The following is a 57671-nucleotide window of genomic DNA, read 5'->3' as shown; positions in this document are numbered from 1 at the left end:
CGCTCGTGAACGCGACCGCGACGATCGTCGCGGCGAACCGCGTCGCGTCGACGCGCACGCCGGCCGCGGCCGCCGCATCGTCACCGAGCGTGAGCGGATTCAGCGGCCGGATCACGAACGGCAATGCGATGAGCGGCACGACGAGCCAGCGTGCGGCGAGCGCGAGGCCCGTCGCGCCCGGCTGATAGAGGCTGCCGTTGGTCCACAGCGCGGCCCCTGCGATGTTCTGCTCGAAGAATGCGAGCACGAGCGTCGACAGCGCGGCGAACAGCAGCATGCACACGCTGCCGGCGAGCACGAGGCGCAACGGCGTCGCACGCCAGCCGCCGGCCGCGACGATCGCGCAGGCAGCCGCGGCCAGCCCGCACACGAACAGCAGCGGCACCGACGCGACGCCCGCCAGCGCCGGCACGAGCATCGCCGCGAGCAGGCCGAGCTGGGCGCCGCCCGTCACGCCGAGCAGGTCGGGCGACGCGAGCGGATTGCGCGTGAGCGACTGGAACAGCGCACCCGCGATGCCGAGGCACCCGCCCGCGACGAGCGCCGCCGCGACACGCGGCAGGTTGAGGTCGAACAGGAACACGTGCGCGAGCGCGGCGGCATCGCTGCCGGGCACCGCGCCCCACCAAACGCGCAGATCGGGGGCGACGCGCAGCGCCGCGAGTAGCGCGATCAACGTGACGAGGCCGATCGCGATCGTACCGGCCCGGCCCGTTGCCGCGCCCTTCCCCGCCGCCGCGAGGCGCTTGCGCGTCGCGAGCGTCGTCATACGGCAAGATCCCGGTCGAAGACGCCGGCCGCCTGCGGCGCGCCGTCGGTCGACGGCCCGTAGACTGGCACGCACATCGGTGCGCCCGTCTGCGGATGCGCGAGCTTCAGCATCTCGACGCCGAACGCCGCGCGCAGCCGCGCCGGTTCGAGCATCGCATCGGGCGAGCCCTGCGCGACGAGGCGGCCCGCGCGCATCAGCACGATCTCGTCGCTGTACGCGGCCGCCTGGTTCAGGTCGTGCAGCACCCACACGATCGTCAGCCCGCGTGCGCGGTTCAGCGCACGCAGCGCATCGAGGATGTCGAGCTGGTGATGGATGTCGAGATAGGTCGTCGGCTCGTCGAGCAGCACGATCGGCGCCTGCTGCGCGAGCGCCATCGCGATCCACGCGCGCTGGCGCTCGCCGCCCGACAGCGCGCCGACGTCGCGGCCCGCGTCGTTGGCGAGGCCGCTCGTCTCGAGTGCCTCGTCGATCGCCGAATGATCGGCCCGCGACAGGCCGCGCAGGAAGCCGCCGTACGCATAGCGCCCGTACGCGACGAGCTCGCGCACCGTGAGGCCCGACGGAATCTGGTTGAACTGCGCGAGCATCGTCAGCTCGCGCGCGAGCGCTCGACGGCGAAACGACGCGAGCGGCTGGCCGTTGACTTCGACATGGCCGGCACGCGCGGGCTGCAGGCCCGCGAGCGTGCGCAGCAGCGTGCTCTTGCCGCAGCCGTTCGGTCCGCACAGCGCGGTTACGCGGCCGGCCGCGATCGACAGGTCCAGCCCGTCGATCACGACATGGTCGCGATACCCTACCGACAGCCCGCGCGCGGCAAGCGCGGCGGTACTACGCGTCATCAATCCTCCGTTCGGTCACGCGGGACCGTGTAACTCTGCGCCATCGCGACGACGACCTTGCGCGGCCCCTCGAACGGGTCGCGCGCATGCGCGGTCAGCATGTTGTCGAGCATCAGCACGTCGCCCGTGCGCCACGGGAACACGATGCGCTGCTGGTCGAGCACGCCGCGGATCTCCGCGAGCGCGTCCGCTTCGAGCGGTTCGCCGTCGCCGTAATACACGTTGCGCGGCACGTTCTCGAGCCCGACCGCGTCGACGAGCGCTTCCTGCATGTCGTCGTCGAGCGCCGACAGGTGAAACAGGTTCGCCTGGTTGAACCACACGCGGTCGCCCGTGCGCGGATGGCGCGCGACGGCCTGGCAGCGTTCGCGGGTGCGCAGCAGCAGCTCGCCGTCGTCGTCGGTGCGCCACGCGCATTCGATGCCGCGCGCCGCGCACATCCGTTCGACCTCGGCCGGCTCGTCGGTGCCGAACGACTGCTGCCACGGCAGGTCGAGCCCCTGCCCGAAATTGCGGACGTACAGCAGCTCGCGCTTCTCGAAACGCGCAATCAGCGCCGGATCGAGCGCGCGATAGACGGCGCGGCTGTCCGCGATCGGCGTCGCCCCGCCGTGCGGCGCCGCGAGCGCGCAGTGGAACCAGATCCGCAGCGGCCATTCGCGTGTGTACGACTGCTCGTTGTGCAGCGGAATCGCGCGGTGCGGCGGGTATTCGGTCGACGTATAGACCGCGCCTTCCACCTGACTGCGCGGCGTCGATGCGTATTCATAGCCGATCAGCGGATCGCCGAACGACGCCGCGAACTGCTGGAACGCGTCGATCGACGGCACGTGAAAACCCGTGAACAGCACGCCGCCCGCCCGTTCGAGCGTGTCGGCCGCGATCTCGCGCGCGAGCGGCGCGACGTCGTCGATCGACATCCCGTCGCTGCCGCGCGGCGACACGACGGTGGGCAGCCCCGGCTCGATACGCAGGTCGTCGAGCGTCGGCAACGTAAGCAGGGTCATGCAACGTCCTCTTCAGGTGACGCGCCGGATCACGGCGCAGCGGGTCACGACGCGCGCGATGCGCGCTCGCCGTCCATCGCGCGGCGCAGGCTCGCGGGGCGCATGTCGGTCCAGACTGTCTCGATGTGCGCGAGACAGTCAGCTTTCGGGCCGCTCACGCCGACTTCGCGCCAGCCGGCCGGCACGGGCCGGAACGTCGGCCAGATCGAATACTGTTCTTCGTCGTTGATGACGACCGTATAGACGAGGTCGTCGGTGTCGGCGGAAGGCGTCGTGGCTTGCGTCATGATCGGAAATCGCTGAGGCGGTTGAAGGTGGCGAAGCGACGGTGTCGGCCGCTCCTGTCTGATAGACGATTGGCCGGCGCGGTTTTTTACCGGCGCCGGGCGCGACCGCCCAGGAACACCGGGCACGCGACGCCGCGATGGCACGCGTCGAGGCATTCCGCGCAGTGGCGCTCCGCGTCGCGCACCATGAAATGCACGAGCGTCTGCGACACGTTCAGCGCGCGCGCCGCGGTCTGCAGCGTCTCCTCGCGCAGCCGCACCATCTCGAATGCCGCGCGGCTGCGCGCCGGCAGGTCATCGAGGGCGGCCCACACACGCCGCAGCGTGTCGCGCGTCAGCAGCGCGGCTTCCGGCGTCGGCTCGGGCGACGGCACGTCGAAGCCGTCGTCCTCTTCCGTGTGATAGACGTTCTCGAGGCTTTGCCGGCGGCACGCGTCGATCGACGCATTGCGCACCATTCGCGTCACGTACGCGACCGGCTGGCGCACCGCGTCCTGGTTCGGGAATTCGACGAGCTTCACGAACACGTCGTGGACGACATCCTCGGCGCGGCTCGCGCAGCCGACGAAGCCGCGCGCGACATTGACGAGCATCGCGCGATGCGAGATCAGCACGTCGAGCAACGCCCCCTGCGCACGGGGCTCCGCGGCACGGCACGCACGCAGCGGCCGATCGGAATGACGGCCGAGGAACGGGTTCGCCGCTGCCGCCGCCGGTCGGTCGAGCACTTCCGCCATCGCCATCGATCTGCTCCGTCAAATTCCGAGATAGCGCAATTTAACGTAAACGCAAATCATTCTCAATACGATTACGAAATGACCCTTTCGACTACCAGGATTTGTCTGAATAATCGCCGGAATCGTTGCATGAACAGACGGGACGCGCGCGGCCGGTCGCGGCACGCGGCCACCCGCGCGTCCGTCCGGCGCGCATGGCTGGCGTCGCGCCGACACGATCTTTCACGAGTCTGACGAAACGCCTGCGCCTGTCATGCGCGGTAGCAACTTATTACCACGTGAAATTTTGAGGGCTCGTACGATCGACTTGCCGTTTCCAAGGGAGAACAACATGAAATCCATCGTGTTATCCGCTGTCATGGTGGGCGCGCTGTCGAGCGTGATGCTCACCGGTTGCGTTGCCTATCCTGCCCCGGCCGAAGTCACGATCGGCTGGCATGGCGATCGCTACTGGGACGGCAATCGCTACTGGGAGCGCCACGACTGGGAGGCTCAGCATCCGGGCGGGCATGACGACCGCCGCGACGATCGCCGGGACGACCATCGCGACGACCAGCGGCCGCAGTGGTAAGGCCCCGCCGCTCCCGTGACCCGCTATTCAACGACCGCACCTCAACATGAAGACGCTACTGAAAACCCTGACCGTCGCGGCGCTCGCCGCCGCCGTACTCGTACCGGCCATCGCCGAAGCGCATCCGCACCGGGTGTGTCACTTCGATCATCACCATCACAAGATGTGCCGCTGGGTGCGCTGAGCCTCGCGCAGCAGATGTGAAAAACGCCGGCAAGCCGGCGTTTTTTTCGTTTTACCGACTCTGCGGCAACCACCTGCGTCGCACGATGCAACGCACGCCGCTCACGCCGCACAGCGCTCAGTACAGAAAAATCCGGATCGTCGCCGACGCGTCGAACGGCCCGATCTTCGGCGGTCCGAACGACTTGAGCACCGCGTCGAGCATCACGCTCTGATTGGCGACGTTGGCCGCAAACTGCGCGAGCGTAAATTGCTTGTTGAATTCGATCGCCTTGCCCTGGCTGTCTTCCAGGCCAATGCCGAAGTTGCTCTTGCTGTCAGGCACCAGCAAGCCGTTCTGCACGTCGCCCTTCGTCGCTTCAAAGTAACCGTCGACGCGCACCGGGATGCTGCATTTCTTCGTCAGCGACAGCGAAAACCGCTCGCGCGGCACGGCCGGCAGGAAGCCATTGCCGGACGCCTGCACCTGGCGGAAATTGACGATGCCGGGCTCGGGCGTCACCAGCACGTCGACGGTGCATGGCGTCGGCTTGAGTTTTTGCAGCCCGCTCAGGTAGTAGCGGAAACTTCCATTGCTGTTCAGCCCGCGCTCGCCGTCGAACTGGAACACCGCATAGGTGTCTGACGGCGGCGTCACCCACGTTCCGCGCTTGCGCACGACAATCTGATACGTGATGCTGATCGGCACCTTGGGGCACCACCCTTGCCCGACCTCCCAATCACTCAAACGGCACACGCCCACGGAACTGCCCGTTTCGATGCGATCACCCAGCAAGCTGCCGTGCCCGTAATGGTCTTCGCCACCGTAGCGAATGCCGACTTCGAGCCCCCATGCAGCCGGATTCTGCGTCGCCGGATTCGCGTAGAAGTAAACCGGCTCGGGAAAGTTCTGCAGCCTGGGGATATCCTTGTAGCAATAGCCGGTCGTCGTGCGCGGTGGCGAGACCCAGATCACGTAGCCGTCCGGCGCGTCGGTCGGATACGACGCGACATTGCCGATCGATTCGGTCAGCGACATGCCGCTGCCGTTCGCGACACATTTCAACGCCCATGCCGGCTGCGCAAGCGCGACGAATAGCGCGAGCACACACCACCGGAGCCACTTGGGCATCCGCGTCGTCACCCCGCTTCGCGTGCCCCAGCTCATTTCTTCACGCTCTTGCAAGCACCGGCCTCACACGCATACTCCACCGCCACCTGGCCGCCGTAGTCGTCCACATGCGTGACGAACAGCGTCGACGGCGTCGCGGCCTTGAACGGCACGTCGGCCGTGCTCATCGGGCTGATCATCACCGGGTCCAGCGGCACGGGCGTCTTCTGTGCGCCCGACGCCACGTCGACGATCGTGATGTGATAGGGCGTCGGGTTGTCGAACACCAGCTTGTGCGCGGCCGCGTCCACACGCAGCGTCATCGGCAGCGTCCAGTCCTCGTCGCGCACCGGCTGCACGGCCTTCGGCCGGTAGAACAGCTTCATCTGCGTATGCAGCGCGATCTGCAGCGAGTTCGGCACATCGCTCTTCGGCGGTACTTCGCGAATGTTCAGGTAGAACACCGTTTCGCGATCGGCCGGCAGCTCGGCACCCGGCAGCTTTGCGATCCGCAGCACGTTGCGCTCGTTCGCTTCGACGCGTTGCAGCGGGGGCACGACCATCAGCGGCGACGTGATCTTGTTGTGTTTCTCGTCCTCGAGCCAAGACTGCACGAGATACGGATAGGTCGTGCTCTTGTTGGTGATCGTGACGATCGCAGCCTGTTCGCCTTCGTTGAAGATCACGCGTGTGCGGTCCGGCACGATCGCCGCCTGCGCGGCACCCGCGAGCAGCGCGCCGGCGGTGGCGAGCACGCACCATGCGCGCCGCGGAAAGGAAAAGGAGAGGGAATGGTTCATCGCTGGATCCGTGAAATCATCGTTCGACCCGCGCAGCCGCTGCATGCGACTCGCCGGGTGTCTGGCACGTCACCGGAATCGGCGTGCCTTCGAGTTGAAGCTGGTTCGGCAGTGCGTCGACCGTGCAAAGCGTGCGTTCGCCCGCCCGCACCGCGAGCGTGGATTTCGGCTGAACCTGGGTCAGGAACGCTGCACCGCCCTCGCCGACGATGCCGAGTTCCTTGCCGTTCACCGCGTCCTGCACGGACGCGCCGAACGGCAACGGCTTGCCGGCCGCATCGGTCAGCGTCAGGTACAGGTTGCTACCGCGCGCGGCAGTGAACTTCACGAAGCCGATCGCGCCGTCGGTCAGCACCATGCGCTGGATCGGGTTCGTCACCTGCACTTCGAGCGGCAGCTTCTCGACGTTGACGGTCGCGTCGTATACGTTGTACGGCGAGATGCCGTCGAGCACCCCATAGCCGCGCGAATCGGTATGCGTGAGCGAGCCGGACAGCGGTACGTCGGGCACGCCGTCGGTGGACACCAGCAAGCGCGTATCGCCCGCGTTGCCGTTCGCGTGCGCGGAGATGCCGTACTGCGTCGCGACGAACGAGCCGTCGACCTCGAGCGACGCGGCCGCATACGAATTGGCAAGCGTCGACGCCTGCGCGGTGAGCTGGTACGTCGACGAGCGCTGCCGGAAGCTCGCGTTCGCCGATGCACGACCGTCGGTCGCGCCCGTGTTGATCTGGTAGGTACGGCCGTCCGCATCGTCGTAGATGTAGCCGGCGTTCACGCTCGTACTGCCGCTGCCCGTCGTCACGTTCGACGTGACGGTGTGTTTGGCGCCGATCGGCAGCGTCGCGGTGACGGAAAACTGGTTGCCGTTCGCGCCCGCGCTCTGCGTGCGAAATGCCGACACGTTCACGCTCACGTTGCGCAGCGCGCCGATCGAGAACGCGCGCGTCAACGTGATGCCGACGCGCTGCTCGGACGCGCGCGCCCAGTAGGTCGTCTGGTCGTACGAGAAATAGGTCGACGTGTCGCCGAAGCGCTTAGACATCGACGCCGAATAGCGCTGCTTGCTGTTGGCAAGGCCGTATGAAGTCGGATCGCCCGTGAACTGTGCGAAGTTTGTGTACTCGCGCTCAGAAAAACGGTAGCCGAAGAAGCGCACGTCGGCATCGAGCGTGTCGAAGTGCTTCGAATAGTTGACGCGGTACGAGTTGCCGTTGCGTGTCGCGCCGTTCCACCACAGGCGCGCCCGTGCATGCGTGACGTCGGCCGACAGCGCGCCGAACGATCCGAAATCGCGACCGAGGCCCAGCGCGATCGACGTATAGCCCGACGCGGCGATGAAACCGCCGTACACGGTGAAGTCCAGCGGCAGGCCGTATGCCACTTCGCCGAAACCGAAGAATGGCGTAATGCCGGCGCCGCCGAACTGGCGCGGCTTGCCGAGCGCCATCTTGTAGCGCAATTGCCCGGTACGCGCGAGGAACGGCACGGCTGCCGTCGTCACCTGGAAGCGCTGCACGCTGCCGTCCTCTTCCTCGACCGCGACGTCGAGCGTGCCCTGCACGCTCGTGTTGATGTTCTGCAGCGCAAAGGCGCCCGGCGACACGCGCGTCACGTACAGCACGCGGCCTGCCTGCGACACGGTCACGGTCGCGTTGGTGCGCGCGACGCCCGAGATCAGCGGCGCATAGCCGCGCAACGACGGCGGCAGCATGCGGTCGTCGCTGCGGATCGACGCGCCCGTCAGCGCGAACGTGTCGAAAATGTCGGAGCTCAGGTAGTCGTCGCCGAACGTCGCGGTCGACTGGATCGACGGCAGCGCGCGAAATGCGTAAAGCCGGCTGAAGCGGAACGTTCGGTCCGCGTACGCTGTGTTGCCGACGTTCGACTGCGCCTGGTAGTCGCCACGAAAGCGCCATGCGTCCCAGTTCGCGCCGATCGTCCCGTAGGCCTGGATCGAATTCGTCTGTCGGCCTGCCGCGCCGAAGCTGCGGTTGGTGTTCGCGATCACGCGATAGTCGAGCATCGCGCCGGGAATCCCTTCGGACCAGTTCTCCGGCGGCAGGTAGGTCGAATCGGTGAACTCGAGCGCGGCCTGCGGAATCGTGATCTTGAGCCGCCCGTCGCTTTTCAGGTAACGCACGGTCGCCCCTTCGATCGCCGTCAGGTCGACGCAGCTTCCGCCCTGGAAACGCGGCAGGTCCTTCGCAAGCGACGGCTTCAGGCCGAACCGCGCGACGAGTTCCGGTCGCAGGCACGGCTTGCCCGCGCCGGACGCGTCGACGGCCACGAACTCGATCGCCTGCAGCCCGAGGAACAGGTCGTTGACCTGCACGTCGAGCATGTACTCGCCCGGCAGCGTGAAGTCGGGCTGCGAGAACTGCGACAGGTCGACGTTGCTCGTTCCGCCGATGTCGAGGAACGACGAATTGAATTCCGTCGCATGGCTCTGGCTGCCGACAACCAGCACGGAGACGCAAAGGAAGGAATGTCTGATTCGCACGCGGCGCTACCGGAAGTCCGAGGAGAAGAAAACAGGAAGGAAAGAAGAGGGAGGAAGGGATGCACGCACCCCTCCTCCGATACAGGCGCTTACTCGTAGCGAACCGTGAAGTTCGCGACGCTGTCGGCCGTACCCGGCGTCACGCCGGCAGCCGTCGCTTCGTAGCGCGCCCCGAACGTCACGGTGTTGTTGCCCTTCGACAGCAGCGTCGGCGCAGCTTGCTCGACGCCGTTGTCGAGGTCTTCACCCGACGCGCTCTGCAGACGGATGCCGACGTTGGTTGCGGAACCGATCGTTGCGAGCAGCTTCGGCTGCGTTGCGTTCGACGTGCCCGTGAACGTGAACTTCGCCTGCTTCGACACGCTGGTGTCGCAATCCGTCAGCGTGATCTGGAACGTGACCGGCTGGGACTTGTCGCCAGCCTTCGTGAACGCGTTAGTCGGCACCTTGCCGAGCTGCACGGTCTGGTTGACCGAACCCGAATCGATGCCGCATGCGCCCGCGACGATCTCGCCCTTGAAGTTGATCGTGCCGGTGCCCGCTGCGAAAGCCGAGGTCGACAGGGCCGCGAGTGCGACAGCGGTCAGGAGGGATTTTTTCATGACGTTACCCGTAAGGAGTGCAAATGGAGTAGATGACGTGGCGGACACAAACGGCAGCGTGTGGTGGCTCCCGTCCGTCACGAGGCGGCATTATCGAGATAAACATGAAAGTTTTCTGTAAATCATTGTCAAATCTCTCTGACAATGTCCGATTCATCCCTCTAAATTCATACTCTTTCCCATCAATTTTCAATCCATTTATTTTTATCCGCAGTCCTTCTTTATTTTTCGGAAGCAATTGAAGATTAAAGAAATTTCCGAACGACAACCGACGCCACCCCGCTCATCCTTGCTGGCATTGACTCCCGCAAGATCCCTCCGGAAAAAGACAAAACATTGTCCGGCTCCGCCATCGTTGTCATACGACAACGCCAATATCAAATCATTTTCAACAAACAGGAAATTAACCGGCGATTTAATCAAGCCAATTTTTTCGCGCAAACGATTGCGATATAAATACAAACGTTTTACCGCGACACTTTGCCGCCCTCATTATTTCCAATACATGGATTAATCCGGGCGTCAATTCCGGAACGGAAAGCGCGTGCCTGCGTGGCCGCCGGAACCCGACATTCGGGCCGCATCGCAGGTGCGAAGAAAGGAAAAATGAACCGCACACGTTTGCGCGTCCGGCGACACGAACGGTCGCCGGACGCGGGTCGTTCCGGAACGCACATGTGCGCGCTGCCGCAGGATGAAAAACGTCCTGGCCGGCCTGTCGGTGGGGAAATTCGGTGGAGAAAGATAGCGCGAGAACAGCGATATCGGTCGAAGCAAGCGGCGGCGGCACGTCGCATCGTACCGCCGCCGTTGTGCCGCCTGGCGCGCTGCCGCGTCAGGCGACGGGTATTACGCGGACGCCTCGGCCTCCGCCGACACCGGCGACCAGCCGCCGCCGAGCGCGCGGTACAGCGTGATCGCATTCGCGAGCCTGAGCTGCTTGAGCCGGATCAGCTCCTGCCCCGACTCGTAGGTACTGCGCTGCGCGTCGAGCAGTTCGAGATACGTCGCCACACCCCCCGCGTAGCGGCGCTCCGCGAGCTTCAGCCGCGCGCCGTCGGCCGCATACACGTCCTGCTGCGCGGCAAGCTGGCGATCGATCCAGTCGCGCGCGGCGAATGCGTCGGCCACTTCGCGGAACGCGGTCTGCACCGTCTTCTCGTATTCGGCCACCGCGATGTGCTTGCGCGCGTTCGCGACGTCGAGGTTCGCGCGATTGCGTCCGCCCGCGAAGATCGGCAGCGTGATGCGCGGCGCGAACGTCCACACGCCCGTGCCGCCGGTAAACAGGCTCGAGAATGCGTCGCTGACCGAGCCGTAATCGGTCGTCAGCGTGATGCGCGGGAAGAACGCCGCGCGCGCGGCGCCGATCTGCGCGTTGGCGGCCTTGAGCCGCGACTCCGCCTGCCGGATGTCCGGCCGCCGCTCGAGCAGCGCACTCGGTGCGCCGGGCGCCACGGGCGCGATCGACAGCGTGTCGAGCGCGGTCGTGTCGCCGGGCGCGTTGCGCGCGAAATCGCCCGCGAGCAACTGCAGCGCCCGCACGGACTGCGCATGCTCGCGCTCCAGTGCGGCCTGCGACGCGCGCGCGGAGGCCACCAGCATCTCGGCCGAGCGCAGTTCGATCGCGTCGCTCGTGCCGGCTGCATAACGGCGCTGCGTGAGCGCGGCCATGCGTTCGCGTGCGTCCAGCGTACGCTGCGCCAACGCGAGCTGTTCATGCAACGCGCGCTCCGAGACGTACGCGCCCGCCACATCGGCAATCACGCCGATACGCACCGTGCGCTGTGCGTTGGCCGTCGCGAAATACTCGGCGAGCGCCGCGTCGGACAGACTGCGCACGCGGCCGAACAGGTCGAGCTCGTACGCGCTGATGCCGACGCCCGCGCGATACAGCCCGCTGATCGCGCTTTCGCGCACGACCGGATCGTACTGACGCGCACGGTCATAGCCCAGATTCGCATCGACCGACGGCATCCGGTCCGCGCGCTGCACACCGTACAGCGCACGCGCTTCCTCGAGCCGGCCGGCCGCGACCCGCAGGTCGCGGTTGTTCGCGAGCGCCGCATCGATCCATGCCTGCAGCGCGGCATCGGTAAAGTACGTGCGCCAGTCGTCGAGCAGCGCGGCGTCGGCGGGCGACGTTGCGGCCGCCGCGGGTGCGGCACCGCCGTCGGCCGGCGCATAGGTAGCCGGCACTGGCGCCGCCGGCCGCTCGTAACGCGGCGCAAGCGTGCAGCCGGCCAGCGCGAGCGCGGCGGCCAGCGCTACCTGAACCCGCAGCGCGGCGCGTGCATTGAGCGCAAACATCATTGGGAACCCTCCATCGTCGCCGGCTGCACCCCGCCGCGCCGGCGCGGGCCGACGCCGAACAGGCGGCCGACGATCACGAAAAACAGCGGGACGAGAAACACCGCGAGCACGGTCGCCGTGATCACGCCGCCCAGCACGCCGGTGCCGATCGCCATCTGCGCGCCGGACGCGGCGCCCGACGCGAACGCGAGCGGCAGCACGCCGACGCCGAACGCGAGCGACGTCATCACGATCGGCCGCAGCCGCAGACGCGCGGCCTCGAGCGCCGCGTCGACGAGCGACATGCGCTGCGCGACCAGGTCCTTCGCGACTTCGACGATCAGGATCGCGTTCTTCGCGGACAGCCCGATCGTCGCGATCAGCCCCACCTTGAAGTAGATGTCGTTCGGCATCATCCGCAGCGTGACGCCGAGCACCGCGCCGATCACGCCGAGCGGCACGACCAGCATCACCGCGAACGGGATCGACCAGCTCTCGTAAAGCGCCGCGAGCGCGAGGAACACGACGAGCACCGACAGCGCGAACAGCATCGGCGCCTGCGCGCCCGACAGCCGCTCCTCGAACGACTGCCCCGACCACGAGTAGCCGGTGCCGGCCGGCAGCTTCCCGGCGAGCCGCTCGATCGCGGCCATCGCCTCGCCGCTGCTGTGGCCTTCCGCGGCCGAGCCGTTGATCGTGAACGACGGAAAGCCGTTGTAGCGCGTGAGCTGCGGCGGCCCGAGCGTCCAGTGCAACGTCGTGAACGCCGCGAGCGGCACCATCTCGCCATGCGAGTTGCGCACGCGCAGCTTCTTCACGTCGTCCGGATCGAGCCGGTGCAGCCCGTCGGCCTGCACGATCACGCGCCGCACCTGCGTGCCGTGCATGAAGTCGCCGATATAGTCGGAGCCGAACATCACCGCGAGCGTCGTGTTGATCTCGTCCATCGACACGCCGAGCGCGGACGCCTTCGCGCGATCGATGTCGAGCTTCAGTTGCGGCGCGTCCTGCGTGCCGGCGAACATCAGGTCGGTCAACGCCGGATCCTCGCGGCCCGTCGCGAGCAGTTGCTCGCGCGCGGCGCTGAACGTCGCGTAGTCGAGCCCGCCGCGGTTCTGCAGCCGGAAGTCGAAGCCGCTCGTCGAACCGAGATCGGGCAGCGCCGGCGAGTTCATCGCAAACACCGTCGTGTTCGGCGTGCCCGCGAAGCGCTCGTTGATGCGCGCGACGATCGCCTGCACGTGCGCGTCTTCGGACTTGCGCTCCTTCCAGTTCTTCAGCGTAACGAAGATCATCCCGCCGTTCGGCCCTTCGCCGTACAGGTTGAAACCGCCGAGCGCGAACGTATACGCGGCCGGCTCGTCATTGCGGATGTAAGACTCGACTTCCCGCACGCTCTGCATCGTTTCCGCGAGCGGCGTGCCTTGCGGGCGGATCACCATCACCATGAAGTTGCCCTGGTCCTCGTCCGGCAGGAACGCGGTCGGCAGCTGCGTGAGCATCAGCGCCGCGGCACCGGTCAGCGCGCCGTACACGACGAGCCAGCGCACCGGCTTCTTCAGCATCTTGCCGACGCGCGTTGCGTAGCGCTGCGTCGAACTCGCGACGAAGCGGTTGAACCAGCCGAAGAAGCCGCGCTTCTCGTGATGGTCGCCGGACACCGGCTTGAGCAGCGTCGCACACAGCGCGGGCGTCAGCGACAGTGCGAGGAAGGCCGAGAAGCCGATCGACACCGCGAGCGACAGCGCGAACTGCCGGTAGATGTTGCCCACCGCGCCACCGAAGAACGCCATCGGCAAGAACACCGACGTCAGCACCACGGTGATCCCGATGATCGCGCCGCTGATCTGCTTCATCGCCTTGACGGTCGCATCGTAGGGCCCGAGCCCCTCCTCGACCATCAGCCGCTCGACGTTCTCGACCACGACGATCGCGTCGTCGACGAGGATGCCGATCGCGAGCACCATCCCGAACATCGTCAGCACGTTGATCGAGAAGCCCGCCGCATACATCACGCCGAACGTGCCCGCGAGCGCGACCGGCACGACGAGCGTCGGGATCAGCGTCGCCCGCAGGTTCTGCATGAACAGGAACATCACGAGGAACACGAGCACGCCGGCCTCGATCAGCGTCGTGACGACCTTGTTCATCGACACGCGCACGAACGACGACGTCTCGTACGGGATCTGGTACTTCACGCCCGGCGGGAAATACGCGGACAGCTCGTCCATCGTCGCGCGCACGCGCTTCTCGGTGGAGACCGCGTTCGAGCCCGGCGCGAGCTTGATGCCCATCCCGGTCGCGACCTTGCCGTTCACGTACGACGGGTAGTTGTAGTCGTTGCCGCCGAACTCGATGCGTGCGACGTCGCGCAGGTACAGCGCGGAGCCGTCGGCCTGCGTGCGCAGCGCGATCGCGCCGAAATCGGCGGGCGTCTTGAGCGGCGCATCGGCGAACACGGTCGCCGCGATCGGCGCGCTGGCCGGCACTGCGGTGCGGCCGATGTCGCCGATCGTCACACGCGCGTTGTGTGCGCGCACCGCCGACGCGATATCGGACGCGGTGAGGCCGTGCCCGGCCATCTTCACCGGGTCAGGCCAGATCCGCATCGCGTACTCGGCGCCCCAGAACTGCACCTTGCCGACGCCCTCGACACGACGCAGTGCCTGCACGACGTTCGCCGACGCATATTCGCCGAGCTGCACGCCGGTCATCCGGCCGTCGTCGGACGTCAGCGACACCACGAACTGGATGTTGTCGGCGGCCTTCTCGACCTGGATGCCGTCACGCCGCACCGGTTCGGGCAGCCGCGCCTCGACCGTCTTCAGCCGGTTCTGCACTTCGACCGCCGCGAGATCGGCATTCACGCCCTGCTTGAACGTCAGGTACAGCGACGCCATCCCGGCGCTGCTGGTGGCCGACGTGTACATCAGCCCCGGTGCGCCGTTCATCTCGCGCTCGATCAGCGCGGTCACCGATTCCTCGACGACCTGCGCGGACGCGCCCGGGTACGTCGCATAGATGCTGACGACGGGCGGTGCGATGTCCGGGTACTGCGCCACGGGCAGCGCGCGAATCGCGAATGCGCCGCCCAGCATGATGAAGATTGCGATCACCCACGCGAAGACGGGGCGATCGATGAAGAAACGTGCCATGGTGGTGTGGTGTTAACCAGTCAGGTTTGACGGGCGGCCGCCTGCGAAGCGGCTGCTGCCGGCGCCGCCTTCGACGGCGGCGCCTGCTCGACGGGCTTGACGGCCGTCTCGGGCGCGAACTGCGCGGCGTTGTCGACGATCACGCGCTCGCCGCCCGCGAGGCCGCGCGTGATACGCCAGTCATGGCCGGTCATCTGGTCGGCCACGACTTCGACGTCCTTGACCTTGCCGTTCGTACCGACGACCCGCACCGACGTGCGGTCGGTCGTGCGCAGCAGCGCATCGCGCGGCACGAGGATCGCCCGCTGGTCGACGGCCGTGTCGAGCGCGATCCGCACATACGCGCCCGGCAGCAACTCGCGCTCCGGATTCGGGAACAGCGCGCGCATCGCGACGGTGTCGGTGGTCGGATCGACCGCGAGATCGCTGAACAGCAGCTTGCCCTTCAGCGGATACGCGGTGCCGTCGGCGCGCAGCAGCGTCACCGCGATGTCGTGCTGCGCGATGCCCGTCGCGCGTCCGCTCTTCACCGCGCGGCGCAGCGCGTCGACGTCGGCGGCCGGCTGCGAGAAGTTCACGTAGATCGGATCGAGCTGCTCGACGGTCGTGAGCGGCGTCGCCTGGTCCTGGCCGACGAGCGCGCCTTCGGTCACGAGCGCGCGCCGTGCGCGGCCCGCGATCGGCGCGGTGACGGTCGCATAGTCGAGCTGCAACTGCGCCCGTGCGAGCTCCGCCTTCGCGGACGCGACGTCGGCCTTCGCCTGCGTGTCGTCGGCAACGGCCTCGGTGTGGTCGCGCTCGCTCACTGCGCGGTCGCGCACGAGATCGTCGTAACGGCGGCGCTTGTCGCTCGCCGCGAGCGCGGCGGCCTGCGCCTTCGCGAGCGCACCCTGTGCGGCATCGCGCGCGGCCTTCAGCGGCGCGGGATCGATGCGGAACAGCACCGCGCCCTGCTTCACTTCCTGGCCTTCCTCATAGGTGCGTGCGGTCACGATGCCCGCGACCCGTGCGCGTACTTCCGCTTGCCGGTATGCGTCGAGCCGGCCCGGCAATTCGACGGTCATCGGCACGGCCGTCGGATGCACCGTCACGACCGTGGCCTGTTTCGCGGTCTCCGGCGCGGTGTCCTTGTCGCCCTTTCCACATCCGGCCAGGGCCAGCACGGCCGCCAGCGCGAACGGCGCCAGCCGGTGGCGCAACAGGGAGCGATTGTTATTCATGTGTGACCTCGGATCGATCGCCGCCGATAAAATGCGGCAGCTCAGGGTGGCCGATTATAATCAGTCACGACTGATTAAATACACACCACTTCAATCTGACCGTCACACTGTCTCAATAAAACGACAGCGAACTGTAAGGAATCTCAGGACATGGCCCGCAAGACCCGCGAAGAATCGCTCGCCATCAAGCACCGGATCCTCGACGCCGCCGAGCTCGTGCTGCTCGAGAAAGGCGTGGCGCAAACCGCGATGGCGGATCTCGCCGAGGCCGCCGGGATGTCGCGCGGCGCCGTCTACGGCCACTACCGCAACAAGATGGAAGTGTGTCTCGCGATGTGCGACCGCGCGTTCGCGCGCACGTCGGAAGGCTTCGACGCGGGCGACGGGCTGCCGCCGCTCGCCACGCTGCGGCACGCCGCATCGCACTATCTGCAGGAATGCGGCGAGCCGGGCCCGATGCAGCGCGTGCTCGTGATCCTCTATACGAAGTGCGAGCAGAGCGAAGAGAACGGCGCGCTGCAGCGGCGCCGCATGCTGCTCGAATTGCAGATGCTGCGGATCACGAAGGCACTGCTGCGCCGCGCGATCGCGGCCGGCGAAATCGCCGCCGATCTCGACGTGCATCTGGCCGCCGTCTATCTCGTGTCGCTGCTCGAAGGCGTGTTCGCGTCGATGATCTGGACCAACCGGCTGCGCGGCAACCTGTGGAACGACGCCGAGGCCATGCTCGACGCCGGCTTCGACACCGTGCGCACGTCCGCCGCGTTGCGCAGCCGCGCGCACAAATTGCCGGGCTGATTGAAATTGTCGTAATAAATGCTGATTTAACCCGATTTACCGCACTGCGAAACGAATGAGCTGACCCCCTTTAAAATTTTTAACGTTTTGCGGAACATCGGTAGACTGACGCTGTCATCTTTCTTTAGCGTCTTCGTGATAACCGGGTACGACCCGGTATGCACGCCGCCGTTCGAAGCGGGCCCGCCCCGCGCGTTGGGTCGAACGGAAACGACACAGGCCCCTGGCGGGGCCTGTTTTGTTGCACGCCCGCCGCCCGCCCCGTCGCTGCCCGACGGCTGTGCCGCCGGTGGCCCCTGCCCACACCCCTTTGAACCGCTTTCCTGGATGTGGACACCTTGGTCAAGTCTGCCGCTACCCCTGATGCTTTCGCGCCCGGCCGCGCGCAGCGCATTGCGCGCGCGCTCGTGCCGGCCGCTGTGCTCGGCGCCCTCGCCGCCCTCGGCCTCGCCGCACTGCCGGCCGTGTCGCAATTGCCGGGCGCCGTCGACTCGGGCACGGCCGCGCTGCCGCAGCGCGTGCTGTCCGACACGCCGTTTCCCACCGCGCAGCATTTCGTGACGAGCGAGCTCGCCCGCACGCTCGACGAGCGCAACGATGCTGGCGAACGCCACGACCGCAGTCAGCAGCCGGGTCTGTTCGCACCGCTCAGCGCACACCGCAACGACATGCTCGGCTATGCGAGCCTGTTCCAGTTCGCGGCCCCTGCAAACCAGCACGGCATGCGCGCGGGCGATATCGAGCTCACGCTGTCCGATACGCTGAACCGTCTCGACGTGCCGCCCGAGGTGCGCATCCAGCTCGGCGATCTCGTCAGCGGCAAGGTCGCGATGCGGGCGAGCGCGCAGCGCGGCGACTATTACCGCGTCGCGTTCGATACGAACGACGGCACACCGCGCCTCACCGCGCTCGAACTGCGCGTCGCCGGCCGCACGTTCGGCGCGATCTGGTTCCGCGCACCGGGCGCCGAGCACGGCGCGTACTACGCGCTCGACGGCTCGCCGCTCGAAGCCGCCGCCTTCACGATGCCGGTCAAGTGGACGCGCATCAGCTCGTTCTTCGGCGAGCGCATCCATCCGCTGTCGCAGGCGATGGCGTTCCACACGGGCGTCGATCTCGCCGCGCCGACCGGCACGCCCGTCGACGCGGCAGCCGACGGCGTCGTGTCGTTCGTCGGCACCGATCCGGGTGGCTACGGCCGCTACGTGATCGTCGATCACGCCGATGGTTACTCGACCTACTACGCGCACCTGTCCGCGTTCGCGCACGACCTCAAGACGGGCGAGACCGTGAAGCAGGGCCAGCGCATCGGCTCGGTCGGGATGACCGGCGCCGCGACGGGCCCGCACCTGCACTTCGAGGTGCGCGTCGCGAACAATCCGGTCGATCCGCTCGTCACGCTCGCGAGCGCGCAGACGGCGCTGTCCGACATGCAGCTCACCGCCTTTCGCCAGGAAGCGGCGCAATGGCGCTTCCGCCTCGCGTCGATCAATACGGCGCCGTTCGCGTTCGCGCAGAACGACGGGCCGCTGTGGGGCGATTTCGCGACCGACTCCTCGACGCTGCGCGCGGTCTTCAATACGCGTTACTCCGCGTCGTGATGCACCTGCCACGCGCCGTCGCTCGACGAGCAGCGGCGCGCGGCCGGCCCTCTACCGCTCTTGTCCGCCCTGCCCGGCGGGCTGTCGGCTACGCAGGTTCGCCGACACATCCTCACCGGCATCGCGAGACAGCCGCAAACTGCCTTTATCGTGCGGGTTCCGTACACTCGCCCGCCACCTGCGCAGCGCGTTCCGCGCGCGGGCGCCGCGACAGCAGCCAGCGTGCCGCGCCGTCGAGCGACGTGCACAGCACCAGATAGATCAGCGCAACGAACAGAAAGATCGGCGCCGGATACACCATCAGCCGGTTGTTCACCTGCGTCGCGACGAACGACAGCTCCGGCACGCCGACGATATAGGCAAGCGACGTGTCCTTCACGAGCGCGACCCACTGGTTGACGAACGACGGCGTCATGATCCGGATCGCCTGCGGCAGCAGCACGAAGCGCACCGTCTGCCAGCGCGTGAGCCCGAGCGACAGCCCGGCCTGCCATTGCCCGTCGCCCGCCGCGACGATGCCCGCATGCACCGCGTGCGCGAGATACGCGCCGCCGATCAGCGCGAGCGCGCACACGACCGTCGCGAGCCCAGGCACGTCCATGTGCAGCAGCACCGGCATCAGGAAGTAGGTCCAGAAAATCAGCATCAGCACCGGAATCGCGCGGAAGAAGCCGATGAACGCGAGTAACAGCACGCGCGCCGGGCCGCGCGCGAGCGCCATCGCAACGCCGAGCGCGATGCCGAGCACGGCCGATGCGACGGCCGACGCGATCGCGAGCAGCAGCGACAGCGCGGCCCCGCCGAGCGGCCCTTCCGGAAATGCGCCGACGAGCAGGTACGGCAGATTGGCGAGCAGCAGCGAAAAATCCATCGTCAGCGCCCCGCTCCCAGCCGGTCGCGCCATTGCGTCGCCGCATACGCGCCCGCCTCGATCGCGGCCACCGCCGCGACGTACAGCACGGTCGCGACGCCGAATGCGGCGAACGTCTTGAACGTCTCGGTCTCGACCTGCCGCGATGCATACGACAGCTCGGCCACGCCGATCGCCATCGCGAGCGACGAGTTCTTCACGAGATTCATGTATTGGCCGAACAGCGGCGGTAACGCGATGCGCACGGCCTGCGGCAGCACCACGTAGCGCAGCGACTGCATCGGCGTGAGGCCGAGCGCGGCCGCCGCATCGTGCTGCGCGCGCCGCACGCCGCGCAGGCCCGCTTCGCATTCCTCGGCGACGAACGCGGCCGTATACGTGCTCAACCCGACCCAGCCCGCGACGAATTCGAACGACGGCCATGCGAGCGTGAACGGGCCGATGCTCAGCGCATGGCGCGCGTTCAGCCACGCGATCCACGTGTCGGGCAGCAGCGACGCGACACCGAAATACCAGAACAGCAACTGCACGAGCAGCGGTGTGTTGCGGAACGTGACGACGTACGCGGCCGCGACCGTGCGCGGCGCCGTGCCGCGCGCATGCCGCATCACCGCCAGCAGCAGCCCGCCGGCGGTCGCGGCGACGGCCGACGCGGCCGCGAGGCCAAGCGTCAGCAGGAAGCCCTGCCAAAGCCAGGACAGATATTTGGGAGCCAACCCGAGCATGCTGTGTTGCGGGCGCGAAGCGCGCGATCGGAAGAAAACGGACAGCGCCGCGAGGCCGAGGGTCCAGCCGAGCGCGGCGCGCGTGCGAGGAAGCGGATCAGGTCTTGTCGCCGATCCGGAAGATGCGCGTGAGCGGCGTCTTCGTCGTCGGCCCGAACCATGCGTCGTAGATCTGCACGGCACGGCCGTTCGCCTCGAGTCCCTTCAGCGTGTCGTTGACGAAGCCGAGCAGGCGCGTCTCGCCCTTCGGCACGCCGACACCCATGTAGTCGTTGGAGATCGTGAACGCCGGGATCTCGTAGTTCTGCTTGTCGGGCACGTTCGCGAGCAAGCCGATCAGCTTCGGGCCGTCCTGCGTGATCGCCTGCACGTTGCCGGCGCGCAGCGCGGCGAACGCGAACGGCGTGTCGTCATACGCGACGATCGTCGCCTTCGGGAATTTCTCGCGCAGCGTGATCTCGTTGGTCGTCCCCTTGTCGGCACCGACGCGCAGCGCGTTCAACTGGTCGGCCGATTTCAGCACGCCCTTCTTCGCGAGAAACTGCTGGCCCGACGAGAAATACGGAATGCTGAAGTCGACCTGCTTCGCGCGCTCGTCGGTGATCGTGAAGTTCGCGAGCACGAGATCGACCTTGCCGGACGTCAGGAACGGAATGCGGTTCGCGGGGTTGGTCGGCTGGAGTTGCAGCTTCACGCCGAGCTTGTCGGCGAGTGCCTTCGCATAGTCGACGTCGAGGCCGACGATGTGATTGCTCTTGCCGTCGACATAGCCGAACGGCGGGTTGCTGTCGAACGTCGCGACGCGCAGCACGCCGGCTTTCTTGATGTCGTCGAGACGGTCCGCATGCGCGACAGTGCCTGCGGTAATGAGCGCAGCCCCGACGAGCCACGTAGCGAGCGTGTGGAATTTCATGAGCATGACCTGTTTTGTTATGAAGGCCGCCGCGGATCGCGCGGCGGCCCGGTTCGAAGAACATCGCGATGGAGTGTGTCGTCGCGAAGCCGCTAACGTATCAGCGCGTGCGGTAATTCCGAACCAACAAATGGTGCTTTGCTCAGCGAGTTTCGTGATGAGCCACGCGGGCCGCGGGTGTGGCATGGCACTGCCCGCCACGCGCCCCTTCCCGCTTGCCGCGCATCACCCGGCGAGCGCCGTCGCCGCCTCGTCGATCAGCGCGGCAACCGCCACCGGTTTCGACGCGAGCGACGCATGGCTCGCATCGAGCGTGATGATCTTGCGCGCGTCCATCCGTGCCGACATCCGGTGCTGGTTTTCCGGCGCGATCATCCGGTCTTCGCTCGAGATCTGGTACCACGACGGCTTCACGCGCCACGCGGGCGCCTGAACGGTGTCCGCGAACGTGCTCGCCACCGGCGCCTTCTGCGTGACGGCCATCACGAGCGCTTCGTCTGACGAAAGATCCTGACAGAAGCTCTCGTGGAATTTGTCGGGCTTGATCCACAGATAGCCGTCGCTGTCGGGGGCGAGGTTCGGCGCGGCCGCCGGCAGGTGTTCCTGCGTGATCCCGCCGGGGCTTTCACCGGCGTCCGGCGCGAACGCGGCGATGAACACAAGGCCCGCGACGTTCGGCAGGTTGCCGGCCTCGCTGATCACCGCGCCGCCGTACGAATGGCCGACCAGCAGCACGGGGCCGGCCTGTTGCGCGACCATCTTGCGCGTGCGTTCGGCGTCGTCGGCGAGCGACGTCAGCGGCACCTCGACCGCATGCAGCGATGTATGGCCCTTGCGCGCGAGTTCGACGATCACTTTCGCCCAGTGCGCGGCGCCGCCCCAGAAGCCGTGCACGAGCACGATCGCGGGTTTGCTCATCGTGTTTCTCCTTGACGTGGCATGTCATCGAACCGTCACCGGCCCGGCCGATCCGGACCGTCGCGCGGACATGCAGCAACCAGCATAGGCGAGCGGCCGCACGCGACCAACTCCGCCGGGGCCGGCGTGAGATACAGCGCACAAAAAAAGACGCCCGCTGCAAGCAGCGGGCGCGAATCCCAGTCAAGGAGGTGTCACACGAACTACGGGCCCAGATTAAGGAATTCGCCCGTCATGGACAACGAATCGATTTCAATATCGATATGACGGGACACGCTCACGCGGGCACTTCGCGGGTCGAGCAGTGGATGCCGCCACCGCCCGACGCGATGCCGTCGATGTTCAGCTGGGTGACCTCGCGCCCCGGAAACAGGTCGACGAGCGTGTCGCGCGTATTCCGGTCGGCGCGGCTGTCGCCGAACACCGGCGCGATTGCACACGTAGAAGTTGATATAGCCGGCCGCGAATTCCGCGTTCTCGTACTGGTGCCGAACGGTCTTCGGCCCCGGCAGCACGACGACCTTCAACGAGCGCCCCTGCGCATCGCTGGATGTCCGCGCCTGCCCGGCACCACGTGGTGGCTGTCGCGCATGGAAAGCCCGTCGCGCTCGCCGAGCGTCGAGCGGATGTTCGAATGGCTGGTCGAGCAAGGCCGCCTGTCGAGCGCAGCCGATCCGGCGCCCGACCACGCGCCGCCTCCGCCCGCGTAATCGCACGCCGCAAAAAAAACGTCCCGCTGGTTGGCGGGACGTTCGTCATGATGCGAATGCGCGCGATGCGCGGCCGATCACGGCTCGTGACGCAGATACCCTTCCTTGCTCGGGTCGCGCATCAGCCACGACACGAGCAGCGAGATCGCGCACAGCACGGTCACGTACCAGTAGAAGGTTTCCTCGCTGCCGATCGACTTGAACCACAGCGCGACGTACTCGGCCGAGCCGCCGAAGATCGCGTTCGCGACCGCGTACGACAGGCCGACACCCATCGCGCGCACTTCCGGCGGGAACATCTCGGCCTTGATCAGCCCGCTGATCGACGTGTAAAAGCTGACGATCGCGAGCGCGATCGTAATCAGCACGAACGCAGTCACCGGGCTCGTCACGTCCTTCAACGCATGCATCAGCGGCACCGTGCCGATCACCGAGAACGTACCGAACAGGATCATCGACGTGCGGCGGCCGATCTTGTCGGACAGCGCGCCGAACACCGGCTGCATCAGCATGTAGACGAGCAGCGCGACAGTCATCACGTTGCTGGCCGTCTTCGCATGCATGCCGGCCGTGTTCACGAGGTACTTCTGCATATACGTCGTGAACGTGTAGAAGATCAGCGAGCCGCCGGCCGTGAAGCCGACCACCGTAAAGAACGCGCCCTTGTGCTGCCACACGCCGCGGATCGTGCCCGCGTCTTTCTTGTCGCGCGATGCGGTCGTCGACGTTTCGTCGAGCGACTTGCGCAGATACAGCGAGATCAGCGCGGCCGCCGCGCCAACCACGAACGGAACGCGCCAGCCCCACGCCTTCAGTTCGCCGGCCGACAGCGTCTGCTGCAGGATCACGAGCACGAGCAGCGCGCACAGCTGGCCGCCGATCAGCGTCACGTACTGGAACGACGCGAAGAAGCCGCGGCGGCCCTTCAGTGCCACCTCGCTCATGTAGGTCGCGCTCGTGCCGTATTCGCCGCCCACCGACAGCCCCTGGAACAGCCGCGCGACCAGCAGCAGCGCGGGCGCGAGCGCGCCGATCTGCGCATAGGTCGGCAACACCGCGATCACGAGCGAGCCGCCGCACATCATCAGCACCGAGATCATCATCGCGTTGCGGCGGCCGTGGCGGTCGGCGATGCGGCCGAACAGCCAGCCACCGATCGGACGCATCAGGAAGCCGGCCGCGAACACGCCGGCCGTGTTCAGCAGCTGCGTCGTCGTGTTGCCGCTCGGGAAGAACGCCGGCGCGAAGTACAGCGCACAGAACGAATAGATGTAGAAGTCGAACCACTCGACGAGGTTGCCCGACGAGGCGCCGACGATGGCGAACACGCGTCGCCGGGTGTCATGCGCGGACAGCGCAGCTTGGTCGGTCTGGACGTCCATGGATTGGTCAGTTCCTTTTAGTGCTTTCTGGGTGAGACGGCTGGGGGCCGCCGCGTGCGATCGCACGTGGCACCGGTTCCGGCGCACGGCGCTACAGGATTTTAGCGAAATGTAAAGTAACAGGCTCTCCGGGTTCGTCCGGATGTAGAAAATTTTTCTCCTGCCACGCGTTCGTCATATGAAAACGCCAGCCGCAAGGCTGGCGTCCGATGCAAACTTTCTGCCGGCGCGGTTCAGATCCGGACCTCCGGCGGCACGTAGCGGCACTCGTAGCGCTTGCGCACGGTACCGGCCTCGTCGACGCTTTCCAGGAACACGTCGAACTGCCAGAGCCGCGCCATATGCTTGAGCACCTCGTCGCTGTCGTTCGACAGGTGGCGGTTGTCGGTCATGAAGTGGCGCAGCGTGAGGCTGCGGTCGCCGCGCGTGTTCACCGCCCACACCTGGATGTTGGGCTCGCGGTGATGGATGTCGTACTGCCTCGACAGCGCCTGCCGTACGTACTGGTAGCCCGAATCGTCGTGGATCGCCGACACCTCGAGCGAATCGCGCATGTCGTCGTCGAGCACCGAGAACAGCCGCATGTCGCGGATCAGGCTCGGCGACAGGTACTGTGCGATGAAGCTCTCGTCCTTGAAGTTGCGCATCGCGTAGTGCATCGCCGGCAGCCACGGGGTGCCCGCGATCTCCGGAAACCACTTGTAGTCTTCTTCCGTCGGCGCTTCGCAGATCCGCCGGATGTCGCTCATCATCGAGAAACCGAGCGCGTACGGGTTGATCCCGCTGTAGTACGGCTTCGTAACGGGCGGCTGGTAGACCACGTTGCTGTGCGAATGCAGGAACTCCATCATGAAGCCGTCTTCCAGCTTCCCCTGGTTGTACAGCGTGTTCAGCAGCGTGTAGTGCCAGAACGTCGCCCAGCCTTCGTTCATCACCTGCGTCTGCCGCTGCGGGTAGAAATACTGGCCGATCTTGCGCACGATGCGGATCACTTCCCGCTCCCACGGTTCGAGCAGCGGTGCATTCTTCTCCGCGAAATACAGCAGGTTCTCCTGCGGCTCCGGTGGATAGCGGTCTTCCTGCTCTTCCATCAGCTCGGGCTTCTTGCCCGGCAGCGTGCGCCACAGTTCGTTCACCTGCGACTGCAGGTACGCCTCGCGCTCGCGCCGCAGCGCCGCCTCCTTCGACAGCGAAGGCTTCTGCGGCCGCTTGTAGCGGTCGACGCCGTAGTTCATCAGCGCATGGCACGAATCGAGCAGTTCCTCGACGCGGTCGAGCCCGTAGCGCTCTTCACATTCCGCGACGTAGTTCTTCGCATACACGAGATAGTCGATGATCGCGTGCGCGTCGGTCCACAGCCGGAACAGGTAGTTGCCCTTGAAGAACGAGTTGTGCCCGTACGCCGCGTGCGCGATGACGAGCGCCTGCATCGTCATCGTGTTCTCTTCCATCAGATACGCGATGCACGGGTTCGAGTTGATGACGATTTCGTATGCGAGCCCCATCTGGCCGCGACGGTAGCTCTTCTCCGTCGACAGGAAGTGCTTGCCGAACGACCAGTGACGGTAGTTGACGGGCATCCCGACCGACGCATACGCGTCCATCATCTGTTCGGCGCTGATCAGTTCGAGCTGGATCGGATAGATGTCGAGCTCGTATTGTTCCGCGACCTGCGAGATGTGCGTGTCGTATTCCTCGAGCAGTTCGAACGTCCAGTCGGACGGGCACGGCAGCGGCTTGCGTTCGGCAACGTTCATACGCGCTTCCTTTTGCCCTGGGCCGGGCAAGTCGGCGGCCGGCGGCGACGGTTCGGCCTGCCCGCGTTGCTGCGATGCGGCAGGACCGGCCGTGTCGTCGCCGGAAGGGCGCGGCGCATAGCCGCGCGACTCGTTGTGCAGATGGCGGGTCGTCATGACATTTCCACCTGCTTTTCGAACAATTCGCGAAACACCGGGTAAATGTCGGCAGCCGATTCCACTTTTTTCATCGCGAGATGCGGCTGTGACAGGGCCAGTTGCGCGTATTCCAGCCACAGGTTCTGCTCTTCCGGCGCGACCTGGATATACGCGAAGTAACGCGTCTTCGTGAGGATATCCTCTTCCAGGATTTTGCGACACTTGGGCGAATCGTCCGTCCAGTTGTCGCCGTCGGACGCCTGCGCGCCGTAGATGTTCCACTCGGTCGGCGAGTAGCGCTCGTTCATCACCTTGCGCATCAGCTCGAGCGCGCTCGACACCACCGTGCCGCCGCTCTCGGTCGAATGGAAGAAGGTATCTTCGTCGACTTCCTCGGCGCGCGTGTGGTGACGGATGAACACGACCTCGATGCGCTCGTAGTTCCGTTTGAGGAACAGGTAGAGCAGGATGAAGAAGCGCTTCGACAGATCCTTGCGCTGCTCGTCCATCGAACCCGACACGTCCATCAGGCAGAACATCACGGCCTGGCTCGACGGTTGCGGCTGCTTCACGCGGTTGATGTAGCGCAGGTCGAACGGATCGATGAACGGAATCCGCCAGATGCGCCCCTTCAGGTGATGGATCTCGGCCTCGAGCACCGCGATCTCCGCGCGCCGGTCTTCCGGATCGCTCTTCATCGCCTCGAGCTGGGCCTCGAGTTCGCGCAGCTCGTTGACGAGCGGCGAGCCGAGCGCGATGCGACGCCCGAGCGCGCTGCGCAGCGAACGCACGACGTCGATGTTGTTCGGCGTGCCTTCCGCCGACCAGCCCGCGCGCACGTTCTTCCAGCTCGGCACCGTCAGCAGGTGCGTCTTCACGAGGCGCGGCAGTTCGAGATCGTCGAAGAAGTACTGCATGAACTCGTCGCGCGACAACTCGAACACGAAGTCGTCCTGCCCTTCGCCCTCGTTGCTCGCCTGACTGCCTCCCCCGCCCGAGCCGCCCTGCGGACGCGGGATCTTGTCGCCGCGCACGTAGTCCTCGTTGCCGGGGTGCACGTATTCACGACGTCCGCCAGGGCCGTGCCGAAAATTCGGCTCCGCGATGTCCTTGCGCGGGATCGTGATGCTCTGCGTGCTCTGGATATCCTTGATGCTACGGTCGCGCACCGCGTCGGACACGGCACGACGAATGTAGTTCTTGACGCGACGCAGAAAGCGTTCGCGGTTGGCGATACTCTTGTTCTTGCCGGCCAGCCTGCGGTCGATGATTTGATGAAGCACTCCCGGTCTCCCGCTCGAAAGTCGATATGCCGGGACGCTCGCCGCACATGCCGTCTCCCGTCATGCGGGCGGCGTCTCTGAAAACACCCGTACGGCGACGCCGTACGGGCGCGGTACCGCGCGCGTCATGACGACTTGCGCACGCGCAGGTACCAGTCGCAAAGCAGCCTCACCTGCTTCGGCGTATAGCCCTTCGCGACCATCCGGTTCACAAAGTCCTCATGCTTGCGCTGTTCCTCCGCCGAACCCTTTGCGTTGAACGAAATCACCGGCAACAGTTCCTCGGTGTTCGAGAACATCTTCTTCTCGATCACGACGCGCAACTTCTCGTAGCTCGTCCACACGGGGTTCTTGCCGGCATTCGCCGCCCGCGCACGCAACACGAAGTTCACGATCTCGTTGCGGTAATCCTTCGGATTACTGATGCCGGCCGGCTTCTCGATCTTCTCCAGCTCCGCGTTCAGCGCGGCGCGGTCGAAGCTCTCGCCCGTGTCGTGATCGCGGAATTCCTGGTCCTGGATCCAGAAGTCCGCATACGTGACGTAGCGGTCGAAGATGTTCTGGCCGTACTCCGAATACGACTCGAGGTAGGCCGTCTGGATCTCCTTGCCGATGAATTCCGCATAGCGCGATGCGAGCACGTCCTTCACGAAGGACAGGTACTTCTGCTCGGTTTCCGGCGGGAACTGCTCGCGTTCGATCTGCTGTTCGAGCACGTACATCAGGTGCACGGGGTTGGCCGCGACCTCGCTCGAATCGAAGTTGAACACGCGCGACAGGATCTTGAACGCGAAGCGTGTCGACACGCCCGTCATCCCTTCGTCCACGCCCGCGTAGTCGCGGTATTCCTGGTACGACTTCGCCTTCGGATCGGTGTCCTTGAGGTTTTCACCGTCATACACCTGCATCTTCGAGAACAGGCTCGAATTCTCCGGCTCGTGCAGGCGCGACAGCACCGAGAACTGCGACATCATCTTCAGCGTGCCCGGCGCGCACACGGCCTCGGCCAGCGACGAGTTGCGGATCAGCTTCTCGTAGATCTTGGTCTCTTCCGATACGCGCAGGCAGTACGGCACCTTCACGACGAAGATCCGGTCGAGCAGTGCCTCGTTGTTGCGGTTGTTGCGGAACGCCTTCCACTCCGACTCGTTCGAGTGCGCGAGGATGATCCCGTCGAACGGAATCGCGCCGAAGCCCTCGGTGCCCTTGAAATTGCCTTCCTGCGTCGCAGTGAGCAGCGGGTGCAGCACCTTGATCGGCGCCTTGAACATTTCGACGAACTCGAGCAGGCCCTGGTTCGCCAGGCACAGGCCACCCGAGTAGCTGTATGCGTCGGCGTCGTCCTGCGCGTACTGTTCGAGCTTGCGGATATCGACCTTGCCGACCAGCGACGAGATGTCCTGGTTGTTCTCGTCGCCCGGCTCCGTCTTCGCGATGCCGACCTGCCGCAGGATCGACGGATAGCGGCGCACCACGCGGAACTGGCGGATGTCGCCGTTGTATTCGTGCAGCCGCTTGACGGCCCACGGACTCAGGATGTTTTTCAGGTAGCGGCGCGGAATGCCGTACTGTTCCTCGAGGATCGGGCCGTCTTCGTCGTAGTCGAACAGCCCGAGCGGCGATTCGTTGACGGGCGAACCCTTCAGCGAATAGAACGGCACGCGCTCCATCAGTTGCTTCAGACGCTCGGCGATCGACGACTTGCCGCCGCCCACCGGACCCAGCAGATAGAGGATCTGCTTCTTCTCTTCGAGCCCTTGCGCAGCGTGACGGAAATACGCGACCACTTGCTCGATCACTTCCTCCATTCCGTAGAACTCACGGAATGCCGGATAGACCTTGATGACCTTGTTCGCAAAGATCCGCGACAGGCGCGGCTCGTTGCGGGTATCGATGTGTTCAGGTTCCCCGATTGCTGCCAGCATGCGTTCACCAGCCGTCGCGTACGCGGATGGATCGTTCTTGCAGAGCGCGAGATACTCCTCCAGCGAGAGCTCTTCCTCTCGCGTTTTTTCGAAGCGGTTCGCGAAGCTGCTGTAAATATCCATGCTACCTCCCTCGCCTGAGTCTGAAGACGTGCCTGCCTTCGTACGACTGCGCAGAAGCAAGCGCGTTCGAATTCATCCTAAACCCTTTCTTATTTTTTTTCACGAACTCTTCGTATGAAGTTCGTCATTCTCGACAACACCGCTTGGACAACACATTTCATCGTTTTACAATCGATCTCCCGAGCCGCAGAAACTGCATCCGTCACGTCTCGTCGAACGACGGAACGTCTTGTGCGTTGGACACATCCGACGTCGTCACCTCCCCCCTTCATCCCTATACGTTCGAGCAGCCGTTTGCGACGACACGTTGCGCGCGCCGTTACAAATTTTTTTCGCAGCGCCCTTACGGAGATACCCGTACGACGGATGCGGGAACGTCACATGCAGCTGTGCACGCGTCCGGCGATGCAGGTCACGCGATGCACGCGACGATGCACGATCGTCATTCATGCACATCGCCTGTCACATTTCTCCGCCGCAGAAGCGACGACGCCCGCATATCGCGGGCGTCGTTCGTCACCAAATGGGGATAGATGCGCGGCACGCGCGAATCAGAAGGTCTCCCAGTCATCCGCGTCCGCGGTCACGGCCGACTGCGCGGGCGCAGCAGCGACAGCGACGGGCTTGCGCATCGGCGCCGCTGCGGCCACGCGTTTCGGCGGCGCATCGCGATCGTCGCGCACAGCAGTTGCGCGTTGCGCAACGTCAGTCTGGACGGGCATGGCAACCGCGACGGAAGGCGCACGCGGCGCGTGACGCACCGCAACCGGCGCTGCGGCGCCCGGGCGTGACGTGTCGTCGTCGAGCTGGAATACCGCCGCTGTTTCACGCAGGCGCCCGGCCTGTTCGTCGAGCGACTGTGCGGCAGCCGCAGCCTCCTCGACGAGTGCCGCATTCTGCTGCGTAACCTCGTCCATCTGTGCGACCGCGCGCGCCACCTGGTCGATCCCGCCGCTCTGCTCCTCGGACGCCGCTGCGATCTCGCCCATGATGTCCGTCACGCGCTGCACCGCACCGATCACGTCGCTCATCGTGCGCCCCGCTTCGTCGACCAGCGTGGAACCCGACCGGATGCGCTCCACCGACGCGTCGATCAGCACCTTGATCTCCTTGGCAGCAGTCGACGAGCGCTGGGCCAGGCTGCGCACCTCACCCGCGACGACCGCGAAACCTCGGCCTTCCTCGCCTGCCCGCGCGGCTTCGACCGCTGCATTCAGCGCAAGAATATTGGTCTGGAACGCGATTCCCTCGATGATCGCAATGATGTCCGCGATCTTCGCCGAGCTGTCGTTGATCTCGCCCATCGTGCCGACCACCTGGCCGACCACCGTATTGCCCTTGTTTGCAATCTCCGACGCATTCGCGGCCAGCGAGCTGGCCTGGCGTGCATTGTCCGCGTTCTGTTTCACGGTGCCGGTCAGCTGTTCCATGCTCGATGCGGTTTCCTGCAGCGCTGCGGCCTGCTCCTCGGTGCGCGACGACAGGTCGATGTTGCCGGCCGCGATCTGGCGCGCCGCGGTCGCGATCGACTCGCTGCCGCCGCGCACGGTGCGCACCGTGTCGACGAGCCCGCGCTGCATCTTGCCCAGGCCCTGGAGAAGCTGGCCCATCTCGTCATGCCGGTCCACGACGATCGGCCGGCGCAGGTCGCCGGCGGCAATCGCGTCGAAATGTGCAAGCGCGTCGGCAATCGGACGGCCGATCGCGCGGCTCAGCGTCAACCACGACATCAATGCGGCGCCGATCCCGGCCAAGAGCGCGACGATCGACAGCACGCGCAGCGTGTCGAACGCCGACTCCGCATGATTGAAGCTCACCTGCGCATCGGTGAACTGGAAGTTGCGCAGCGCCTCGCTGGCCACCGCGAGGTCGTTGTAGAGCACCTGGAGCTGCTTGGCGCCGTCGCCGATGCGATCGCGCTGATCCGCGCCAAGGACGCTCGCGAACGCGTCACAGCCGTGCTGCATCGCCTCGCGCTTCGCGACGACGTCCTGCGCGAGCCGATCCTCCTCGGGCCCGCGCGGCAGCGCCAGGTATTTCTGCCACCACGCGTCGGCCTGCGTGCGCATCGCGCGGCTACGCTCGACGGCGGCCGCCGCATCGGGCGTGCCGGCCAGCAGCGCCGCGCGGTCGAGCGCAAGACGCTCGCGCGCCGCATACATTTCCGCCATCGCCACATCGACCGCGCTCGGCATCTGGTTCGTGAAAATATCGCGCGTCGTGTCGTTCGAGCGCGTCATGCCGTACACCCCGAGCACGCCGGTTACACCCAGCAGCACCGCCAGAAATGCCATCGTCAAACCGATGCGCGCGCGAATCGTCAGGTTCCTGAACACCATCATCCATCCTGTGTTGCGTCATGAACGGGCCCGGCCCGTTGGCTCGAAGCATTGCTTCACCCGGTGCATTTACGACCGTGCACCGCACAACTTGATGGCAATCTCGCTATTTTTTCGAATTATTTGTCTGTTTATTACAAATAGCTGAATGAATAATGCGCGTCTCGCGTGTGTTCGGGAAGCCAGGAGATGGACGGCCCTCCACTGCCGGCGGGCGTCGCGGCGCCCGGCCGGCAGTCGTTGGCGACGAGCCGGCCGCGATGGGCGATCAGGCCCTATCGGCCAGTTCGGCTAGCGTTGGAATCGACGGCTGCGCGCCCGCTCGCGTGACCGACAGTGCCGCTGCGCGTTGCGCGAAGCGGATGGCCGTGTCGACGTCCGCGCTGGCCGCGAGCTGCGCGGCAAAGCCGCCGATGAAGGTATCGCCGGCCGCCGTCGTGTCGACGGCCTGCACGGCGGGCGCCGGATAATGCAGCGCCGCACCATCGGCCGTCAGCGCCAGCACGCCGCGCGCGCCCAGCGTGACCAGCACGTTGCGCGCGCCGCTTGCCTGCAGCGCCCGCGCGGCGGCTTCCGCCTCCGCCGGGTCGCGCACGGGCAGCGCGGTCAGCGCGGCGGCCTCGACCTCGTTCGGGATCAGGTAATCGACGAGCGGCAGCCAGCCGTCCGGCAGCGGTGCGACGGCCGGGGCCGGATTGAGCACCACCGTGCGGCCGAGCCGACGCCCGGCCGACAGCGCTGCGAACACCGCGTCCGGTGGCGTTTCGAGCTGGCAGATAACGACGTCGGCCGACGCCAGTGCGGCCTCGTGCTGCGCAACCGTATCGGTCGTGACCTCGCCGTTGCCGCCCGCGACGATCACGATCGCGTTCTGGCTCGCATCGTCGACGACGATCAGCGCAACGCCGGTCGATGCCGACGCGCTCGTCGCGAGCCCCGCGCAATCGATCCCCTCGGCTTCGAGGCCCGCGCGCAGGGCCGCGCCATGCGCATCCGCGCCGACGCAGCCGATCATCGCGACTTGCGCACCAAGCCGCGCAGCGGCGACGGCCTGGTTGCCACCCTTGCCACCCGCCGCCTGCGCGAACGCGTGACCGGCGAGCGTTTCGCCCGGCAACGGCAGACGCGGCGCGCGCACGACGAGATCCATGTTGAGGCTGCCGACCACCGTCACGCGGCCGGCGCCCGGTGCGAGCGCCGTCATGCGCGACCGCCGGAGGCCGGCGGCTCGCGGTAGATCGCGGTCGATTCACGCAGCACGAGGCGCGGCGATACGACGCGGCGACGGCTCGGCACGGCCGTCGAGCCGCCACCGATCCGCTCGATCAGTGTCTGCGCGGCCATTTCGCCGAGCGCGCGCACCGACTGGCCGACCGTCGACAGTGCCGGATACGTGTAGCGGGAAAATTCGATGTCGTCGAACCCGATGATCGAGCAGTCGTCGGGCACGCGCATGCCGCGCTCGGCCGCCGCGCGCAGTGCGCCGACACCCATCAGGTCGTTGCCCGCGAAGATCGCGCTCGGCCGCACCGATTCGAACAGCCGCGACGCCGCGTGATAACCGCCGAGGCACGAGAAGTCGCTCTCCGCGATCGCGCCCGGCACGATGTCGACCCCGCGCTCGGCCATCGCGCGGATGAAGCCGTGCACGCGCATCGCGCTGACGGCCGTGTCGGTCGGCCCCGTAATGCAGCCGATCTTCGCGTGCCCGAGCTCGAGCAGGTGCCGCGTCGCCAGGTACGCGCCGCGCTCGTGGTCGATCTGCACGAGATCGGCCGCGAGCCCCTCGATGTTGCGGTCGACGACGACGAGCGGCGCGTGAATATCCGCGAGCGTCTGCGCGAGCACCGCATCCTCGCCGGCCGATGCGACGATCAGCCCGTCGATGCGCTTTTCCTGCAGCACGCGCAAGTAGTTGCGCTGCTTCACCGGATCGTCGTCCGAGTTGCAGAAGAACACGCAATAGCCGTTGGCCGCGCACTGATCCTCGATGCCGCGCGCAAGCTCCGCGAAGTACGGATTCGTGCTGTTCGGCACGACGAGGCCGATGGTCGCCGTCGCACGCGCCTTCAGCGAGCGCGCCACGGCCGACGGCACGTAATTCAGCTCGCGGATTGCGCCCTCGACCTTCGCACGCACATCCGCGGACACCGGCCGCGAATTGTTCACCACGTGCGAGACGGTCGTAAACGACACGCCCGCCATGGCCGCCACATCCTTGATCGTCGCCATTTCCCGTTTCTCTCTGGTCTGTTCTGTCTGTCTTTCTACCGCACGCGTGTGCGCCGGCTGCGATACGTATCGAGCACGACTGCCACCACGATTACCGCGCCGGTGATGATCCGTTTCGTCGGTTCGTTCGCACCGATCTGCGCAAGCCCCGCGGCCAGCACGGAGATGATCAACACGCCGAAGAACGTGCTGATCACCGAGCCGCGCCCGCCCATCAGGCTCGTGCCGCCGATCACGACGGCCGCGATCACCTGCAGTTCGAGGCCCACGCCCGCGTTCGGGTCGGCCGCCTCGAGCCGCGAAATCTGGAACAGCGACGCGAGCCCGGCGAGCGCGCCCATCAGTGCGAATACGAGAATTTTATACGGCCGGGGGTTAACCCCTGCAAGTCGGACGGCTTCCTCGTTCGTGCCGATCCCGACGAGATAGCGTCCGAATACGGTGCGCGTCAGCACGAACTGGGCCGCGATCATCACCGCGACCGCGATCAGGAATGCCGGCGAGATGCCGAGCGCGATCGGGTTCGACAGGAAATCGAACGCGTCGCCGATATACGCCGTGCGCGAATTCGTCAGCTGGTACGCGACGCCGCGCGCGGCCTCCAGCACGCCGAGCGACACGATGAAGGACGGAATCCGCCAGCCGACCGTGACCGCGCCCGTCAGCGCGCCCGTAACGGCTGCGACCGCGATGCCGATCAGCGCGGCCGGCAGCGGCCCCCACTGCCATTTCAGCGCGGCGACGCTGACCATCGACGCGGCGAGCGCGAGCACCGAGCCGACCGACAGGTCGATCCCGGCGATGATCAGCACGAAGGTCATCCCGACCGACATCACGACGAGATCGGGAATCTGGTTCGCGATCGTGCTGAACGTGTCGTAGGTCAGGAAATGCGAGCTCAGCACCGAAAACAGCACGATCATCGCGGCGAGCGCGCCGGCGAGCCCGAGATAGTTCGACAGCCCGAGCCGCGTGCCGGACAGCGTGCGCGCGCGGCGCCCCGTCACGTCCTGCTGCGCGCCTGCGTCGGTCGGGGATACGGGAGGCTGGGTCATGGCTGTCGTCCTGTCGTCGAAGTGCCCGGAGCGGCGCCTGGCGCCTGCCCCGCGTCCGGATGCCGTGTGCCGCCCGGCGGCGTCTCGCGGCCGAAGCCGGCGAACGCCGCGGCCAGCAGCGCATCCTGGGTCCAGTTGCCGCGCTCGAACACGGCGGTCATGCGGCCGGCCGACATCACGCCGATCCGGTCGCAGATCAGCATCAGCTCGCGCAGGTCGCTCGACACGACGACGAGCGCGCGGCCTTCGCGCGCGAGCGCACCCATCAGCGTGTAGATCTCGAACTTCGCGCCGACGTCGATCCCGCGGGTCGGCTCGTCGAACAGCAGCACGCCCATGTCGCGCGCGAGCCAGCGGCCGATCACGACTTTCTGCTGATTGCCGCCCGACAGCTCGCCGACCGCCTGCGAAGCACCATGCGTGCGGATCCGCAGCGCGTCGATCTGCTGCTCGGCGAGCGCCGTTTCGCGCGCGCTGTCGACGATGCCGCCGCGCGCGAGCCGGTCGAGCTGGCCGAGCGACACGTTCGCGGTGATCGACTGCGACAGCAGCAGCCCTTCGCCCTTGCGATCCTCGGTGATCAGCGCGATGCCGTGCTTCACCGCCTCGACGGGCGAACCGATCCGCGCCGGCTTCAGCGGCTGGCCGACCGCGATCGTCCCCGCATCCGGCGTATCGGCGCCGTATATCAGCCGCAGCAGCTCGGTGCGTCCCGCGCCGATCAGCCCGGAGATGCCGAAAATCTCGCCCGCACGGACTTCGAGCGACACGTCGCGCACCGCCGTGCCGCGGGTAAGGCCCGACACGACGAGCCGCGGCGCACCGATACGGCGCTCGCCGAGATCGATGTGCTCGCCGATCTCGCGCCCGACCATCAGCGTGACGAGCCCGTCGGACGTCGTCGCCGCCATGTCGCCCGCATGGACGAGCCGGCCGTCGCGCAGCACCGCGACCCGCTCGGCGACGCGCGCGAGCTCCTCGAGCCGGTGCGAGATGTAGACGATCGCGACGCCGCGCGCCTTCAGCCGGTCGATCTGGTCGAACAGCAGTTCGACTTCGCGCGCGGTCAGCATCGCGGTCGGTTCGTCGAGAATCAGCACGCGACAGTCGCCGATCAGGTTACGCGCGATCTCGACCATCTGCTGATGGCCGATGCCGAGCGCGCCCACCGGCGTATCGGGATCGACCGTATCGAGCCCGACCTGTGCCATCGCGGCCCGCGCATCGTCGCGCAGTCGCGCGCGATCGATGATCCCGAAGCGCCGCGGCAGGCGGTTCAGGAACAGGTTTTCGGCGATCGTCAGTGTCGGCAGCAGGTTCAGCTCCTGCATCACCATGCGCACGCCGAGCGCTTCGGCCTGGGTCCGGCTCGCCGGTGCATACGGCTGGCCGCCGAGCTGCATCGTGCCGGTGGTCGGTTCGACGAGCCCGCCGATGATCTTCGACAACGTGCTCTTGCCTGCGCCGTTCTCGCCCGTCAACGCAAGCGCGTGACCCGGCTCGAGCGTCAGCGTGACGTCGGCGAGCACGGGTTCGGCATAGGTCTTGCCGATGCCGGATACGGACAGCACGGGAGTGGCTGCGCGGGAGGGTTGGAAGGTCGGGTCCATCGCGATCCTGGTTGCGGCCGCGCGCACGCGGCGCGCGGGTGTGACGCTCACAAGTGCATGTGCATGCAGTGGCCGTGATCGCGCTCACCCCGGATAACGGCCGCCGCGCCAAATTCTTGAGGGCGGCGGCCGCATCGGAGCTGCATCACTTCGTCACGAGATCCACCGGCGTCTCGACCACGCCCGACATGTCGGCCTGCTTGCGATGCTCGGCGATCGCCTTGAGCGCCGTGTCGATGCCGAACACCGCCTGCTTCGCCGCGTACTGATCGGCGGTCGCGAGCACGCGGCCGTCCTTCAGCATCGGCTTGATCGCGTTGATGTTGTCGTAGCCGACCACGAGCACCTTGCCCTGCTTGCCGGCCGCGCGCACGGCCGACACGGCGCCGATCGCCATGTTGTCGTTGCCGCACAGCAGCGCCTTCAGGTTCGGGTATTCGTTCAGCATCGCGGCCGCGACCGCATTGCCCTTGTCGATCTCCCATTCGCCGGACTGCACCGACACGACCTTCATCCCGCCCGCCTTCATCGCATCCTGGAAGCCGGCCGTGCGCTGCTGCGCGTTGGTGGTGGTCGACACGCCTTCGACGATACCGACCTGATCGCCCGCCTTCAGCCGCTTCGCGAGGTAATCGCCGATCTTGCGCGCGCCCTTGCGGTTGTCCGGGCCGACGAACGGCACGTTCAGGTTTTTCGATTTCAGTACGTCGGGGTCGAGCCGGTTGTCGATGTTCACGACGATGATGCCCGCGTCGACCGCCTTCTTCACGACCGGCACGAGCGCCTTCGAATCGGCCGGCGCGAGCACGATCGCATCGACCTTCGACACGATCATCTGCTCGACGATGCGGATCTGGTTCGCGGTGTCGGTCTCGTCCTTGATGCCGTTGGTGATCAGGTCGAACTGGCTCGCGTTGTGTTTCTGGTATTCCTTCGCGCCCGTTTCCATCGTCAGGAAGAACTCGTTGGCAAGCGACTTCATCACGAGCGCGACCTTCGGCTTGGCCGTCGATTGCGCGTGGACGGCCGGTGCGGCGGCGACCGCGACGGCGGCGAGCGCGGCGGTCAGGAAGCGACGGCGAAAGAGGACATTCATACACATCTCCTGGCGACTGGCCCCAAGGGCCGGACGATTGTTTGACTGTTGTTTTAATGTGAGCAAACGTTTGCGCCACACTACCCGGACAATGGCCATCGATGCTGCTGTCGGTACCACGGAATGGAAGCGAGGCAGACGGCCGACTGCCTGACGCGTGCTGTCGTTGACACGCCACCGCCGGCGGGACGCCGGCGGAGTGAAGGCTATGCTGTACCGATTCGTGTCGGCGCGCAACCTGTCTGATCAATATTTAAGGGTTTATTCGGAGCGCGCGTCACGCCGGATCATGCGGCGCCGGCACGTCTTCATCAACCGACGGCGGCTCGCCGAACCGGTTCGCCTGCGGCGTGCCGGCGATGAAGCCGTTCATCACGAACAATGCGAGCGAGCCGACGATCGGAACGAACAACAACAGCATCCACCATCCCGACTTGTCGATGTCGTGCAGCCGCTTCACGCCGACCGCAATCGACGACCACACCGCGATGACCGCGATGACGACGCCCACCAGCACCACAAGCAGTGGCAGATCGTCAGTCGACGAGCCGCGCGAACCCGCATCGAAAAACGCGCACAGCAAAGCATAAGCCAGCGCGTAGATCCACCACGGCAGGCGCCCGATTCGGCCTTCGAAGGAAAAGAGAAACCATTTCAGATTCATTGTTTAGCGCTTCGTCACGTGTGTTGCGTACTGCGCAATATGTCGCCGAGTGTGTCGGAGTCGGCAATCCGCGCGCATGGTTCCATGAATGCGAACCGACTGTCGGTCATGCGTCCAGCGGTTCGTTCCGGCGCGTCGCATTGCACCGCTGTGCGGGCCTATCGGTCAGGAGCGTGGCCGAGGGGGCGCCTCGACATCCGTCCGCCGGCATTCACGCGCATTGAATCACATCCGTGTGGAAACGGGTCGCCCGGTATGGCAGATGACCGCACCCGAAACGTGGCGCTCGAACGTGCTGTGTTGATGGTGTGCCGGCAGGCGACCGCATCTCGCTCGCCGCGTGGGGGGATGAATCGGACTGGAAACCGCGATGGCGGTCGATGATTCGGTGAATCGAACCACCAAGGCGGCGGCAGATCGCGTGCCGCCGCCCAATGCATGACAACCCGCGCAGGGACGGCGCGCGGCGCGCTGTCGTCAAACGGCTTCGCGCAACAGCCCCGCGATTTCCGCTTCGTTCAGGTGCGGGGCGAACATCTCGATCAGCCGGTACGCATAGGCGCGCAGGAACGCGCCCTTGCGCAGCCCGACCCGCGTCGTGCTCGCCTCGAACAGGTGCTGCGTGTCGAGCGCGACGAGCCCCGTGTCGCGTTGCGGATCGTAGGCCATCGCCGCGACAACGCCGATCCCCATCCCGAGTTCGACGTAGGTCTTGATCACGTCTGCGTCGATCGCGGTCAGCACGACGTCGGGCACGGCCCCCGCCTGCGTGAACGCCTGATCGATGTGCGAACGGCCCGTGAAGTCCTGGTCGTACGTGATGATCGGGTACTCGGCGATTTCCTCGAGCGTGAGGTTCTCGCGGCCGACGAGCGGATGATCCTTCGGCACGACCACCGTGTGGTGCCACGAATAGCACGGGAACGTGACGATGTCCGGGTAGCGGTCGAGCGCCTCGGTCGAGATGCCGAGATCGGCCTCGCCGTTCAGGATCATCTGCGCGATCTGCTGCGGGCTGCCCTGGCGCAGCGCGAGATGCACCTTCGGGAACACCTCGGTGAACTGCCGGATCACCTTCGGCAGCGCGTAGCGCGCTTGCGTGTGGGTCGTTGCGACGACGAGGTGGCCGCTGTCCTGGTCGGCGAACTGGCGCGCGACACGGCGCAGGTTCTCGGCATCGAGCAGCATCCGCTCGATCAGCTGGTGCACGGCCTTGCCGGGCTCGGTGAGCCCCGTCAGTCGCTTGCCGCGCCGGATGAAGATGTCGACGCCGAGCTCGTCCTCGAGATCCTTGATCTGCTTCGACACGCCCGACTGCGACGTGTACAGCACGTTCGCGACTTCCGTCAGGTTCATGTTCTGGCGCACCGCTTCGCGCACGAAGCGCAGTTGCTGAAAATTCATGGGTATGCCTCTTAGGCTGTCGTTGTTTGCTTGTGTAATCGGAGCGGCACCCGCCCCCTCCTGCCTTGCACCCGCGCGTCAGCGCGCGGGGAATACGCGCACCGCGCGCGGCACGGCCGTCGCGCCGTCGCCGACCTGCAGCGACAGCGCACGCCACGCGTCGCGGTCGAGTTCGGCTTCGAGCGCGCCGCCTGCGCGCGCCTCGAGCTCCACGCGCACCGAACCGCCGAGCGGGATCACACGGCGCACGTCCACTGCGATGCCGTCGCGGTGCCCTTCGCCCGCCGGCCACAGCTGCAGGTCGTGCGGCCGCACGTACGCATTCGCGGGGCCCGCGAAATCGGCGTCGACCTCGATCGGCGCGGCTGCGCCCTCGGCGACGAAGCCGCGCCCGGCGACCGTGCCCGGCAACCGGTTGGCCGCGCCGAGGAACTCGTAGACGAACGCGCTCTGCGGATGATCGTAGACGTCCTGCGGGCTGCCGACCTGCTCGACGTGGCCGCGGTTCAGCACGACGATGCGATCCGCGACTTCCAGCGCCTCTTCCTGATCGTGCGTGACGAAGATCGTCGAGATGTGCAGGTCGTCGTGCAGACGACGCAGCCAGCCGCGCAGTTCCTTGCGGACTTTCGCGTCAAGTGCGCCGAACGGTTCGTCGAGCAGCAGCACCTTCGGTTCGACCGCGAGCGCGCGGGCCAGCGCGATGCGCTGGCGCTGGCCGCCCGACAGCTCGGACGGATAGCGCTGCGCGAGCCAGTCGAGCTGCACGAGCTTCAGCAGCTCGTGCACCTTGTCGCGGATCACGCTTTCCGACGGCCGCTCGCGGCGCGGCTTCACGCGCAGCCCGAACGCGACGTTCTCGAATACCGTCATGTGGCGGAACAGCGCGTAGTGCTGGAACACGAAACCGACCTGGCGCTCGCGCGCGCCGACCGAAGCGACGTCGAGCCCCTGCAGCACGACCTGCCCCGCATCCGCGTGCTCGAGGCCCGCGATCACGCGCAGCAGCGTGGTCTTGCCGCAGCCGGACGGCCCGAGCAGCGCGACCAGTTCGCCGGGCGGAAAATCGAGCGATACATTGTCGAGCGCCGTGAAATCGCCGAAGCGCTTCTGAAGGTGACGGACGGTGATACCCATTCTGGTTGCCTCTTTACGATTTCGACGAAACGACGGCGACGGGGCCGGCATGTGCGGGAGCGGTGTCGCGCGCGCCGGCCAGCTCGGCGGCCAAGTGGCGCTCGGCGAGCAGCTTCAGCGCGAGCGTCACGAGCGCGAGCAGCGCCAGCACCGACGCCACCGCGAACGCCGCCGCGAAGTTGTATTCGTTGTACAGGATCTCGACGTGCAGCGGCATCGTGTCGGTCACGCCGCGAATGTGGCCGGACACGACCGACACCGCGCCGAACTCGCCCATCGCGCGCGCGTTGCACAGGATCACGCCGTACAGCAGGCCCCACCTCACGTTCGGCAGCGTCACGCGACGGAAGATCTGCCAGCCCGATGCGCCGAGCACGCGCGCGGCTTCTTCCTCGTCGGTGCCCTGCGCCTGCATCAGCGGAATCAGTTCGCGCGCGACGAACGGGAACGTGACGAAGATCGTCGCGAGCACGATGCCCGGTACCGCGAAGATGATCTGCACGTCGTGATCCTGCAGCCACGGCCCGAGCCAGCCCTGCGCGCCGAACAGCAGCACGTAGACGAGGCCGGAAATCACCGGCGACACCGAGAACGGCAGGTCGATCAGCGTCGTCAGCAACGCCTTGCCGCGGAACTCGAACTTCGCGATCGCCCACGACGCGCACACGCCGAACACGAGGTTCAGCGGCACGGCGATCGCAGCGACGGTCAGCGTCAGCTTGATCGCCGCCCACGCGTCGGGGTCGGCGAGCGATTCCAGATAGAAGCCGATGCCCTTGCGCAGCGCCTCGACGAACACCGCGGCAAGCGGCACGACGAGGAAGAACGCAAGAAACGCCAGCGCGATGCCCGTGAGCAGCCAGCGCACGACACGCGACTCGCTGACGGGGTCGAGCCGCTTTGCGGCGCGCCCTTGCGCAGCCGAAGACGGGGTTTTCAGCACGACGGTGGCCTCCTGGCTCATTGCTGGCCTCCTGCTGCGACGGCGGTGACGGTGGCGGGCGCGGGACCGCTCGCGCCCTTGCTCGTGCGGCGCTGCAGATACCACTGCAGCGTGTTGATCAGCAGCAGCATCAGGAACGACACGACGAGCATCACGACCGCGAGCGCGGTCGCGCCCGCGTAGTCGTACTGCTCGAGCTTCGTGATGATGAGCAGCGACGTGATCTCGGATTTCATCGGCACGTTGCCGGCGATGAAGATCACCGAGCCGTATTCGCCGAGCGCGCGCGCGAACGCCAGTGCGAACCCGGTGAGGAGCGCCGGCAGCACCGCCGGCAGCACGACGCGGCGGAACGTCAGCCAGCGCGACGCGCCGAGGCACGCGGCGGCCTCTTCCTGCTCGCGCTCGAAATCCTCGAGCACCGGCTGCACCGTGCGCACGACGAACGGCAGCCCGATGAAGGTCAGCGCGACCAGCACGCCGGCCGGTGTAAACGCGATCTTGATGCCGAGCGGTGCGAGATACTGGCCGACCCAGCCGTTGGTCGCATAGACGGCCGCGAGCGAAATGCCGGCGACCGACGTCGGCAGCGCGAACGGCAGGTCGACGATCGCATCGACGAGGCGCTTGAACGGGAACGTGTAGCGCACGAGCACCCACGCGACGAGGAAGCCGAACACGGCGTTGATCAGCGCGCCGCCGAGGGCGGACAAGAACGTCAGCCGGTACGACGCGAGCACGCGCGGCGACGTGACGGCGGTAACGAACTGGTCCCACGACAGCGTCGCGGTCTTCAGGAACGTGGCGGCGAGCGGAATCAGCACCACGAGGCTCAAATAGGCCACCGTGATGCCTAGCGTCACGCCGAAACCGGGCAGCGCGCTCGGCTTGCGAAAGGTGTACGTCGTCATCGGATGCTCTTGCTGGGTCGTTGCTGCTCACGGGTCCGACGCAAACGCCGGCGCGATGCATTGCGCCGGCGGGCCGTCGGGGATGCGGCGCGCTGTCGTGGCGCACCGCTGTCGTTATGGCGTTACTGCGGCTTGTAGATCGAGTCGAACACGCCGCCGTCCGCGAAATGCGTCTTCTGCGCATTCGTCCAGCCGCCGAAGGTATCGTCGACCGTGTACAGCTTCAGCTTCGGGAACTGCTTCGTCAGCTCCGCCGCCACGTTCTTCGAACGCGGCCGGTAGTAGTTGCGCGCCGCGATCTCCTGGCCCTGCGGGCTGTACAGGAAGTTCAGGTACGCCTCGGCCAGCTTGCGCGTGCCCTTCTTGTCGACCACCTTGTCGACCACCGCGACGGGCGGTTCGGCCAGGATGCTCACCGACGGCACGACGATCTCGAACTTGTCGGTACCGAACTCCTTGACCGACAGGAACGCCTCGTTCTCCCATGCGATCAGCACGTCGCCGATCCCGCGCTGCACGAAGCTCGTGGTCGCGCCGCGCGCGCCCGAATCGAGCACGCCAGCGTTCTTGTAGAGCTTCGTGACGAATTCCTTCGCCGTCTGCTCGTTACCGCCCGGCTTGTGCAGTGCGTACGCCCAGGCAGCCAGGTAGTTCCAGCGCGCGCCGCCGGACGTCTTCGGATTCGGCGTGACGATCGAGATACCCGGCTTGGTCAGGTCGTCCCAGTCCTTGATCCCCTTCGGATTGCCCTTGCGCACCAGGAACACGATCGTCGACGTATACGGCGACGCGTTGTCGGGCAGGCGTTTCTGCCAGTCCTTATTGACGAGCCCCTTGTTCGCGAGCGCGTCGATGTCGTACGCCAGCGCCAGCGTGACGACGTCGGCCTGCAGGCCGTCGAGCACCGAGCGCGCCTGCGCGCCCGAACCGCCGTGCGACTGCTTGAAGTTGACCGTCTCGCCCGTCTTGGCCTTCCACTCCTTGCCGAACGCCTGGTTGAAGTCCTGATACAGCTCGCGCGTCGGGTCGTACGACACGTTCAGGAAAGTCGTATCGGCCTGCGCGTGCGTCGCGACGCCCAGCGCCGCCGCCGCGCCCAGCGCGAGTGTTGCGATCAGGCGGCCCACTCCGCCCACCAGCCCCGTATTGCGCTTGCCCATCCTTGGTTCTCCAGTGTTGTCGGTATTGCGATGTCGGGCCAGTCTAACGAACGGGTTACATGATTAAAAATAATCGTTCCTCATTTTTTAATACTCAAAAGTGCTAACGCAGACGGGATGGACGGTTGCGGCAGATGAACCGGCGTCCGGACGTCGCGAAATCACGCCGGAACCGGCGTGATCGCGTCGAACCTCACGTAACACTTGAAATTCGCGAACTACTGTATAAAAATACAGCTCACTGTCTATCCATACAGTTCAGCCATGACCAAACTCACCGCCCGTCAGCAGCAAGTATTCGACTTGATCCGCCGCGCGATCGAGCGCTCCGGATTCCCGCCCACCCGTGCCGAGATCGCGGCCGAGCTGGGCTTCAGCTCGCCGAATGCGGCCGAGGAGCACCTGCGCGCGCTGGCCCGCAAAGGCGTGATCGAGCTGGCCGCCGGTGCGTCGCGCGGCATCCGCCTGCTCGGCATCGACGACGCCCCGCACCAGTTCACGCTGCCGCACGCCGGCCTGATGCAGCTGTCGCTGCCGCTCGTCGGCCGCGTCGCGGCCGGTAGCCCGATCCTCGCGCAGGAGCACATCTCGCAGCATTACGCGTGCGATCCCGCGCTGTTCTCCAGCAAGCCCGACTACCTGCTGAAAGTGCGCGGCCTGTCGATGCGCGACGCCGGCATCCTCGACGGCGACCTCCTCGCCGTGCAGAAGCGCACGGAAGCGAAGGACGGCCAGATCATCGTCGCGCGTCTCGGCGACGACGTCACGGTCAAGCGCCTGATGCGCCGGCCGGGCGGTCTCGAGCTGATCGCGGAGAACCCGGATTACGAAAACATCTTCGTCAAGGCCGGCAGCGCGGAATTCGCGCTGGAAGGCATCGCCGTCGGGCTGATCCGCTCGGGCGAACTCTGACATTTCGTCTCGCTGAGGAGAACATCATGGAACGCCTTTCCCGTCTGCTGCCTTTCCGTCAATTCGGTCGCCTGCGTCACCTGCGCGGCCGCACGCCCTGCGCACCGCTGTCCGCGGCGGCGCCTGTGCAAGAAGAAGTCGCAGTCGAACGGCAGGCGTCCCTGCTGCCGTCGGCGCTCCCCGCTTTCGCGCGGGTATCGCTGAACGCCGGCCTGAATCACGCAGAACCCGCACGCCGCGCACCGGTGCGCGTCTATCACGGCCGTTCGCGCCTGATCATGGTCGGCACGATCGATGCCGTGTGCCGGATGATCGATCGCTGCATCGCAGAGGAACGATCGGCCACGCCAGGCGGTCTCTGATTGCGGAATCCCCGCACCGGAGGCAACGTGACCGGATCGTCGAGCCGCGCCTGGCGGCTCAAGCCCCTGCTGATCGTCGTGCTGGCCGTCGCCATCATTGCGGCGATCGGCTATGCCTACGCGTCGCCGTACGTCGCGCTCGGTCGCCTGAAATCGGCGATCGATGCGCGCGATGCGCAGGCCATCAGTGAATATGTCGATTTTCCGTCGCTGCGCATCAGCCTGAAGCAGCAGGTCACGGAAGAATTGATGCGCCGGATCGACGCGGTGAAGAAGAACAATCCGTTTGCGGTGATCGGCGCGCTGATCGGGTCTGCGCTGATCGGCCCGCTGGTCGATGCGTACGCGACCCCGGAGGGCGTGGCCGCGCTGATGAGCGGGTTGCCGCCGCGTGGCAATCCAGGTGAGCGTCCACCGGAATGGTCGAATCTGCCGCCAGGCGGCAATGCACCGGGCAATGCGCCGACCGCACCATCGGCCAATCCGGCACCGGCGAGCGCTGCGACTCCGGGCAGCAACGTAGCCGCTACGGCTGCGTCATCGCAACCACCCGCCGCTGCCGCACCGGCCAGCCCGGCCGATGCAACGCATTCGCCGCACCAGCGGCAAACCAGCGCCGGCTACCGGAATATCGACGAATTCGTCGTGACCTACCAGCGCAGTGCCGACGGCACGCGCTACGCGGCGATATTCCACCGCTTCGGCCTGTTCTCGTGGAAGTTGTCGGCGATCGACCTGCACGCTTGACCGGTCTTGACTGGCCACGGCCGACGCCCGCGCCACTGACGTGGCGCGACGCCTGACCGGCGCGGTTCGCCGGTCAGGCAGTCATCGAATCATTGGATCATTTGCCGTTCGCCGTGGCCGCTTCACGCTCGCGCGCGATTTCGGCCTTCTGCTCCTGCGCCGACGAACACGCAACCAGAATGCTGCAGTTCACGCGATCGAGCAGTTGCGTGTTGCCCGACCCCATCCACCATCTCGACAGCCCGCTGCGGCACCGATGGCCGACAACAACCAGGTCGGCCTGCAGTTCCGTCGCGAGATTTGCGATTTCGTCGATCGGATAGCCGAACGCGAAATGGCCTTCGGCCTGCACGCCGCGCTCGCGCAGCCAGTTCACCCCTTCCTGCAGGATTTCACGCGCGGTTTCCTCGAACCGGCCGCACGCGACGTCGGTCAGCAAACCCGCGCTCTGTGCAATGCTCGAGCGCATGTCGACGACCGACAGCAAATGCGTCTCGGCCTTCAGATCCATCGCGAGATTGGCGCCGCAGCGCAATGCCTTGCGTCCTTCGAGCGTGCCGTCGTAACACAGCAGAATCTTGTTGTAGCTAGCCATGAAACCTCCCTATCGCAACAACGAGCCTACGCATTCATCATGGTGCGCCGCAATTCAGGACGCAAGGGATGGAAAACGCTGATTCGCCCCGCTCGGCGCGTGCGCGATGATGCGGTGCACGATCGGTGCGCGCATGCATCGCACCGTGCAGGCATGCCCTGAAGAGACGCAGCCGATGCACTAGAATGGCCCGTTCGTACTCCAGCGGGCCATCAGGCGCCGGCATCGTGCGCTTCGGTCATGCCCGTGTGACACGCAATCGTCCGATCGGTTCGCCAACCGGCCACGCATCGGACAGCGGAACGCTTCCGCGCCCGCTTACAACGACAACATGCCCATGTCCGTTGCACCGATCGATTTCCGGAACGTCGAAAAGCGCTATGGCGACAAGCTCGTCGTCAACGGCCTGTCCTTCACGGTACAGGCCGGCGAATGCTACGGCCTGCTCGGGCCGAACGGCGCAGGCAAGACCACCACGCTGAAAATGCTGCTCGGTCTCACGCATCCCGATGCGGGCACCATTTCGCTCTGCGGCGAACCGGTTCCATCACGCGCGCGGCATGCGCGCCAGCGCGTCGGGGTCGTCCCGCAGTTCGACAATCTCGACCCCGACTTCACCGTGCGCGAGAACCTGCTCGTGTTCAGCCGCTATTTCGGCATGTCCGCGCAGGCTGCGCGCGCGCTCGTAAAGCCGCTGCTCGAATTCGCGAAGCTCGAGAGCAAGGCCGATGCGAAGGTCGGCGAGCTGTCGGGCGGCATGAAGCGCCGCCTGACGCTCGCCCGCGCGCTCGTCAACGATCCCGATGTGCTGGTGCTCGACGAGCCGACGACGGGCCTCGACCCGCAGGCACGTCACCTCATGTGGGAACGCCTGCGCTCGCTGCTCGCACGCGGCAAGACGATCCTGATCACCACGCACTTCATGGAAGAAGCCGAACGCCTGTGCGACCGCCTGTGCGTGATCGAGGAAGGCCGCAAGATCGCCGAAGGCGCGCCCCACGCGCTGATCGAATCGGAAATCGGCTGCGACGTGATCGAGATCTACGGGCCCGATCCGGCCACGCTGCGCGACGAGCTGTCGGCGTTCGCGAAGCACACCGAGATCAGCGGCGAGACGCTGTTCTGCTACGTGAGCGACCCGGAACCGCTCAGTGCGCGGCTCAAGGGTCGCCCGGGGTTGCGCTATCTGCATCGCCCGGCCAATCTTGAAGATGTGTTCCTGCGGCTCACGGGCCGCGAAATGCAGGACTGATCGATCATGGACGTCCGCAACTATTCCACCGCCGCACCGTCGGCACCGCCGCGCGTGTCACGCTTCGCGATCGCGATGCCCGCCAACGCGACCAACTGGATCGCCGTCTGGCGGCGCAACTATCTCGTCTGGCGCAAGCTCGCGCTCGCGTCGATGTTCGGCAATCTTGCCGATCCGATGATCTATCTGTTCGGGTTGGGGTTCGGGCTCGGGCTGATGCTCGGCCATGTCGACGGCGTGTCGTATATCGCGTTCCTCGCGGCCGGCACGGTCGGGTCGAGCGTGATGATGTCCGCGAGCTTCGAGTCGATGTATTCGGGCTTCTCGCGGATGCACGTGCAGCGCACGTGGGAAGCGATCATGCATACGCCGCTCGCGCTCGGCGACATCGTGCTCGGCGAGATCGTCTGGGGGGCCAGCAAGGCGATGCTGTCGGGGGCCGCGATCATGCTCGTCGCGGGGGCGCTCGGCTATGCGCAGTTTCCGTCGATGCTCGCGGCGCTGCCCGTGATCGCGCTCGCGGGCCTCGCGTTTGCAAGCATCGCGATGATCGTCACGGCGCTCGCGCCGTCCTACGATTTCTTCATGTTTTATCAGACGCTCGTGCTGACGCCGATGCTGCTGCTTTCGGGCGTGTTCTTCCCGACCACGCAGTTGCCGCCGATCGCCCAGCACGCTGCGCAGGCGCTGCCGCTCGCGAACGCGGTCGAGCTGATCCGGCCCGCGATGCTCGGCCGGCCGGCGACCGACGTCGCGCTGCATGTCGCGGTGCTCGCCGGCTACGCGGTCGGCGGATTCCTGCTGTCCGCGTGGCTGTTCCGGCGGCGGATGATGCGCTGACGGCCGGCGCACCGGGCACCGGCCTCATGCGACGATGTCACTCGTCGTCGTCGCTCCACGGAATCTCGACGTCGGTCAGGAACGCGACGGTCGCGAGCGGGCCACCTTCCTGGCGGCCGAGCTTGCCGTCCGCGCGATGCCATTCGACGCGGAACTGCGTGCCCGGATCGTCGGCAACCAGATAGACCGAGCGCAGCTCTTCCTTGTCGGCTTCGTCCACCGGGCCGTCGAACGACACCAGCATCTTCTGCGGCCACAGGCCGTTGACCGGATCGTAAATGCGGTCGCCTTGCGGAATGTCGATGCTGGCGTCGACGCCGATCGTTGCAGAGGCCTCGATGATCATCGTGCCGAGTGCGTTCAGCACGGCAGTCGCCCGCGCGGAATTGGCCTGGCGGATCGCGAGATCGCCGCGCGTCAGCGCCTTTTCGAGTCGAGGATGGATCTTCGATTGGGTCATGCGTTTTCCTGTTTGCTTCTTGTAAATGGCGCCGCACACGTGAAACGGCGGCGCCGGATGAATATGACGATTGCGCCCGACAGGCGCGCCGCTTGTATGCGTCAGAACCCGAGCGCGATCGCGAGCAGGCCGCTCGCGATCCCGAATACGACGACGAGGATCGCGACGATGGCCAGCATGTAAGGCTTGAACGAACGCGCGAGCATCGCGAGCGACGGCACGCTGATCGGCGGCAGCGTCATCAGCAGCGCGGCGGCCGGGCCGACGCCGATGCCGAGCGACAGCATCGCCTGGATGATCGGCACCTCGCCGGCCGTCGGGATCACGAACAGCATGCCTGCCACCGCGAATGCGACGATCCAGCCGAGATGATTGCCGATGTCCGGGCCGATATGCGGGAACAGCCATGCGCGCGCGGCGCCGAGCAGCAGCACGAGCACGATGTATTCGGGCACGAGCCGCACGGCCATGCGCGCGAGCAGCTTCACCCAGCGGACGAACGGATTGCCGGCCGCGGCCTGCTCGGCCGCCAGCGCGGCGAGCTGCGCATCGTCGATGCGGGTGTCTTCAGGACGTGCGATCCGGTTCAGCAGATAGCCGATCCCGAACACCATCGCGACGCCGAGCACGAGGCGCAGCGCGCTCCACTGCCAGCCGAGCACGAAGCCCATGAAGACCAGCGCCGCCGGGTTCAGCACCGTGTTGCCGAGCCAGAACGCGACCGCGCCGCCCGGCGATGCATGGCGCGCACGCAGCCCCGCGACGACCGGCGCTGCGCAGCACGTGCACATCATGCCGGGCAGCGACAGCAGGCCGCCCGCGGCGACGCTGCCGAAGCCGGTGCGACCGAGCACGCGCGCGACCCAGTGCGCGGGCAGCAGCGCCTGCACGGCCGAGCCGAGCAGCAGGCCGAGCACCATCGCCTGCCAGATCGCCTTGCCGTACGCCCACGCGTAGTCGAGCGCAGCCTTCAGCGACGGCTCGGGAGCGGCCGCCGACGTGCCCATCAGGATCGACTGGCCGATCGAATGACGCTCGGCGGCAACGAACGCCTTGTTGTAGTACGGAAACCATTTCACGTAGAACAGACCCGCGACCGCGATCAGCAGGAAGGTCATCCAGCCGAGGGCTGGACTGGGTTGGGTGCGGGTGGTCGTCATCGTGTGGTCGTCGATTGGTCTGGGTCGGTTGCGGAGGTCGCGCCTGCGGCAAGCGCGGCCGATGCGGGCAACCCGGCTTGTGCGAGTTCGGCCAGCAGCGCACGCGCCTGTTCGTGCACGTCGGCGGCGTTGGGCCGGAACGTGAACGTCAGCGCCCGGTTCGGCTTGTTGTACGTCGCGCGGTAGGTCCGTGCGTAGGCGGGATCGTAGTGCTTGTCGATCAGCTCGGTGAACAGGTCGGCGCGCGCGCCTGCATCGATCAGCGCCTTCCAGTGCGTCACCTGTTCGCGGCTATGCAGGCCGATCAGCCGATGGAGCTGCGCCTTGAACGCGTCCGGTTCGTCGAACAGGTGCGCGTAATCGTCGAGAAGGAACGCAATGCGCTCGTCGTGCGCCGCGTCGACATGCACCCACGGCCCGGCGTGAAACGCGTCGATCAATGCGATCGGCAACTGCACGAGCCCGATCCTGCGGCTTTCCGACTCGACGAATACCGGCCATTCGGGGTCGAAACGTCCAAGCGTTTCGACGAGCCCCGAATCGAACCCCTTCTGCGCCGGCTGCGGCTTGCCCGGCAGCGCGCCGAGCAGCGAGCCGCGATGGCACGCGAGCCCTTCGAGATCGAGCGTCTGCGCGCCAACGTCGCGCAGTGCGTTCAGCAGGCGCGTCTTGCCGCAGCCCGTATGGCCGACGAGCGCGATGTAGCGAAACCGCGTCGGCAGCGAATCGAGCGTCGCGCACACCGACTGGCGGTACGCCTTGTAGCCGCCGTCGAGCTGACGTGCCTTCCAGCCGATCAGGTTGAACCAGGTCGTCATCGAGCCCGAGCGCTTGCCGCCGCGCCAGCAGTAGATCAGCGGCCGCCAGTTGCGCGGACGGTCGGCGAACGTCGTATCGAGATGGCGCGCGATGTTGCGTGCGACGATCGCCGCGCCGACGCGCGTCGCCTCGTACGGCGACACCTGCCGGTACATCGTGCCGACGAGCACGCGCTCCTCGTTACTGAGGACAGGCGCGTTCAGCGCGCCGGGAATATGATCCTCGGCGAACTCGAGCGGCGTGCGCACGTCGATGATCTCGTCGAACTCGCCGGCGCGATCGAGGGTGACAATCAGGTTCTTCAATTTGGCGTCAAACAGGGGCGATGCGGCTCGATGAGCCGCATGGACAAGGAAGGCGGATTGACGATTATCTCACGGGCCGGCGTCTCGGGCCGCGCGCGGCAGTCGGCGGCGCCGATGCGGCCTGCATCGCGTCGATCAGATGGTCGCGGAACGCCCGTACCGACGCGGGCAGATCGCGCCCCGCCATCGTCTGCACCTGGATGCTGCGCTCGCGCAGTTGCGGGTTCGTCACGGGCACGACGACGAAGCCGTCCGCGGCGCAGCGGTCGCGCACCGACAGCAACCCCGTGAACATCACCGCGCCCGTGCGCCGCGCGTAGCCGTACATCGCCGCCGTGTTGTTGCTCGTCAGTTCGGGCTCGAGCAGCAGCCCGTCGAGCGCGCACGCGATGTCGATCAGCTGTCGCACCGTCGTGCCGGCCTCGGGCAGCACGTGCGGGTGACGCGCGACATCGGCGAGCGACACCGCGTCACGCGTCGCGAGCGGATGGTCGTGCCGCACCAGCGCGAAGATCGGCGCGCGCTCGGTATGTTCGACGCGCACGCCCTTCTCCGGCGCGAGGCTGAAACTCAATGCGATGTCCACGTCGCCGTCGCGCACGCGCCGCGTCGCGTCGGCCGGCGACACCACCCACACGGAGAAATCGACGCCCGGATGGCGCGCCTTGAAGCTGGCGAGCGTGCCGGGCAGGAAATCGATCGCGAACCCTTCCGAGCACGCGATCTTCAGCAGGCTGCCGTGCAGCGCATCGAGCCCGCCGATGTCCTTCATCACGTGCTCGGCCTCCAGCAGGCTGCGCTGTGCGAACGCCAGCAGCCGTTCGCCGGCCTCCGACAGCGCCATCCCGCGCGGCCGGCGCTCGAACAGCGGCGCGCCGAGCTCGCTCTCGAGTTTCGCGATCTGGCGGCTGATCGCCGATACGGCCACGTGCAGCCGCGCCGACGCGTCGCTGATCGAGCCGGTGCGCGCCACTTCGACGAAATACCGTAACGCCAGGCCATGCAGGAAAGCCGCCATCGTTCTGTCTCCGCCTGGCCGTCGGCCGCACTGCTTTGCCTTTTAGGCAAAGAAAGGTTCGAAATTCGATCATTGTGACAAATAAATCGGCTTTCTAGAATCGATCGCACTTCACGCTGCATGCCCGATCCGCCGCGCGCAGCGAACCCGACAGAGGAGACACGACTTGAGCCGTACCGCCGCCATCCAGCACGCGCTGAACCAGTTCGAATCCGGTGCGTTCTTCACGACCCTGAGCCGCCGCGTCGGCCTGCGCACCGAGAGCCAGGAAAGCGGCAATGAAGCCGCGCTGCGCGCCTACCTGACCGACGAGATCGCCCCCGAGGCCGCGCGCCTCGGCTTCACGTCGCGGATCGTCGACAATCCGGTCGACGGCGGCGGCCCGTTCCTGCTCGCCTCGCGCCACGAAGACGACGCGCTGCCGACCGTGCTGATCTACGGCCACGGCGACGTCGTGCGCGGCTACGACGCGCAGTGGCGCGCGCCGCTGTCGCCGTGGACGCTGACGGCCGACGGCGACCGTTGGTACGGCCGCGGCAGCGCCGACAACAAGGGCCAGCACACCATCAACCTGGCCGCGCTGGCGAGCGTGCTCGACGCGCGCGGCGGCCGGCTCGGCTTCAACGCGAAGCTGCTGATCGAGATGGGCGAGGAAACGGGTTCGCCGGGCCTCGACGCACTGTGCCGTCAGGAGCGCGACGCGCTCGCGGCCGACGTGCTGATCGCGTCCGACGGCCCGCGCATCGCCGCCGCGCGCCCCACGGTATTCCTTGGCTCGCGCGGCTCGGTCAATTTCAAGCTGAGCCTGCGGGCCCGCGACGGCGCGCATCATTCCGGCAACTGGGGCGGACTGCTGCGCAATCCGGCGATCGTGCTCGCGCACGCGCTCGCGAGCCTCGTCGACGCGCGCGGCGCGATTCGCGTCGCGGGGCTGCGTCCGCCGCCGATCCCGGCCGCCGTGCGCGATGCGCTCGCCGATCTCTCCGTCGGCGGCGGCCCCGGCGATCCGGCGCTCGACGCCGACTGGGGCGAGCCCGGCCTCACCGCGGCCGAGCGCGTGTTCGGCTGGAACACGTTCGAGATCCTCGCGTTCAAGGCCGGTAACCCCGAGCACCCCGTCAATGCGATCCCGCCCGCCGCGTATGCGCACTGCCAGTTGCGCTTCGTCGTCGGCACCGACTGGGAAGCGCTGCATGCCCATCTGCGCACGCACCTCGATGCACACGGCTTCGCCGACATCGAGATCGACGTCGAACGCGGTGCACCGGCGACGCGCGTGCCGCCGGACGATCCGTGGGTCCGCTGGGCCGTCGCGTCGCTGGCGCGCACCACCGGCAAGAAGCCCGCGATCCTGCCGAATCTTGGCGGCACGCTGCCGAACGAAGTGTTCGCCGACACGCTCGGGCTGCCGACGCTGTGGGTGCCGCACTCGTACCCGGCGTGCTCGCAGCACGCCCCCGACGAGCACCTGCTCGCGAGCGTCGTCAGCGAGGGGCTGCAGATCATGGCCGGCCTCTTCTGGGATCTCGGCGACGACGCACCGACCGTTCGCCGCGCGGCGCCCGCCGCGGCCGGCGCCGCCCTGTAACGCGCTTCGCCCCTTTCACGGGACCTGCATACACGATGAATACGACCACCCTGACCTCGCAGGAAGCCGCCCGCCCCAGCGCCGCGAAGATCCGGCGCATCATCTTCGCGGCGTCGATCGGCAACGCACTCGAATGGTTCGACCTGATCGTCTACGGCTTCTTCGCGGTGACGATCGCCAAGCTGTTCTTCCCCGCCACGAGCGAAGCGACGTCGCTGATGCTCACGCTCGGCACGTTCGGGCTGTCCTACCTGATCCGGCCGATCGGCGGCTTCGTGCTCGGCGCATACGCGGACCGTGCGGGCCGCAAGGCGTCGCTGCTGCTGTCGATCGCGATGATGATGGCCGGCACGCTGCTGATCGCGCTGATGCCGACCTACGCATCGATCGGCATCCTCGCGCCGCTCGGGATCATGCTGTCGCGGCTGATGCAGGGCTTTTCCGCGGGCGGCGAATTCGCGAGCTCGACCGCGTTCCTCGTCGAGCACGCGCCGCAGCGCCGCGGTTTCATGTCGAGTTGGCAGTTCGCGAGCCAGGGCCTCGCGACGCTGCTCGCATCGGGCTTCGGCGCGCTGCTGACCTCCACGCTGACGTCTGCGCAACTCGAAAGCTGGGGCTGGCGCGTGCCGTTCCTGTTCGGGCTCGCGATCGGCCCGGTCGGGCTGTACATCCGCCGTTACGTCGACGAAGGCGTCGAGTTCAAGACGCAGGCACGCTCCGAAGCGCCGGTGCGCGAGCTGTTCGCGGAACAAAAGGTGCGGGTGCTGCTGTCGATCGGCGCGCTCGTGATCTCGACCGCGATCAACTACATGATCCTGTACATGCCGACTTACGCGATCAAGCAGCTGGGGCTGCCTGCGTCGACGGGCTTCGCGGCCACACTCGCGACCGGCTTCGTGCTGACGCTCGTCACGCCGGTCGTCGGCCACCTGTCCGATCGCACCGGGCGGATCCGCATGATGGCGACCGCGGCCGTGCTGATGCTCGTCACCGTGTGGCCGACGTTCGCGTGGCTCACACGCCACGCGTCGTTCGCGACGATGCTCGCCGCCCTGGTCTGGATCGGTGCGCTGAAGGCGATGTACTGCGGCGCGCTGCCGGCGCTGATGGCCGAGCTGTTCCCGTCGCAGACGCGCGCAACGGGGCTCGCGGTCAGCTACAACACGGGTGTCACGCTGTTCGGCGGCTTCGCGCCGTTCGTCATCACCTGGCTGATCAGCACGACCGGCAACCGGCTGTCGCCTGCGCTTTATCTGATGGGCTGCGCGCTGCTGAGCCTGATCGCGCTGTTCGTCGCGCGCACGCGACTCAAGATGCGGTAACGGAAGAAACGACGGCGCAGCGATGCGCCGCCGGTGCGGCCCGCCGCGGCATCGCTGCCGCGCGGGCCGTGCGCCGCTCGTTCAGGTCAAGGCGCCGGGTTCGGCTGCAGTTCGTGCAGCGCGTCGATCTCGGCGAGGATCTCGTCGGACAGCTTCACGTCGATGCTGCCGATGTTCTCCTTCAACTGCTCAAGCGACGTCGCACCGATCAGGTTGCTGCGCGTGAACGGCCGGCTGTTGACGAACGCCAGCGCGAGCTGTGCGGGCGACAACCCGTTACGCCGCGCGAGCGCGACGTAACGCGACGTCGCCTCGACGGCCTGCGGCTTGCTGTAACGCTGGAAGCGCTCGAACAGCGTGATGCGCGCGCCGGCCGGACGCGCACCGTTCTCGTACTTGCCGGACAGCCAGCCGAACGCGAGCGGCGAATACGCGAGCAGGCCGACGCCGTCACGATGCGTGAATTCCGACAGACCGTTCTCGAACGTGCGGTTCAGCAGGCTGTACGGATTCTGGATGCTCGCGATGCGCGGCAGCCCGAGCTTCTCGGCCGCGCGCAGGAACTGCCCGACGCCCCACGGCGTTTCGTTCGACACGCCGATCGCGCGCACCTTGCCGGCCTTCACGAATTCCGCGAGCACGCCGAGGGTTTCCTCGATCGGCACCGTATAGGTGTCGTCGACCCACGGATAGGCGGGACGGCCGAACGTCGTCGTGCTGCGATCGGGCCAGTGCAACTGATAGAGATCGACGTAATCGGTCTGCAGGCGCTTGAGACTGCCATCGAGCGCTTCGGTCAGGTTCTTGCGGTCGAACTGGTTGCCTTCGCCGCGAATATGGCGCGGATTGTGCGGCTGCCGCGCCGGGCCGGCGATCTTCGTCGCGAGTACGATGCGCTCGCGTTGCGCGCGATGCTGCGCGAGCCAGGTGCCGATGTACTGCTCGGTGCGCCCCTGCGTGTCGGGCTTCGGCGGCACCGGATACATCTCCGCGGCATCGATCAGCGTCACGCCCTGCCCGATCGCGTAGTCGATCTGCTCGTGCGCATCGCGCTCCGAATTCTGCTCGCCCCACGTCATCGTGCCGAGGCCGATCAGGCTGACCTCGATGCCCGAATCGCCAAGTGTGCGGTATTCCATGCTGGTCCTGTCGCGTCGGTGGAAAGCAGGAACGCTATCACATTGAAGCGGCCGCTTCAGACAGGCGCCGCGATCGCTTACAGGCGGCCTGCGGCGCCGGTGTGGAGATTCACGCGCCGATCCGGACGATGGCGTTGCCGCCCGCCATCACTGCGGCCGCTGGATGAAGCAGGTTGCCGACGCATGCGCGACGATCTTGTCGTCCGCCGTCTTCAGCGTGCCCTCGGCGACGCCCAGCGAACGCGACAGGTGAATCACCCGCCCTTCCGCCACCAGGTCGACGTCACGCGGCACGGGCCGCAGCATCTTCACGTGCAGGTCGACCGTACCGTAGCCGACGCCCGCATCGAGCATCGAATGCACCGCGCACCCCGTGACCGAATCGAGCACCGTCGCGGCGAACCCGCCGTGCACGCCGCCGAGCGGATTCAGGTGCCGGCCATCCGCCCGCGCCGAAAACTTCACATAACCGAGCTCGACATCGAGCGGGCGCATCGGGATCGTTTCGGAAATCGACGCGAGCGGCGCATCGCCCGATACCGCAGCGCGCAACAGATCGAGACCAGACAGGGAAAGCGGGTTCATCGGGTTGTCTCCGGGTTGAAAGCGCGTCGCCGCGCGATTAAGTTCCAAATTGGAACTCATTATTGACAACGATGGTGGCCGTTGTCAACGCGACCGGGCCCGTTGCAACCGAAGACGGGTTCTATAATCGAACCCGGAGTATATCCGGAGAGCCGCGCCCAGCTTGGCTTCGGCGTTTTCGCCGCGCCGAATCCCCGTACGCTTCCCCTCCTTTTCCGACGCCTGCCCCGGACACCCTGCGACTGATCGACGGGTCGCGGCTCGACCGATCCGGGCGTGTCGATGTGTACGGGAAGGAGGACGCCGCGCGGAACGGGCGCAAGACGGCCTCGCGTCGGGTCGCACAGGGCGACGCGTGGGCGCGGCCGGACGGAAGGCGCTACGGGGCTAGATTCTGGTCGGATGTGCGGAAGTCAAAAGGCGAGTCGGGTCACGCTTCCCAGCGACCTCGCTCCATCGCCTCTTCCATCATGCCGAGGGTCAGCGATCGCCCCCCTAGCGTCTCGCGCGCCGCCGTGCTGAACGGGGATTTCACGACCGCCGCGAGGAACGATCCGATGCCGAGCTTCGCGGCCGGATAGTAATAGTGGATGTCGAACGCCGACAGGTCGACCCCGAACTCCACGGCCCACCGCCTGACGAGTTTATCGATGCGATCCGGCTCCAAGTCCAGGTCGTGATAGATGAGCGTGAGCACGTAAATCGATGGGGCAATGAGCAACATAAATGATGTTCGAGGGACGAAGTAAAACGGGAGCGATGAAGCTCCCGTTGTCGTTTCAGAATGGCTCGTCAATGCTCTGGTGTGGCG

The 57671-nt window shown here is 66.5% G+C and carries 51 protein-coding genes and 2 pseudogenes (1 of these 53 running past the window's edge); 11 read left to right on the top strand and 42 right to left on the bottom strand.

Annotation, left to right across the window (positions count from 1 at the left end):
* From fhuB to QZM67_RS15115, 5 genes are all read right to left on the bottom strand, one after another.
* A protein-coding gene (fhuB, locus tag QZM67_RS15135; protein WP_301804359.1) for a Fe(3+)-hydroxamate ABC transporter permease FhuB crosses the window boundary here: on the bottom strand, window positions 1-769 show its 5' portion. It extends 1322 nt beyond the left edge of the window; 769 of the gene's 2091 nt are visible here — the first part of the coding sequence; its start codon is at window positions 767-769; the stop codon falls past the left edge of the window.
* Window positions 766-1614: an ABC transporter ATP-binding protein gene (locus tag QZM67_RS15130; RefSeq protein ID WP_301804357.1), complete on the bottom strand. Its 849-nt coding sequence runs from the start codon at window positions 1612-1614 to the stop codon at window positions 766-768. The genes fhuB and QZM67_RS15130 overlap by 4 nt, the downstream gene beginning before the upstream one ends.
* Window positions 1614-2621, bottom strand: a complete 1008-nt coding sequence (locus QZM67_RS15125; protein ID WP_175022536.1) for a TauD/TfdA family dioxygenase — start codon at window positions 2619-2621, stop codon at window positions 1614-1616. The genes QZM67_RS15130 and QZM67_RS15125 overlap by 1 nt, the downstream gene beginning before the upstream one ends.
* A gap of 44 nt (window positions 2622-2665) precedes the next feature.
* Window positions 2666-2908: an MbtH family NRPS accessory protein gene (locus QZM67_RS15120; protein ID WP_021163602.1), complete on the bottom strand. Its 243-nt coding sequence runs from the start codon at window positions 2906-2908 to the stop codon at window positions 2666-2668.
* Between the two features lie 86 nt (window positions 2909-2994).
* Complete coding sequence (locus tag QZM67_RS15115; protein ID WP_175022537.1) at window positions 2995-3651, bottom strand: RNA polymerase factor sigma-70; 657 nt, start codon at window positions 3649-3651, stop codon at window positions 2995-2997.
* Between the two features lie 325 nt (window positions 3652-3976).
* On the opposite strand from QZM67_RS15115, the gene QZM67_RS15110 reads away from it, so the two are divergent.
* Both QZM67_RS15110 and QZM67_RS15105 read left to right on the top strand, forming a co-directional pair.
* A complete protein-coding gene (locus QZM67_RS15110; protein ID WP_301804350.1) occupies window positions 3977-4216 on the top strand; it encodes a hypothetical protein in 240 nt (79 codons plus the stop codon).
* A 46-nt stretch (window positions 4217-4262) separates the two neighbouring features.
* Window positions 4263-4400 (top strand): HHHH-motif protein, encoded by a 138-nt coding sequence (locus QZM67_RS15105; RefSeq protein ID WP_011351930.1) that lies wholly within the window; start codon window positions 4263-4265, stop codon window positions 4398-4400.
* A 117-nt stretch (window positions 4401-4517) separates the two neighbouring features.
* Here QZM67_RS15105 and QZM67_RS15100 read toward each other — a convergent pair whose 3' ends face one another.
* The 7 genes from QZM67_RS15100 to QZM67_RS15070 all read right to left on the bottom strand — a co-directional run bounded on the left by QZM67_RS15100 (window position 4518) and on the right by QZM67_RS15070 (window position 16061).
* Window positions 4518-5510: a fimbrial protein gene (locus QZM67_RS15100; protein ID WP_301804346.1), complete on the bottom strand. Its 993-nt coding sequence runs from the start codon at window positions 5508-5510 to the stop codon at window positions 4518-4520.
* Between the two features lie 32 nt (window positions 5511-5542).
* Complete coding sequence (locus tag QZM67_RS15095) at window positions 5543-6289, bottom strand: molecular chaperone (protein ID WP_301804344.1); 747 nt, start codon at window positions 6287-6289, stop codon at window positions 5543-5545.
* 16 nt (window positions 6290-6305) lie between these two features.
* Window positions 6306-8759: a fimbria/pilus outer membrane usher protein gene (locus QZM67_RS15090; protein WP_301804342.1), complete on the bottom strand. Its 2454-nt coding sequence runs from the start codon at window positions 8757-8759 to the stop codon at window positions 6306-6308.
* 122 nt (window positions 8760-8881) lie between these two features.
* Window positions 8882-9394, bottom strand: coding sequence for a fimbrial protein (locus QZM67_RS15085; protein WP_175022542.1), 513 nt, complete (start codon window positions 9392-9394; stop codon window positions 8882-8884).
* Window positions 9395-10243: 849 nt separating this feature from the next.
* A complete protein-coding gene (locus QZM67_RS15080) occupies window positions 10244-11704 on the bottom strand; it encodes an efflux transporter outer membrane subunit (RefSeq protein WP_301804825.1) in 1461 nt (486 codons plus the stop codon).
* Complete coding sequence (locus QZM67_RS15075; RefSeq protein WP_301804338.1) at window positions 11704-14841, bottom strand: multidrug efflux RND transporter permease subunit; 3138 nt, start codon at window positions 14839-14841, stop codon at window positions 11704-11706. Before QZM67_RS15075 ends, QZM67_RS15080 begins: the two co-directional genes overlap by 1 nt.
* A gap of 20 nt (window positions 14842-14861) precedes the next feature.
* Window positions 14862-16061, bottom strand: coding sequence for a MexX/AxyX family multidrug efflux RND transporter periplasmic adaptor subunit (locus QZM67_RS15070; protein WP_301804335.1), 1200 nt, complete (start codon window positions 16059-16061; stop codon window positions 14862-14864).
* Between the two features lie 150 nt (window positions 16062-16211).
* On the opposite strand from QZM67_RS15070, the gene QZM67_RS15065 reads away from it, so the two are divergent.
* Window positions 16212-16859, top strand: coding sequence for a TetR family transcriptional regulator (locus QZM67_RS15065; protein ID WP_301804333.1), 648 nt, complete (start codon window positions 16212-16214; stop codon window positions 16857-16859).
* A 338-nt stretch (window positions 16860-17197) separates the two neighbouring features.
* Entirely contained in the window at window positions 17198-18460 is a 1263-nt protein-coding gene (locus QZM67_RS15060) for a M23 family metallopeptidase (protein WP_301804331.1), read from the top strand.
* A 145-nt stretch (window positions 18461-18605) separates the two neighbouring features.
* On the opposite strand, the gene QZM67_RS15055 is transcribed toward QZM67_RS15060, so the two are convergent.
* From QZM67_RS15055 to QZM67_RS39945, 22 genes and pseudogenes are all read right to left on the bottom strand, one after another.
* A complete protein-coding gene (locus QZM67_RS15055; RefSeq protein ID WP_301804328.1) occupies window positions 18606-19331 on the bottom strand; it encodes an amino acid ABC transporter permease in 726 nt (241 codons plus the stop codon).
* Window positions 19332-19333: 2 nt separating this feature from the next.
* Window positions 19334-20056 (bottom strand): amino acid ABC transporter permease, encoded by a 723-nt coding sequence (locus QZM67_RS15050; RefSeq protein WP_301804327.1) that lies wholly within the window; start codon window positions 20054-20056, stop codon window positions 19334-19336.
* Window positions 20057-20153: 97 nt separating this feature from the next.
* On the bottom strand, window positions 20154-20969 hold the full coding sequence (locus QZM67_RS15045; protein WP_085038977.1) for an ABC transporter substrate-binding protein: 816 nt from the start codon (window positions 20967-20969) through the stop codon (window positions 20154-20156).
* A gap of 225 nt (window positions 20970-21194) precedes the next feature.
* On the bottom strand, window positions 21195-21887 hold the full coding sequence (locus tag QZM67_RS15040; protein WP_301804323.1) for an alpha/beta hydrolase: 693 nt from the start codon (window positions 21885-21887) through the stop codon (window positions 21195-21197).
* A gap of 277 nt (window positions 21888-22164) precedes the next feature.
* Window positions 22165-22402: pseudogene (locus QZM67_RS15035) on the bottom strand (agmatine deiminase family protein).
* Between the two features lie 272 nt (window positions 22403-22674).
* Window positions 22675-23979: an MFS family transporter gene (locus tag QZM67_RS15030; RefSeq protein ID WP_301804321.1), complete on the bottom strand. Its 1305-nt coding sequence runs from the start codon at window positions 23977-23979 to the stop codon at window positions 22675-22677.
* Between the two features lie 233 nt (window positions 23980-24212).
* Window positions 24213-25892 (bottom strand): SpoVR family protein, encoded by a 1680-nt coding sequence (locus QZM67_RS15025; protein WP_205823902.1) that lies wholly within the window; start codon window positions 25890-25892, stop codon window positions 24213-24215.
* On the bottom strand, window positions 25889-27157 hold the full coding sequence (locus QZM67_RS15020; protein WP_011351906.1) for a YeaH/YhbH family protein: 1269 nt from the start codon (window positions 27155-27157) through the stop codon (window positions 25889-25891). The genes QZM67_RS15025 and QZM67_RS15020 overlap by 4 nt, the downstream gene beginning before the upstream one ends.
* 125 nt (window positions 27158-27282) lie before the next feature.
* The gene (locus tag QZM67_RS15015; protein ID WP_043182748.1) at window positions 27283-29205 is read right to left on the bottom strand and encodes a PrkA family serine protein kinase; all 1923 of its coding nucleotides are present in this window, start codon (window positions 29203-29205) and stop codon (window positions 27283-27285) included.
* Between the two features lie 551 nt (window positions 29206-29756).
* Window positions 29757-31544: a methyl-accepting chemotaxis protein gene (locus QZM67_RS15010; protein WP_301804316.1), complete on the bottom strand. Its 1788-nt coding sequence runs from the start codon at window positions 31542-31544 to the stop codon at window positions 29757-29759.
* A gap of 268 nt (window positions 31545-31812) precedes the next feature.
* Entirely contained in the window at window positions 31813-32748 is a 936-nt protein-coding gene (rbsK, locus tag QZM67_RS15005) for a ribokinase (protein ID WP_301804315.1), read from the bottom strand.
* Window positions 32745-33776, bottom strand: coding sequence for a LacI family DNA-binding transcriptional regulator (locus QZM67_RS15000; RefSeq protein ID WP_011351902.1), 1032 nt, complete (start codon window positions 33774-33776; stop codon window positions 32745-32747). The genes rbsK and QZM67_RS15000 overlap by 4 nt, the downstream gene beginning before the upstream one ends.
* 35 nt (window positions 33777-33811) lie before the next feature.
* Entirely contained in the window at window positions 33812-34831 is a 1020-nt protein-coding gene (locus QZM67_RS14995; RefSeq protein ID WP_301804314.1) for an ABC transporter permease, read from the bottom strand.
* The gene (locus tag QZM67_RS14990; RefSeq protein WP_301804313.1) at window positions 34828-36441 is read right to left on the bottom strand and encodes a sugar ABC transporter ATP-binding protein; all 1614 of its coding nucleotides are present in this window, start codon (window positions 36439-36441) and stop codon (window positions 34828-34830) included. The genes QZM67_RS14995 and QZM67_RS14990 overlap by 4 nt, the downstream gene beginning before the upstream one ends.
* Window positions 36442-36586: 145 nt before the next feature.
* Window positions 36587-37537, bottom strand: coding sequence for a sugar ABC transporter substrate-binding protein (locus QZM67_RS14985; RefSeq protein ID WP_043182740.1), 951 nt, complete (start codon window positions 37535-37537; stop codon window positions 36587-36589).
* 277 nt (window positions 37538-37814) lie between these two features.
* On the bottom strand, window positions 37815-38201 hold the full coding sequence (locus tag QZM67_RS14980) for a DUF805 domain-containing protein (RefSeq protein ID WP_175022562.1): 387 nt from the start codon (window positions 38199-38201) through the stop codon (window positions 37815-37817).
* A 477-nt stretch (window positions 38202-38678) separates the two neighbouring features.
* Entirely contained in the window at window positions 38679-39605 is a 927-nt protein-coding gene (locus QZM67_RS14975; RefSeq protein WP_043182737.1) for a CysB family HTH-type transcriptional regulator, read from the bottom strand.
* 78 nt (window positions 39606-39683) lie between these two features.
* Window positions 39684-40742 (bottom strand): sulfate/molybdate ABC transporter ATP-binding protein, encoded by a 1059-nt coding sequence (locus tag QZM67_RS14970; protein ID WP_043182735.1) that lies wholly within the window; start codon window positions 40740-40742, stop codon window positions 39684-39686.
* Between the two features lie 13 nt (window positions 40743-40755).
* Entirely contained in the window at window positions 40756-41706 is a 951-nt protein-coding gene (cysW, locus tag QZM67_RS14965; RefSeq protein ID WP_089450424.1) for a sulfate ABC transporter permease subunit CysW, read from the bottom strand.
* Entirely contained in the window at window positions 41703-42596 is an 894-nt protein-coding gene (gene cysT, locus QZM67_RS14960) for a sulfate ABC transporter permease subunit CysT (RefSeq protein WP_043182731.1), read from the bottom strand. The genes cysW and cysT overlap by 4 nt, the downstream gene beginning before the upstream one ends.
* A gap of 122 nt (window positions 42597-42718) precedes the next feature.
* Window positions 42719-43756, bottom strand: a complete 1038-nt coding sequence (locus QZM67_RS14955) for a sulfate ABC transporter substrate-binding protein (protein WP_175022564.1) — start codon at window positions 43754-43756, stop codon at window positions 42719-42721.
* A 183-nt stretch (window positions 43757-43939) separates the two neighbouring features.
* Window positions 43940-44050, bottom strand: a pseudogene (locus QZM67_RS39945) (sodium:proton symporter); the annotation flags it as partial.
* Here QZM67_RS39945 and lexA point away from each other — a divergent pair.
* Genes lexA through QZM67_RS14940 form a run of 3 tightly spaced genes read left to right on the top strand, consistent with a single transcriptional unit; the run spans window position 44021 to window position 45777 of the window.
* Window positions 44021-44668, top strand: a complete 648-nt coding sequence (lexA, locus tag QZM67_RS14950; protein ID WP_009689103.1) for a transcriptional repressor LexA — start codon at window positions 44021-44023, stop codon at window positions 44666-44668. The pseudogene QZM67_RS39945 and the gene lexA sit on opposite strands and share 30 nt — an antisense overlap.
* A gap of 26 nt (window positions 44669-44694) precedes the next feature.
* Window positions 44695-45030, top strand: a complete 336-nt coding sequence (locus QZM67_RS14945; RefSeq protein WP_043182727.1) for a hypothetical protein — start codon at window positions 44695-44697, stop codon at window positions 45028-45030.
* 27 nt (window positions 45031-45057) lie between these two features.
* Complete coding sequence (locus QZM67_RS14940) at window positions 45058-45777, top strand: DUF2939 domain-containing protein (protein WP_301804311.1); 720 nt, start codon at window positions 45058-45060, stop codon at window positions 45775-45777.
* A gap of 97 nt (window positions 45778-45874) precedes the next feature.
* Here the strand turns inward: QZM67_RS14940 and QZM67_RS14935 are convergent, their stop codons facing one another.
* Window positions 45875-46372 (bottom strand): universal stress protein, encoded by a 498-nt coding sequence (locus tag QZM67_RS14935; protein ID WP_011351890.1) that lies wholly within the window; start codon window positions 46370-46372, stop codon window positions 45875-45877.
* Between the two features lie 337 nt (window positions 46373-46709).
* Between QZM67_RS14935 and nodI the strand changes: the two genes are divergently transcribed.
* Together nodI and QZM67_RS14925 are read left to right on the top strand one after the other, a co-directional pair.
* On the top strand, window positions 46710-47624 hold the full coding sequence (gene nodI, locus QZM67_RS14930; protein ID WP_043182724.1) for a nodulation factor ABC transporter ATP-binding protein NodI: 915 nt from the start codon (window positions 46710-46712) through the stop codon (window positions 47622-47624).
* A gap of 6 nt (window positions 47625-47630) precedes the next feature.
* On the top strand, window positions 47631-48464 hold the full coding sequence (locus QZM67_RS14925; protein ID WP_043182723.1) for an ABC transporter permease: 834 nt from the start codon (window positions 47631-47633) through the stop codon (window positions 48462-48464).
* 37 nt (window positions 48465-48501) lie between these two features.
* Here QZM67_RS14925 and QZM67_RS14920 read toward each other — a convergent pair whose 3' ends face one another.
* The 4 genes from QZM67_RS14920 to QZM67_RS14905 all read right to left on the bottom strand — a co-directional run bounded on the left by QZM67_RS14920 (window position 48502) and on the right by QZM67_RS14905 (window position 52226).
* Window positions 48502-48924, bottom strand: a complete 423-nt coding sequence (locus tag QZM67_RS14920) for a hypothetical protein (protein ID WP_301804309.1) — start codon at window positions 48922-48924, stop codon at window positions 48502-48504.
* Window positions 48925-49025: 101 nt separating this feature from the next.
* Window positions 49026-50084, bottom strand: coding sequence for a permease (locus QZM67_RS14915; RefSeq protein ID WP_301804308.1), 1059 nt, complete (start codon window positions 50082-50084; stop codon window positions 49026-49028).
* Window positions 50081-51208, bottom strand: a complete 1128-nt coding sequence (mnmH, locus tag QZM67_RS14910) for a tRNA 2-selenouridine(34) synthase MnmH (protein ID WP_175022568.1) — start codon at window positions 51206-51208, stop codon at window positions 50081-50083. Before mnmH ends, QZM67_RS14915 begins: the two co-directional genes overlap by 4 nt.
* Window positions 51209-51272: 64 nt before the next feature.
* Complete coding sequence (locus tag QZM67_RS14905; protein ID WP_043182717.1) at window positions 51273-52226, bottom strand: LysR family transcriptional regulator; 954 nt, start codon at window positions 52224-52226, stop codon at window positions 51273-51275.
* A gap of 166 nt (window positions 52227-52392) precedes the next feature.
* Between QZM67_RS14905 and QZM67_RS14900 the strand changes: the two genes are divergently transcribed.
* The gene (locus QZM67_RS14900; RefSeq protein ID WP_301804307.1) at window positions 52393-53814 is read left to right on the top strand and encodes a M20 family metallopeptidase; all 1422 of its coding nucleotides are present in this window, start codon (window positions 52393-52395) and stop codon (window positions 53812-53814) included.
* A gap of 35 nt (window positions 53815-53849) precedes the next feature.
* Entirely contained in the window at window positions 53850-55136 is a 1287-nt protein-coding gene (locus QZM67_RS14895) for an MFS transporter (protein ID WP_301804306.1), read from the top strand.
* A gap of 86 nt (window positions 55137-55222) precedes the next feature.
* Here the strand turns inward: QZM67_RS14895 and QZM67_RS14890 are convergent, their stop codons facing one another.
* The 3 genes from QZM67_RS14890 to QZM67_RS14880 form a co-directional block, all read right to left on the bottom strand.
* On the bottom strand, window positions 55223-56275 hold the full coding sequence (locus tag QZM67_RS14890; protein ID WP_301804305.1) for an NADP(H)-dependent aldo-keto reductase: 1053 nt from the start codon (window positions 56273-56275) through the stop codon (window positions 55223-55225).
* 147 nt (window positions 56276-56422) lie between these two features.
* Entirely contained in the window at window positions 56423-56860 is a 438-nt protein-coding gene (locus QZM67_RS14885) for a PaaI family thioesterase (RefSeq protein WP_039358790.1), read from the bottom strand.
* Window positions 56861-57290: 430 nt separating this feature from the next.
* Window positions 57291-57671, bottom strand: a 381-nt coding sequence (locus tag QZM67_RS14880) for a DUF1493 family protein (protein ID WP_367620446.1), incomplete at its 5' end; no start/stop codon positions are given.

The organism is Burkholderia sp. AU45251, from assembly GCF_030482905.1.
Lineage (GTDB): Bacteria > Pseudomonadota > Gammaproteobacteria > Burkholderiales > Burkholderiaceae > Burkholderia > Burkholderia aenigmatica.
This window is presented reverse-complemented; position numbering and strand designations above follow the sequence as displayed.

Coding starts and splice junctions, on each gene's coding strand:
- QZM67_RS15130 (WP_301804357.1), bottom strand. CDS start 1,614: ATGACGCGTAGTACCGCCGCGCTTGCCGCGCGCGGGCTGTCGGTAGGG.
- QZM67_RS15125 (WP_175022536.1), bottom strand. CDS start 2,621: ATGACCCTGCTTACGTTGCCGACGCTCGACGACCTGCGTATCGAGCCG.
- QZM67_RS15120 (WP_021163602.1), bottom strand. CDS start 2,908: ATGACGCAAGCCACGACGCCTTCCGCCGACACCGACGACCTCGTCTAT.
- QZM67_RS15115 (WP_175022537.1), bottom strand. CDS start 3,651: ATGGCGATGGCGGAAGTGCTCGACCGACCGGCGGCGGCAGCGGCGAAC.
- QZM67_RS15110 (WP_301804350.1), top strand. CDS start 3,977: ATGAAATCCATCGTGTTATCCGCTGTCATGGTGGGCGCGCTGTCGAGC.
- QZM67_RS15105 (WP_011351930.1), top strand. CDS start 4,263: ATGAAGACGCTACTGAAAACCCTGACCGTCGCGGCGCTCGCCGCCGCC.
- QZM67_RS15100 (WP_301804346.1), bottom strand. CDS start 5,510: ATGCCCAAGTGGCTCCGGTGGTGTGTGCTCGCGCTATTCGTCGCGCTT.
- QZM67_RS15095 (WP_301804344.1), bottom strand. CDS start 6,289: ATGAACCATTCCCTCTCCTTTTCCTTTCCGCGGCGCGCATGGTGCGTG.
- QZM67_RS15085 (WP_175022542.1), bottom strand. CDS start 9,394: ATGAAAAAATCCCTCCTGACCGCTGTCGCACTCGCGGCCCTGTCGACC.
- QZM67_RS15080 (WP_301804825.1), bottom strand. CDS start 11,704: ATGTTTGCGCTCAATGCACGCGCCGCGCTGCGGGTTCAGGTAGCGCTG.
- QZM67_RS15075 (WP_301804338.1), bottom strand. CDS start 14,841: ATGGCACGTTTCTTCATCGATCGCCCCGTCTTCGCGTGGGTGATCGCA.
- QZM67_RS15070 (WP_301804335.1), bottom strand. CDS start 16,061: ATGAATAACAATCGCTCCCTGTTGCGCCACCGGCTGGCGCCGTTCGCG.
- QZM67_RS15065 (WP_301804333.1), top strand. CDS start 16,212: ATGGCCCGCAAGACCCGCGAAGAATCGCTCGCCATCAAGCACCGGATC.
- QZM67_RS15055 (WP_301804328.1), bottom strand. CDS start 19,331: ATGGATTTTTCGCTGCTGCTCGCCAATCTGCCGTACCTGCTCGTCGGC.
- QZM67_RS15050 (WP_301804327.1), bottom strand. CDS start 20,056: ATGCTCGGGTTGGCTCCCAAATATCTGTCCTGGCTTTGGCAGGGCTTC.
- QZM67_RS15045 (WP_085038977.1), bottom strand. CDS start 20,969: ATGAAATTCCACACGCTCGCTACGTGGCTCGTCGGGGCTGCGCTCATT.
- QZM67_RS15040 (WP_301804323.1), bottom strand. CDS start 21,887: ATGAGCAAACCCGCGATCGTGCTCGTGCACGGCTTCTGGGGCGGCGCC.
- QZM67_RS15030 (WP_301804321.1), bottom strand. CDS start 23,979: ATGGACGTCCAGACCGACCAAGCTGCGCTGTCCGCGCATGACACCCGG.
- QZM67_RS15025 (WP_205823902.1), bottom strand. CDS start 25,892: ATGACGACCCGCCATCTGCACAACGAGTCGCGCGGCTATGCGCCGCGC.
- QZM67_RS15015 (WP_043182748.1), bottom strand. CDS start 29,205: ATGGATATTTACAGCAGCTTCGCGAACCGCTTCGAAAAAACGCGAGAG.
- QZM67_RS15010 (WP_301804316.1), bottom strand. CDS start 31,544: ATGGTGTTCAGGAACCTGACGATTCGCGCGCGCATCGGTTTGACGATG.
- rbsK (WP_301804315.1), bottom strand. CDS start 32,748: ATGACGGCGCTCGCACCGGGCGCCGGCCGCGTGACGGTGGTCGGCAGC.
- QZM67_RS15000 (WP_011351902.1), bottom strand. CDS start 33,776: ATGGCGACGATCAAGGATGTGGCGGCCATGGCGGGCGTGTCGTTTACG.
- QZM67_RS14995 (WP_301804314.1), bottom strand. CDS start 34,831: ATGACCCAGCCTCCCGTATCCCCGACCGACGCAGGCGCGCAGCAGGAC.
- QZM67_RS14990 (WP_301804313.1), bottom strand. CDS start 36,441: ATGGACCCGACCTTCCAACCCTCCCGCGCAGCCACTCCCGTGCTGTCC.
- QZM67_RS14985 (WP_043182740.1), bottom strand. CDS start 37,537: ATGAATGTCCTCTTTCGCCGTCGCTTCCTGACCGCCGCGCTCGCCGCC.
- QZM67_RS14980 (WP_175022562.1), bottom strand. CDS start 38,201: ATGAATCTGAAATGGTTTCTCTTTTCCTTCGAAGGCCGAATCGGGCGC.
- QZM67_RS14975 (WP_043182737.1), bottom strand. CDS start 39,605: ATGAATTTTCAGCAACTGCGCTTCGTGCGCGAAGCGGTGCGCCAGAAC.
- QZM67_RS14970 (WP_043182735.1), bottom strand. CDS start 40,742: ATGGGTATCACCGTCCGTCACCTTCAGAAGCGCTTCGGCGATTTCACG.
- cysW (WP_089450424.1), bottom strand. CDS start 41,706: ATGAGCCAGGAGGCCACCGTCGTGCTGAAAACCCCGTCTTCGGCTGCG.
- cysT (WP_043182731.1), bottom strand. CDS start 42,596: ATGACGACGTACACCTTTCGCAAGCCGAGCGCGCTGCCCGGTTTCGGC.
- QZM67_RS14955 (WP_175022564.1), bottom strand. CDS start 43,756: ATGGGCAAGCGCAATACGGGGCTGGTGGGCGGAGTGGGCCGCCTGATC.
- lexA (WP_009689103.1), top strand. CDS start 44,021: ATGACCAAACTCACCGCCCGTCAGCAGCAAGTATTCGACTTGATCCGC.
- QZM67_RS14945 (WP_043182727.1), top strand. CDS start 44,695: ATGGAACGCCTTTCCCGTCTGCTGCCTTTCCGTCAATTCGGTCGCCTG.
- QZM67_RS14935 (WP_011351890.1), bottom strand. CDS start 46,372: ATGGCTAGCTACAACAAGATTCTGCTGTGTTACGACGGCACGCTCGAA.
- nodI (WP_043182724.1), top strand. CDS start 46,710: ATGTCCGTTGCACCGATCGATTTCCGGAACGTCGAAAAGCGCTATGGC.
- QZM67_RS14925 (WP_043182723.1), top strand. CDS start 47,631: ATGGACGTCCGCAACTATTCCACCGCCGCACCGTCGGCACCGCCGCGC.
- QZM67_RS14920 (WP_301804309.1), bottom strand. CDS start 48,924: ATGACCCAATCGAAGATCCATCCTCGACTCGAAAAGGCGCTGACGCGC.
- QZM67_RS14915 (WP_301804308.1), bottom strand. CDS start 50,084: ATGACGACCACCCGCACCCAACCCAGTCCAGCCCTCGGCTGGATGACC.
- QZM67_RS14905 (WP_043182717.1), bottom strand. CDS start 52,226: ATGGCGGCTTTCCTGCATGGCCTGGCGTTACGGTATTTCGTCGAAGTG.
- QZM67_RS14895 (WP_301804306.1), top strand. CDS start 53,850: ATGAATACGACCACCCTGACCTCGCAGGAAGCCGCCCGCCCCAGCGCC.
- QZM67_RS14890 (WP_301804305.1), bottom strand. CDS start 56,275: ATGGAATACCGCACACTTGGCGATTCGGGCATCGAGGTCAGCCTGATC.
- QZM67_RS14885 (WP_039358790.1), bottom strand. CDS start 56,860: ATGAACCCGCTTTCCCTGTCTGGTCTCGATCTGTTGCGCGCTGCGGTA.